Origin of the sequence: Bacillus sp. AP8 (genome assembly GCF_000321185.1) — a bacterium.
Lineage (GTDB): Bacteria > Bacillota > Bacilli > Bacillales > DSM-1321 > Bacillus_AD > Bacillus_AD massilioanorexius.
The window spans coordinates 1-57,671 of the sequence record NZ_CAPG01000090.1 but is presented as its reverse complement, the minus strand read 5'-3'; the positions used below and the strand labels follow the sequence as shown (position 1 = coordinate 57,671).

50 protein-coding genes, 1 pseudogene, 1 riboswitch and 1 other annotated feature (1 of these 53 running past the window's edge) are annotated in these 57,671 nt (G+C 33.9%); of the genes and pseudogenes, 40 read left to right on the top strand and 11 right to left on the bottom strand.

Going from position 1 to position 57,671, the window contains the following annotated elements:
* From caiB to BN349_RS21225, 11 genes and pseudogenes are all read left to right on the top strand, one after another.
* Positions 1 to 260, top strand: partial view of an L-carnitine CoA-transferase gene (caiB, locus tag BN349_RS21270; protein WP_019244334.1) — the 3' portion only. It extends 952 nt beyond the left edge of the window; 260 of the gene's 1,212 nt are visible here — the last part of the coding sequence; the start codon falls outside the window, past its left edge; the stop codon is at positions 258 to 260.
* 135 nt (positions 261 to 395) lie between these two features.
* Positions 396 to 1,166 carry an electron transfer flavoprotein gene (locus tag BN349_RS21265; RefSeq protein WP_019244333.1) on the top strand — a complete coding sequence of 257 codons (771 nt, stop codon included), beginning with the start codon at positions 396 to 398 and terminating at the stop codon, positions 1,164 to 1,166.
* A gap of 29 nt (positions 1,167 to 1,195) precedes the next feature.
* Positions 1,196 to 2,128: an electron transfer flavoprotein subunit alpha/FixB family protein gene (locus tag BN349_RS21260; RefSeq protein WP_019244332.1), complete on the top strand. Its 933-nt coding sequence runs from the start codon at positions 1,196 to 1,198 to the stop codon at positions 2,126 to 2,128.
* Between the two features lie 122 nt (positions 2,129 to 2,250).
* Positions 2,251 to 3,534 (top strand): FAD-dependent oxidoreductase, encoded by a 1,284-nt coding sequence (locus BN349_RS21255; RefSeq protein ID WP_019244331.1) that lies wholly within the window; start codon positions 2,251 to 2,253, stop codon positions 3,532 to 3,534.
* Positions 3,531 to 3,815 carry a ferredoxin family protein gene (locus tag BN349_RS21250; protein WP_019244330.1) on the top strand — a complete coding sequence of 95 codons (285 nt, stop codon included), beginning with the start codon at positions 3,531 to 3,533 and terminating at the stop codon, positions 3,813 to 3,815. The genes BN349_RS21255 and BN349_RS21250 overlap by 4 nt, the downstream gene beginning before the upstream one ends.
* A gap of 528 nt (positions 3,816 to 4,343) precedes the next feature.
* Positions 4,344 to 5,891 (top strand): crotonobetaine/carnitine-CoA ligase, encoded by a 1,548-nt coding sequence (gene caiC, locus BN349_RS21245; RefSeq protein ID WP_019244329.1) that lies wholly within the window; start codon positions 4,344 to 4,346, stop codon positions 5,889 to 5,891.
* A gap of 430 nt (positions 5,892 to 6,321) precedes the next feature.
* Positions 6,322 to 7,173, top strand: coding sequence for a MaoC/PaaZ C-terminal domain-containing protein (locus tag BN349_RS21240; protein WP_019244328.1), 852 nt, complete (start codon positions 6,322 to 6,324; stop codon positions 7,171 to 7,173).
* A 589-nt stretch (positions 7,174 to 7,762) separates the two neighbouring features.
* Entirely contained in the window at positions 7,763 to 9,079 is a 1,317-nt protein-coding gene (locus BN349_RS21235; protein WP_019244327.1) for an MFS transporter, read from the top strand.
* 615 nt (positions 9,080 to 9,694) lie between these two features.
* Positions 9,695 to 10,732, top strand: a pseudogene (locus BN349_RS27015) (HAMP domain-containing protein); the annotation flags it as partial.
* Positions 10,727 to 11,674: a methyl-accepting chemotaxis protein gene (locus BN349_RS27010; protein ID WP_425457667.1), complete on the top strand. Its 948-nt coding sequence runs from the start codon at positions 10,727 to 10,729 to the stop codon at positions 11,672 to 11,674. The pseudogene BN349_RS27015 and the gene BN349_RS27010, both read left to right, overlap by 6 nt.
* A gap of 230 nt (positions 11,675 to 11,904) precedes the next feature.
* Positions 11,905 to 12,822: a DMT family transporter gene (locus BN349_RS21225; RefSeq protein WP_019244325.1), complete on the top strand. Its 918-nt coding sequence runs from the start codon at positions 11,905 to 11,907 to the stop codon at positions 12,820 to 12,822.
* A 97-nt stretch (positions 12,823 to 12,919) separates the two neighbouring features.
* Here BN349_RS21225 and BN349_RS21220 read toward each other — a convergent pair whose 3' ends face one another.
* On the bottom strand, positions 12,920 to 14,404 hold the full coding sequence (locus BN349_RS21220; RefSeq protein WP_019244324.1) for a sigma-54 interaction domain-containing protein: 1,485 nt from the start codon (positions 14,402 to 14,404) through the stop codon (positions 12,920 to 12,922).
* Between the two features lie 893 nt (positions 14,405 to 15,297).
* Here BN349_RS21220 and BN349_RS21215 point away from each other — a divergent pair.
* The 7 genes from BN349_RS21215 (at position 15,298) to BN349_RS21185 (ending at position 22,588) form a co-directional block, all read left to right on the top strand.
* Entirely contained in the window at positions 15,298 to 15,741 is a 444-nt protein-coding gene (locus tag BN349_RS21215; RefSeq protein ID WP_019244323.1) for a GNAT family N-acetyltransferase, read from the top strand.
* A gap of 63 nt (positions 15,742 to 15,804) precedes the next feature.
* Positions 15,805 to 15,984 carry a cysteine-rich CWC family protein gene (locus BN349_RS21210; RefSeq protein WP_019244322.1) on the top strand — a complete coding sequence of 60 codons (180 nt, stop codon included), beginning with the start codon at positions 15,805 to 15,807 and terminating at the stop codon, positions 15,982 to 15,984.
* A 177-nt stretch (positions 15,985 to 16,161) separates the two neighbouring features.
* Positions 16,162 to 16,416: a binding site (T-box leader), on the top strand.
* 45 nt (positions 16,417 to 16,461) lie between these two features.
* Complete coding sequence (gene metG / locus BN349_RS21205) at positions 16,462 to 18,105, top strand: methionine--tRNA ligase (RefSeq protein WP_019244321.1); 1,644 nt, start codon at positions 16,462 to 16,464, stop codon at positions 18,103 to 18,105.
* A gap of 78 nt (positions 18,106 to 18,183) precedes the next feature.
* A riboswitch (cobalamin riboswitch) is annotated at positions 18,184 to 18,383 on the top strand.
* Positions 18,384 to 18,669: 286 nt separating this feature from the next.
* Positions 18,670 to 18,894, top strand: coding sequence for a hypothetical protein (locus BN349_RS21200; protein ID WP_019244320.1), 225 nt, complete (start codon positions 18,670 to 18,672; stop codon positions 18,892 to 18,894).
* A gap of 321 nt (positions 18,895 to 19,215) precedes the next feature.
* The gene (locus BN349_RS21195) at positions 19,216 to 20,667 is read left to right on the top strand and encodes an MFS transporter (RefSeq protein WP_019244319.1); all 1,452 of its coding nucleotides are present in this window, start codon (positions 19,216 to 19,218) and stop codon (positions 20,665 to 20,667) included.
* 187 nt (positions 20,668 to 20,854) lie between these two features.
* Entirely contained in the window at positions 20,855 to 21,727 is an 873-nt protein-coding gene (locus BN349_RS21190; RefSeq protein WP_019244318.1) for a permease, read from the top strand.
* Between the two features lie 18 nt (positions 21,728 to 21,745).
* A complete protein-coding gene (locus tag BN349_RS21185) occupies positions 21,746 to 22,588 on the top strand; it encodes a TIGR03943 family putative permease subunit (protein ID WP_019244317.1) in 843 nt (280 codons plus the stop codon).
* Between the two features lie 85 nt (positions 22,589 to 22,673).
* Here the strand turns inward: BN349_RS21185 and BN349_RS21180 are convergent, their stop codons facing one another.
* Positions 22,674 to 23,033, bottom strand: coding sequence for a hypothetical protein (locus BN349_RS21180; RefSeq protein ID WP_019244316.1), 360 nt, complete (start codon positions 23,031 to 23,033; stop codon positions 22,674 to 22,676).
* Positions 23,034 to 23,348: 315 nt separating this feature from the next.
* Complete coding sequence (locus tag BN349_RS21175) at positions 23,349 to 23,588, bottom strand: DUF1450 domain-containing protein (RefSeq protein WP_019244315.1); 240 nt, start codon at positions 23,586 to 23,588, stop codon at positions 23,349 to 23,351.
* A 252-nt stretch (positions 23,589 to 23,840) separates the two neighbouring features.
* Here BN349_RS21175 and BN349_RS21170 point away from each other — a divergent pair, with 252 nt between their 5' ends.
* Together BN349_RS21170 and BN349_RS21165 are read left to right on the top strand one after the other, a co-directional pair.
* Complete coding sequence (locus tag BN349_RS21170) at positions 23,841 to 24,329, top strand: flavin reductase family protein (RefSeq protein ID WP_019244314.1); 489 nt, start codon at positions 23,841 to 23,843, stop codon at positions 24,327 to 24,329.
* Positions 24,330 to 24,673: 344 nt separating this feature from the next.
* Positions 24,674 to 25,285: a superoxide dismutase gene (locus BN349_RS21165; protein ID WP_019244313.1), complete on the top strand. Its 612-nt coding sequence runs from the start codon at positions 24,674 to 24,676 to the stop codon at positions 25,283 to 25,285.
* Between the two features lie 119 nt (positions 25,286 to 25,404).
* Here BN349_RS21165 and BN349_RS21160 read toward each other — a convergent pair whose 3' ends face one another.
* The gene (locus BN349_RS21160; RefSeq protein WP_019244312.1) at positions 25,405 to 26,037 is read right to left on the bottom strand and encodes a helix-turn-helix transcriptional regulator; all 633 of its coding nucleotides are present in this window, start codon (positions 26,035 to 26,037) and stop codon (positions 25,405 to 25,407) included.
* 416 nt (positions 26,038 to 26,453) lie between these two features.
* Here BN349_RS21160 and BN349_RS21155 point away from each other — a divergent pair, with 416 nt between their 5' ends.
* The 3 genes from BN349_RS21155 to BN349_RS21145 all read left to right on the top strand — a co-directional run bounded on the left by BN349_RS21155 (position 26,454) and on the right by BN349_RS21145 (position 30,626).
* On the top strand, positions 26,454 to 27,338 hold the full coding sequence (locus BN349_RS21155) for a 2OG-Fe(II) oxygenase (RefSeq protein ID WP_019244311.1): 885 nt from the start codon (positions 26,454 to 26,456) through the stop codon (positions 27,336 to 27,338).
* Between the two features lie 61 nt (positions 27,339 to 27,399).
* A complete protein-coding gene (locus BN349_RS21150) occupies positions 27,400 to 27,639 on the top strand; it encodes an indolepyruvate ferredoxin oxidoreductase subunit alpha (RefSeq protein WP_019244310.1) in 240 nt (79 codons plus the stop codon).
* A gap of 635 nt (positions 27,640 to 28,274) precedes the next feature.
* Complete coding sequence (locus BN349_RS21145; protein WP_026089431.1) at positions 28,275 to 30,626, top strand: heavy metal translocating P-type ATPase; 2,352 nt, start codon at positions 28,275 to 28,277, stop codon at positions 30,624 to 30,626.
* Positions 30,627 to 31,095: 469 nt separating this feature from the next.
* Here BN349_RS21145 and BN349_RS24540 read toward each other — a convergent pair whose 3' ends face one another.
* Positions 31,096 to 31,614: a DoxX family membrane protein gene (locus tag BN349_RS24540; RefSeq protein ID WP_019244308.1), complete on the bottom strand. Its 519-nt coding sequence runs from the start codon at positions 31,612 to 31,614 to the stop codon at positions 31,096 to 31,098.
* 359 nt (positions 31,615 to 31,973) lie between these two features.
* Here BN349_RS24540 and BN349_RS21135 point away from each other — a divergent pair, with 359 nt between their 5' ends.
* The 7 genes from BN349_RS21135 to BN349_RS26705 all read left to right on the top strand — a co-directional run bounded on the left by BN349_RS21135 (position 31,974) and on the right by BN349_RS26705 (position 37,933).
* Complete coding sequence (locus BN349_RS21135; protein WP_026089430.1) at positions 31,974 to 32,939, top strand: XdhC family protein; 966 nt, start codon at positions 31,974 to 31,976, stop codon at positions 32,937 to 32,939.
* Complete coding sequence (locus BN349_RS24535) at positions 32,936 to 33,565, top strand: nucleotidyltransferase family protein (RefSeq protein WP_019244306.1); 630 nt, start codon at positions 32,936 to 32,938, stop codon at positions 33,563 to 33,565. The genes BN349_RS21135 and BN349_RS24535 overlap by 4 nt, the downstream gene beginning before the upstream one ends.
* An 89-nt stretch (positions 33,566 to 33,654) precedes the next feature.
* Entirely contained in the window at positions 33,655 to 35,976 is a 2,322-nt protein-coding gene (locus BN349_RS21125) for a xanthine dehydrogenase family protein molybdopterin-binding subunit (protein ID WP_019244305.1), read from the top strand.
* Positions 35,976 to 36,818, top strand: a complete 843-nt coding sequence (locus BN349_RS21120) for an FAD binding domain-containing protein (protein WP_019244304.1) — start codon at positions 35,976 to 35,978, stop codon at positions 36,816 to 36,818. Before BN349_RS21125 ends, BN349_RS21120 begins: the two co-directional genes overlap by 1 nt.
* 19 nt (positions 36,819 to 36,837) lie before the next feature.
* Complete coding sequence (locus tag BN349_RS21115; protein ID WP_034294992.1) at positions 36,838 to 37,293, top strand: (2Fe-2S)-binding protein; 456 nt, start codon at positions 36,838 to 36,840, stop codon at positions 37,291 to 37,293.
* Between the two features lie 45 nt (positions 37,294 to 37,338).
* Positions 37,339 to 37,818, top strand: coding sequence for a hypothetical protein (locus BN349_RS21110; protein ID WP_034294984.1), 480 nt, complete (start codon positions 37,339 to 37,341; stop codon positions 37,816 to 37,818).
* Positions 37,805 to 37,933: a hypothetical protein gene (locus BN349_RS26705; RefSeq protein WP_019244301.1), complete on the top strand. Its 129-nt coding sequence runs from the start codon at positions 37,805 to 37,807 to the stop codon at positions 37,931 to 37,933. Before BN349_RS21110 ends, BN349_RS26705 begins: the two co-directional genes overlap by 14 nt.
* A gap of 161 nt (positions 37,934 to 38,094) precedes the next feature.
* Here the strand turns inward: BN349_RS26705 and BN349_RS21100 are convergent, their stop codons facing one another.
* Together BN349_RS21100 and fdhF are read right to left on the bottom strand one after the other, a co-directional pair.
* Positions 38,095 to 38,577: a DUF1641 domain-containing protein gene (locus tag BN349_RS21100; RefSeq protein WP_019244300.1), complete on the bottom strand. Its 483-nt coding sequence runs from the start codon at positions 38,575 to 38,577 to the stop codon at positions 38,095 to 38,097.
* 231 nt (positions 38,578 to 38,808) lie between these two features.
* Positions 38,809 to 41,748, bottom strand: a complete 2,940-nt coding sequence (gene fdhF, locus BN349_RS21095) for a formate dehydrogenase subunit alpha (protein WP_019244299.1) — start codon at positions 41,746 to 41,748, stop codon at positions 38,809 to 38,811.
* 573 nt (positions 41,749 to 42,321) lie between these two features.
* On the opposite strand from fdhF, the gene BN349_RS21090 reads away from it, so the two are divergent.
* From BN349_RS21090 to BN349_RS21070, 5 genes are all read left to right on the top strand, one after another.
* A complete protein-coding gene (locus BN349_RS21090) occupies positions 42,322 to 42,675 on the top strand; it encodes a DUF2294 domain-containing protein (RefSeq protein ID WP_019244298.1) in 354 nt (117 codons plus the stop codon).
* Between the two features lie 97 nt (positions 42,676 to 42,772).
* Positions 42,773 to 43,576: a formate dehydrogenase accessory sulfurtransferase FdhD gene (gene fdhD / locus BN349_RS21085; protein WP_026089429.1), complete on the top strand. Its 804-nt coding sequence runs from the start codon at positions 42,773 to 42,775 to the stop codon at positions 43,574 to 43,576.
* Between the two features lie 435 nt (positions 43,577 to 44,011).
* On the top strand, positions 44,012 to 44,812 hold the full coding sequence (locus BN349_RS21080) for a formate/nitrite transporter family protein (RefSeq protein ID WP_019244296.1): 801 nt from the start codon (positions 44,012 to 44,014) through the stop codon (positions 44,810 to 44,812).
* A 421-nt stretch (positions 44,813 to 45,233) separates the two neighbouring features.
* Entirely contained in the window at positions 45,234 to 46,403 is a 1,170-nt protein-coding gene (locus tag BN349_RS21075; protein ID WP_019244295.1) for an amidohydrolase, read from the top strand.
* Between the two features lie 151 nt (positions 46,404 to 46,554).
* On the top strand, positions 46,555 to 47,814 hold the full coding sequence (locus BN349_RS21070; RefSeq protein ID WP_019244294.1) for an MFS transporter: 1,260 nt from the start codon (positions 46,555 to 46,557) through the stop codon (positions 47,812 to 47,814).
* 295 nt (positions 47,815 to 48,109) lie between these two features.
* On the opposite strand, the gene BN349_RS21065 is transcribed toward BN349_RS21070, so the two are convergent.
* Positions 48,110 to 48,706 (bottom strand): TetR/AcrR family transcriptional regulator, encoded by a 597-nt coding sequence (locus tag BN349_RS21065; RefSeq protein ID WP_019244293.1) that lies wholly within the window; start codon positions 48,704 to 48,706, stop codon positions 48,110 to 48,112.
* Between the two features lie 39 nt (positions 48,707 to 48,745).
* A complete protein-coding gene (locus BN349_RS21060; RefSeq protein ID WP_019244292.1) occupies positions 48,746 to 49,207 on the bottom strand; it encodes a methylated-DNA--[protein]-cysteine S-methyltransferase in 462 nt (153 codons plus the stop codon).
* A 447-nt stretch (positions 49,208 to 49,654) separates the two neighbouring features.
* On the opposite strand from BN349_RS21060, the gene BN349_RS21055 reads away from it, so the two are divergent.
* Positions 49,655 to 50,440: an HAD family hydrolase gene (locus tag BN349_RS21055; RefSeq protein WP_019244291.1), complete on the top strand. Its 786-nt coding sequence runs from the start codon at positions 49,655 to 49,657 to the stop codon at positions 50,438 to 50,440.
* Between the two features lie 158 nt (positions 50,441 to 50,598).
* Here BN349_RS21055 and BN349_RS21050 read toward each other — a convergent pair whose 3' ends face one another.
* Both BN349_RS21050 and trhA read right to left on the bottom strand, forming a co-directional pair.
* Positions 50,599 to 52,344 carry a methyl-accepting chemotaxis protein gene (locus BN349_RS21050; protein ID WP_019244290.1) on the bottom strand — a complete coding sequence of 582 codons (1,746 nt, stop codon included), beginning with the start codon at positions 52,342 to 52,344 and terminating at the stop codon, positions 50,599 to 50,601.
* 511 nt (positions 52,345 to 52,855) lie between these two features.
* On the bottom strand, positions 52,856 to 53,503 hold the full coding sequence (gene trhA / locus BN349_RS21045) for a PAQR family membrane homeostasis protein TrhA (protein WP_019244289.1): 648 nt from the start codon (positions 53,501 to 53,503) through the stop codon (positions 52,856 to 52,858).
* Between the two features lie 139 nt (positions 53,504 to 53,642).
* Between trhA and BN349_RS21040 the strand changes: the two genes are divergently transcribed.
* The 4 genes from BN349_RS21040 (at position 53,643) to BN349_RS21025 (ending at position 57,656) form a co-directional block, all read left to right on the top strand.
* Positions 53,643 to 54,215, top strand: a complete 573-nt coding sequence (locus BN349_RS21040) for a DUF1836 domain-containing protein (RefSeq protein WP_019244288.1) — start codon at positions 53,643 to 53,645, stop codon at positions 54,213 to 54,215.
* A 510-nt stretch (positions 54,216 to 54,725) separates the two neighbouring features.
* Positions 54,726 to 55,166: a DUF1641 domain-containing protein gene (locus tag BN349_RS21035; protein WP_019244287.1), complete on the top strand. Its 441-nt coding sequence runs from the start codon at positions 54,726 to 54,728 to the stop codon at positions 55,164 to 55,166.
* 35 nt (positions 55,167 to 55,201) lie between these two features.
* Positions 55,202 to 56,383: an NAD(P)/FAD-dependent oxidoreductase gene (locus BN349_RS21030; RefSeq protein WP_019244286.1), complete on the top strand. Its 1,182-nt coding sequence runs from the start codon at positions 55,202 to 55,204 to the stop codon at positions 56,381 to 56,383.
* A gap of 442 nt (positions 56,384 to 56,825) precedes the next feature.
* Complete coding sequence (locus tag BN349_RS21025) at positions 56,826 to 57,656, top strand: undecaprenyl-diphosphate phosphatase (RefSeq protein ID WP_019244285.1); 831 nt, start codon at positions 56,826 to 56,828, stop codon at positions 57,654 to 57,656.
* Positions 57,657 to 57,671 lie beyond the last annotated feature (15 nt).

The following is a 57,671-nucleotide window of genomic DNA, read 5'->3' as shown; positions in this document are numbered from 1 at the left end:
CAAATGCAGTTTTAGAATTTGAAGACATCGTTGATGAGCCTCACTATGCGGCACGTGAAGACTTCATTGAATGGGAAACAATTGAAGGCAAAAAAGTTAAAGGACCAAATATCTTCCCTAAATTTAAAAAGAATCCAGGACAAGTATGGCGTCCAATGCCAACACTTGGAATGGATACAGTTGATATCATGACAAAAGCTGGTTATTCAATGGAACAAATTGAGGAACTATGTGAAAAAGGTATCATAAAAAAAGCATAATTTAGTGTAACAACCCTATGTATTAGAGAAAAATGAGATGCATGAATGTTGTCATGCAGGAGTGCATCTCGTTTTATCATAAAAATTTCTATTATTGTTTAACAAATTACTAATTGATTAAGAAGGTGTAAAAAGATGAGAGTTATTGCATGTTGTAAAGCGGTTCCTGAAGAACAAGATATTGTCATCGCAAAAGATCGTTCAGTATCTTTTGATAAAGCGGAATGGAAATTCGGCTCATATGATTTAAATGCTGTAGAAGCTGGAAAACAAATTGTTGATGCTGTTGGCGGTCAATTATCTGGTCTTTGTGCTGGAGGAAAAATTTTAGAAAATCCAAAAATGAAAAAAGACATCATTTCTCGTGGTTTAGATGAGTTATTTGTAGTTGCTGATGAAGCGGCAGAAGGCTTAGATACACTTCAATCTGCACGCGTTTTAGAAGCGGCTATTAAACAAATGGGAGAGTATGATCTAGTACTTTGCGGAGCAGGTTCATCGGACCTTTATGCTCAACAAGTAGGAAACCAATTAGGTGAATTGCTTGGTGTACCAGTTATCAATGCTGTAAACAAAATTACTCCAGAAGGAGACAAAGTAATTGTTGAACGTGCAATGGAAAACGAAATTCAAGTATTAGAAGTTTCACTACCAGCTGTTCTTTCTGTTACTTCTGAAATCAATACCCCACGTATTCCAGGTATGAAAGATATTATTGCAGCTAATAAAAAACCTATGACTAAATACGCTATAGCAGACATCAATGTAGCGGACAACAACCCATCAAGCGAAGTAGTGAGTACATTAGCACCTGAACAAGTAGCTCGCCAATTAAACATTTTAGAAGGCGACTCAGAAGAAGTGGTAGCAGAATTTGTAAAACTACTTAGTGCGGAATTGAAATAATTTGATTTGATAAAAGAGGTGGAGATTTCATGACTTTAAATAATGTTTGGATTATAACTGATGATCAAAGTACTGTAGCTGAACTATGCAGCGGCGGACGCCAACTAGGTGAGCAAGTATCTGTTGTACTATTTGGTGACCAAGCCCAAGCGGAAGAAGCAATTGCTTACGGAGCTGACCACGTATTCTTATATGCAAAAACAGAAGGTATGGTTGAAGGTTATACAAAATCAATCGTTGAAACACTTCGTGCTGAAGGTGCGAAATTAGTAATGGTTCACTCATCTGTTAGCGGTAAGTTAATGGCTGGGAAAATCGCATCTCAATTAGGTACTAGCGCTCTTTCTAACATTTCTGAGTTTGCTGTAGAAGATGGAAATGTAATTGTGAAGCACATGGTATATGGTGGTGCAGCAGTACGTACGGAAAAAGCATTATCTGAAACTGTTGTTGTAACAGTTGGATCAGGTGTATTTGAAACAGCTGAGAAAGATACAGCTAGACAAGGGCAAGTAACAGAAGTTGCGGCAGAAGCTGAAGTAGCTGGTATCAAAGTTGTTGAACACCGTCCAAAACAAGGTGAGGTAGTTAACTTAGGTGCTGCGAAACGTGTTATCGGTGTTGGTCGTGGATTCGCAAAACAAGAAGACTTAAAAATGGCAGAAGATATTGCTAGCTTAATTGGTGCTGAAATGGCATGTAGCCGTCCAATCGCTGAAGGTGAAAAATGGATGAGCAAAGAGCGCTATATCGGTGTATCTGGTGTTGTTCTTAAACCTGATGTATATATCGCAGTGGGTATTTCAGGTCAAATCCAACACATGGTGGGTGTAAACCAAGCAAAAACATTGGTTGCAATCAACAAAGATAAAAATGCACCAATCTTCAAACAAGTTGATATCGGTTTAGTTGGAGATATTAACACTGTTTTACCGCAAATCATTGAAAAAATGAAAGCATAATTTAGAAATTCATTATTTCTTTTATGTGACTGAGAAGCTAAATAGAGCTTCTCAGTCACCCTAATAAAACATATTCCGAAGGGATATATAAGGTAGCACAACTATTTTTAGGGGTGAAAGCATTGAGCGACTTCGACGCTATTATTGTAGGAGGAGGACTTGCTGGTTCTACTGCAGCTTACTTGTTGGCGCAGGAAGGCCTAGAGGTTCTACTTATTGAAAGAGGAAACTACGGTGGTTCTAAAAATATGACTGGGGGACGCCTTTATGCCCACAGTTTGGAAAAAATCATTCCAAACTTTGCAGAAGAAGCACCGGTTGAACGAAGAGTTGTTAAAGAGCGTATTTGTATGATGACGGAAGAAGATGCAGTAACATTCGACTATCGTTCTCCTCGTCTAGCAAAACAAGGCAGCGATTCTTATGTAGTAAAACGTGGTGAATTTGACCGTTGGCTTTTTGATAAAGCTGAAGAAGCAGGTGCAACAGCCACTGCAGGTATTAAAGTTGATGAATTAATTGTAGAAAATAATAGAGTGACAGGTGTAATCTGTGGCGGAGAAGAAATGACGGCAGATGTTGTTATTTTGGCTGATGGAGTGAACTCTATGCTAGCTGAAAAAGCTGGTTTAAGAGAACGAGTGAAGCCTTCCCAAGTTGCTGTAGGTGTTAAAGAAACGTATGAATTACCAGCAAAGGTAATTGAGGATCGTTTTGGTGTATCTAGTAACGAAGGTGCAGCTTGCTTATACGCTGGTTCTCCAAGTAATGGATTAGTTGGTGGAGGATTCTTATATACAAATAAAGACAGTGTTTCAATTGGATTGGTTCTAGGTCTCAATCATATTGGTGATAGCGACAAAACAATTGAAGATATGCTGGTAGGTTTCTCAAATCATCCAGAAATTGCACCACTAATTAAGGATGGAAAACTTCTTGAAAGAAGTGGCCATGTTGTACCAGAGGCTGGTTTGTCAATGGTTTCAACATTATACGGTGACGGTTTCCTAATTTGTGGAGATGCAGCTGGATTCTGCTTAAACATCGGATACATGGTAAGAGGAATGGATTTAGCTATTACGTCTGGTGAATTAGCAGCTAAGGCTGTTATTGAAGCTAAAGGTAAAGGCGACTTTAGCGCTGCTACATTAAAAAGCTATAAAACAATGTTAGATGATAGCTTCATAATGAAGGATCTAGAAGTTTATAAGAAATTCCCAGCGTTTATGGAAAATCCTCGTATCTTTAATGATTATCCAGCTATGTTAGCAGATATTATGGCGGATATGTTTGTAATTGATGGTAAACCAGCTGTTCCTTTACGTAAAAAAGCAATGAAACATTTGAAGGCAGTAGGTCTTATGAATCTAGCTAAAGATGGACTGAAGGGAGTGAAATCTGTATGAGTATGAGCGTTGAAGAAAAATTAGGCGTAAATAAATTCTTTGTAGACGAAGAGAATGCACATATAGAAATAGACCCAAATTATCCTGATTTAAAGGAAAAAATGAAGCTTGTGAATGCTTGCCCAGCAGGTTTATATAAGCTGAATGAAAATGAAACATTAGCGTTTGATTACGCAGGATGTTTAGAATGCGGCACATGTCGAGTGCTTTGCTTAGGTACGGTTATTAAGAAATGGGAATATCCAGAAGGCACAATGGGTGTAGAATTCCGTGTTGGCTAATGCAACAGCAATTATATATTTTTGCAATGATATTCTATAGACGTTAACGGAGAAGAGATTGCGGATTTATTATGGTGAAATAAGTTGTGGTAGGCTTCTCCTTTACTATCTAAGATTATTCAAAAATTGATAGTATGCATCCTATTCAGGTATATCCTGGTCATACTTGCTACTAGAAAGTTATGATTTTTACCCTGAAAGCAAGCAAAAATATGAACTCACATATTTGCTACAAATTAGTGTCCTAGATTTTTTGGATATTAGCTGCATGGAAATAGGATGGGGATTTTAACATCTTAAATAGTTTGGGGACTTCGGTTATAAACATATTTAGACGTATAGACATGCTATCAGCATTTACTTATCCATCCGAGTTTGGAACGAATAAGCAGTCATTATTTATCGAATATACCTAGATGCTCGATATGGTCAAAAGTACTTTTTTATAAACGATAACCCAATCTATTATGCGGCTTTATGAAAAGTATAGGCATGATACATGAGTTTTGATATTAAGAGGTGAAAAAAATGGCTGATATAGTGGGAAACAAGACTTTGCGAGATATGTGGGATGATTTGGCCCGGATACACACGGAAAAAACATTTTTGATTTTTCAGGACCGTCACGGTAATAAATGTGAATTTACCTATCCACAATTTAATAAAGAAATAAATAAAACCGCAAATCTTTTTCTCAATTTAGGTATAAAAAAGGATGAAAAAGTTGCTATTCAACTACATAATTGTCCGGAGTTTTTGATGTGTTGGTTCGGATTAGCAAAAATCGGAGCAGTTATGGTTCCTATTAATATTCATTACACTCAAGAAGAATGTGAATATATTCTTAAAAAGTGTGATGTAAAGACTGTCATTACTGAAGAGAATTTTCTTTGCTTTTATGATAAAAACAAATCAAATATAGATTTGAAGAATATATTGCTAGCTAGAAGTGAAAAACATATTTGCGACACAATCAATTTTAATGAAAAGCAAGGGTCACAACCTGATGAATTGAAAGAATATAGAACGCTATGCAGCGATGATATAGCAGAAATATTGTTTACATCAGGTACAACATCACGACCAAAAGGTGTCGTTCTCACTCATTGTAATATGTTGTTTGCTGGTATTTTTGTGAACTGGCAAGCTTCTTTTAAGAAGGATGATCGAATCTTAACAATGATGCCCGCTTTTCACGTTGATTTTCAGCTTTGTGGCTTAATGCCAACCATCTCTATTGGTGGAACAATAATTGTGTTAGAAAAATACAGTGCCAGAAAGTATTGGAAGCAAGTATGTGATTTTAAAGCCACCATTATTCAGACTTCAGCTATGATAGTTCGTACATTAATGTTACAACCAAAGCAAGAATGGGAGAAAAATCATTGTGTTCGCGACGCACTCTATTATCTTCCTATTACAAATGAAGAAAAGAAATCTTTTGAAGAAAGATTTAATGTAAGTATTTTGAATTCATATGGCTTAACCGAAACTCTTGTTGGAGTCATTACAGATCCTCCAAATGAAGAAAGAAAGTGGCCATCGATAGGTAAAGCTGGTCTATCTTATGAAGCAAAAATTATTGATGAGGATGGAAATGAACTTCCTCCAAATGAGATCGGTGAAATTTATATAAAGGGAGTTCCTGGAAGAACTCTTATGAAGGAATACTATAATTGTCCGGAAAATACAGCAAAGACCTTGAGTTCAGATGGTTGGATGCATACAGGTGATAAGGGTTATGTTGACGAGGATGGATGGTTTTATTTTGTGGATCGTAAAGTCAATATGATTAAAAGAGCGGGAGAAAATATTTCTACCACTGAAATTGAAAATATTCTTACTTGTCATCCTAAAATTGCAGAAGCAGCGGTAATTGGGGTCCCAGATCCGATTCGTGACCAGGCGGTAAAAGCTTTTATTAAGTTTAAAGATGGTGAATCGCTAACTACTGAGGAAATCTTAGATTATTGTAGGGAACGTATGGCTACGTTTAAAGTACCGTCCATTATAGAAATAAGAACTTCTTTTCCAAGAACCTGCACGTATAAGATACAAAAAAAATTGCTTCATTAAGTTGGAAACTTTATTGAGGTTGAGGAACAATGTTGGATTTTCATGACAAAAGCGAGTTAGGTACTACGAACTCTTATTTTTATGAAAATTCAAGGTTGCCTTGACCAGAAAAAAATGATGTAGTTAGAATAGGTTAAAACAATCTGATCGGTATTTTAGAATAGTTTACTCTTTATTTGTGAATCGTTTCACAAATTCAGCATAAAGTTATATGAAATAAGCTAAATTGAGATTTTAATTATGTGTTACTCATTGTGTCAATGCGATTACTAATAAATGTAATTATCCAAGATACACCTTTTGATTGATATGTAGATATCCGAAAAGGAGGTGGTTAACGCTAATTGAAGATAATGATAAAAATTCGTAAGTACGTGTACTACCTTTTTCTAAAATCATAAATTGAAAAGAGAAGAGAGGATGTTTAATAATGGCAATTAAGACAGAAATGGTTGGGCAAACATTTGGACCTTTTGAAAGAGAATATGATTTCAAAGATTTAATTCTTTTCGCACTTGGCTGTGGTGCTGGTGTAGATGGAAAAACAGACTTGCAATATGTTTATGAAAAAGATTTAAAAATTCTTCCAATGTTTGCAGCAATGCCAATTGTGGACAGTGAAGTTACTAAAACGATTGACTATGGATACAACTATGCTGGTTCACTTCACTGGGGATTTGATTTACAATTCCACAAACCATTAACAAAACTACAAGGTAAATTAAGTACACACGTACTACTTAAAGGTTTATATGATCGTGGACCAGATAGAGGTTTATTAGCACAACATGTTGGTGAAACTTTCGATGAAACTGGAGAAAAAATCTTCACTAACGAGAGCTGGGATTGCTTAATTTATGATGGCGGATTTGGAGGTCCAAAACCACCTAAAGATATTGTAGAAATTCCAGATAGAGAGCCAGACTTTGAAATTGAAGAACGTATTCCTGAAAATCAAGCATTAATTTACCGTTTATCAGGTGATTTCCACCCACAACATATTGATTGGGAATATGCAAAAGCAAACGGTCAAATGAAGCCAATCCTTCATGCTGTAAGTTTTGCTGGTGTTGCTTGCCGTCACTTTATTAATACAATCATTCCTGGTGAACCAGAACGCTTAACACGTTTTAAAACACGTATTACAGCTTCGCTTCTTCCAGGTGCTACTCTTAAAACACAAATGTGGAAAATGGGAGACAACAAGGTTCACTTTAGAGTAATTGATGCTTATACTCAAGCGAAACCGTACTTAAACTTCGGAATTATTGAATGGAAATAGTCTTTCATTATTAATCTAGAGATAAATGATGTGAATCAGAAGAATGTTTGTTGTAATTCAAATAGTCATTACAAATTCATAGAGTGAGACGATAATAGATTAGAATTTTCCTTTATACATATCGGTTATTCGTTAAACTGATCTGGTTCTAAACAGCACTTGATCTCCCACTTAAACGAGCTAGTTTCTCTACTTCGTTATCATAGTGGGAGTCTTAGTGCTCGTTTGTACGAGATGAATCTTTTTACAACGACATTTCAGAGGAAGCAATATGAAACTCAGTATGGTAATTGAATACTAATAGCTATAATTTCTATCGAATAATTATTGACCTCATTCATTTTTACCCTGATCATAAAAAATTCCGCTTATTAAAATAAACAGTAAATGTAAGCTGTAAAGCTTTTAGTTTGGAATACATTACTAATGGCTCCCTGGGAGAAAAAATAAACGTTTTAATGATGTCTAGAAAATCGGCGGAATGGCTGCTTTCTTGGGTCTGGTTTTATAGAATACAGTACTAATTCCATCGGTATAACATTTCTTTTGTGAGATGAATGATGGATTACCAGAAAGGGAGATTAAGAGTATGCAAGTAAAAAAAACGCTCGATGATGTAGAAATAACACCTTTTCTTAAGAGGATGACCCTTTTTGCTAGTGGTGGACCTTTCTTAGATGGCTATGTCCTGGTTATTATTGGTGTAGCCCTTACTCAATTGGGACCCGAACTGAATTTAAGTGCACATTGGAGTGCGATGGTTGGAGCAGCAGCCTTAGTAGGATTGTTTATAGGAACTGCTCTAGGTGGATATGTAACAGATATAGTAGGACGAAAGAAGATGTTCACTATCGATATCATAGCCATTGCAGTTATTTCGATTGCAACTATGTTTGTATCCACACCATTGCAACTCGTGATTATGAGATTTTTAATCGGTATTGTTATCGGTGCGGATTACCCAATTGCTACTTCGTTAGTCACAGAATTTACACCTCGAAAGTACAGAGCAATTTCTATGGGAATAATTGCAGCAGCATGGTATGTAGGTGCAACCGCAGCAAATATTGTTGGCTATTATTTGTGTGAAGTAGATGGCGGTTGGAAATGGATGCTAGGTAGTGCTTTTGTTCCTTGTGTGATTCTTTTAATTGGACGTTGGGGAATTCCTGAATCACCATTATGGTTGTCGCGAAAAGGACGAGTTGAAGAAGCTAGTGCCATTGTACGACAAGTATACGGTGATGATGTGGAATTAGAACCGGAAGAAGCTAAGAAGACAAGATATAGAATGTTATTTGAAAAAGGCTATTTTAGAAGAATAATGTTTATTGGAATCATCTGGGTATGTCAAGTGGTGCCAATGTTTGGATTATACACATTTGGTCCGCAAATTATGCATACTTTTGGTTTTGGAGCAGGACAAGAAGCTATTTTAAGTGAGATTATCATTAGTTTGTTCTTCTTAATTGGTTGTATTCCAGCGATGTTCTGGTTAAACTCCATTGGTCGTCGACCTTTACTTATTGGAAGCTTTGCGATTATGAGTGTTGCTTTAGCTATTTTAGGATTCTTTCCAAACACTAATGTTTGGATTATCGTTATTGCGCTTGGGATTTATGCATTCTTTTCAGGAGGGCCTGGTATATTGCAATGGCTCTATCCAAATGAACTTTTCCCAACTGAGATTAGAGCTTCGGCAGTAGGTGCAGCTATGGCTTTTAGTAGAATTGGAACTGTACTATCTACTTATGCTTTACCTATTTTTATGGGTGCGTATGGAATTGGACCAACAATGCTCGTTGGTGCAGCTATTTCAGTTCTCGGCTTAGTTGTTTCAATTATCATGGCTCCAGAGACAAAAGGAAAAATGCTAGCTGAAACAAGTTCGGTAGATTTTAAATAAAGGTTTTGAAATACGTTACTACTTACTTAATAACAAAATGCCTGTGCGATAATCCGTGTGAATCCTGCGAAAGAAGAGAGAAAGACAGGAATCTAAAGTGAGGAGCGGGCGATGAGGATTGGCACTCGAACTCGACTGCGGAATGCGAACGGATTAAAAAGCTTAACCACAATAAAATTCAACGCTACCTAATGAATAAGGAAACATCCTATCTATAACAGCTTAATTCTTCAAAAAGAATGTGGCTGCTATAGATAGGAATTTGTAAAGAAAGTTGTCTGTTAATGAGGGAGCTTCTTTTTTTGGAGTAAATTCTCTATAACTATAGTATTTGATTTTATCTGTCACAACAATAATTTTCGATATATTCTGTATTCGTGCTATTTTCTCTTTAAATAATATATTATAGTACACTAGCTGCTTATTCAGCATCATTTCATTTGTTAACAATTGGATAAAGCAGGGGTGGTTGTGCAGATAATTTTATCAATTTATCGCTTTTATTAGAGAAGTTTGCAGGCATTATAATCAATTAGTAAACTTTTATTCTGCCACCAGATAATCTTCAGAAATCTTTTACCTCGTTAGTACTTTAGTGTGCAAGGAGAGCTATCGATGAATTTAAAAACAAAAATGCTAGCTGGTTTATTAATACCTGTTATTATCTTTATTGGATCATTGAGTCTTTACGCTTACGATACATCTAAAGATACCTTAAAAGAACAAATACTTCAGACCAACGAATTAACGACTAAATATTATAGCGAATCAATCAACAAAGATTTGGTAAAACATGAGGTCAGTACACAGAATTTAGCAATGATGTTAGCTGAGCGTAATTTGACAACAAAGGAAATGAAGGAATTTGTTAAATTTCCTTTAGATAAAGAAAATGGGATTTCAACTATTGCTTTTGCATTTGAGGATAAAAGATATGTAGATAGTGATGATTGGGTACCACCAAATGATTATGATCATCGCACGCGAAATTGGTACAAGCAAATCATTGCTTCTAATGGCGAGTCTGTTTATTCTGATGTTTACCGTGATATGGCTGGAACAAAAGATTTGTTATCCATTGTAGGGGAGCCAATCATTTCAAATGGTAAAAAAATTGGCGTGGTTACTTCGAATGTTAATTTAGATGATTTGTTGACTAAATTGAAAAAAGTTAAGATCGGAAAAACAGGATATGTTTTTGTTGTAAGTAATAAGGGTGAGTTAATTAGCCATCCAGAATTTAAGCCAGATGATTTTTTGCAAAATATTTACGATGGTAGTTTGAAAGACTTTTATCAAAAAATGCTTAACGAAAAAAACACAGTTGAAACCATTAGTATTAAGGGAGAGGAAAAACTGATAGGCTCAGCACCTATTGGAAATACTGGTTGGTTTCTATGCTCAAGTGTTAATACGGATGAATTGTTTGCTAAAGTAAACAAGATGGCTTACATGCTTGCAGCAGGATGTTTGATTGTTGTGCTTATTCTAAGCTTAGTGATTGTTTGGATTACGATGAAAATTACCAAATCACTAAAAATGATGATGGCACAATCACGAGAAATGGCAGAAGGAAACTTCGTTGATCAGCCGCAGACAATTACTACTAAGGATGAGATTGGAAAGCTGGCAGAATCTTTTCAAGAGATGAAACAGAAACTTCGACATTTGATTGGAAGTGTAAGCCTATCTGCTGAACAACTAGCTGCATCAAGTGAAGAATTAACTGCTAATGCTGATCAGTCGTCTCAAGCAGCTGAGCAAATAGCAAATTCTATCACATCTGTGGCATTTGGTGCGGATCATCAGATGAAATCTGTAGAACAGGCTGTAGAAGTGGCTGACCGCATATCTAATGATATCGAAAACTTAACAGCCAATGCTTCAGTCATAGTTGATAAGACATTACATACAGCAGAAAGAACGAGATCTGGTAAAGACATCGTTAGTAAGGTCATTACTCAGATGGCAACAATCGAACAAAGCGTTACGACATCATCAAAGTTGGTTGGTAGTCTGGGTGAGCGCTCTAAAGAAATTGGTCAGATTGTCGATACAATATCAAGTATTGCTGATCAAACGAATTTACTAGCTTTAAATGCGACAATTGAAGCGGCTCGTGCAGGAGAAAACGGCAAAGGTTTTGCGGTGGTTGCGGAGGAAGTTCGTAAACTAGCTGAACAGTCGCAAGGTGAAGCAAATCATATCTCTGCACTTGTTGATAGAATCCAAAGTGATACAGGCAATGTTGTTGTTTCAATGGCAGAAGAAAAGAAAGAAGTTGCTTTAGGTTCGAAAGTAGTTCAGGAAGCACAGAAAATCTTTGGTGAAATCGATGAGTTAATATCTGAAATTAATGTGATGGCAGAAAAGATTCAACACATTACCGTACAAATCTCGGATGGCAGTAAAGAAATTAATAGAGAGATTCAAGGGATTAATAAAGTTAGCAAAGACACAGCTGGAGAGACCCAGACGATATCGGCAGCTACTGAAGAACAAGCGGCATCAATGGAAGAAATGTCCTCAGCCAGTCAAGTTTTAGCAAGTTTGGCACAAGAGCTGAGCGATGCAATAAGTAAATTTAAAATTTAATAGTTAGAGATCATATATGCCTTATTCAGATATTCGACTATAGAGGAAATAATGCATTTCTACTTATATACAACCCGATTCTTTTGTAAAATAGTATAGGGCTGATAGTTAGAATATATTAATATATTCTAACTATCAGCCCTTGAGAAATATGGAAGTTTCAATAATGTTACCCCATAGGTCATTAATTATGAAATTTGCGTAAATCACATCAAGAGGGGATACAACTAATGCAAAACCTTCGAGGAATTTTATATGTAATCGCTGCTGCTACTTTTTTCGGTATGATGCCGATATGGGTTAAACAAGCCTATGTAACAGGACTATCAGCTTTCGACTTTACTTTTTTACGTTCTGGCATGGCTGCCATTATGCTAGGAGTGTTTATAGGATATCGTAAGCTGCATTTTCGATTAGGGATTCAACAAATAGGACCAATGCTATTATCAGCAGTTCCCTTTACAGCTACTATTCTACTTTTGTACGTATCTTATAACTATATAAGTGCTGGCGTGGCTACATCACTGCATTATTTATTCCCAGTATTAGTCATGCTGCTTGCGTATTTCATCTATCGTGAGAAGCTACAGCTATATAAATGGATTGCTCTCTTAATCTCGATTGGCGGTATCTATTTAATTGCTGATCCAAGTGGTAACAGCTTTTCTTTTAAAGGGGTTGGTTTAGCTACACTGTCAGCTGTAACCTTTGCTATTTATACGTTGGCACTTAATCATTCTCAGGTAAAAAAGATAGATAGTTTAGTGTTAGCATTTTATTTATGTGTGTTTGCATTTTTTACGTCCTTAATCCTACTTCTCATACAAGGGAATTGGCCATTAGTTATTACGTTAAAAGGAATGTATTATACAGCCTTGGTGAGTTTTTTCTGCACGGCATTGGGTTTGATTTTTTTCATAAAAGGCGCACAAAGTATCGGATCGGCCAATGCATCTATTCTTAGTACCTTAGAACCGGTGGTAAGTCTTGTAGCAGGTATCATCATTTTAAATGAACCTGTAACATGGTTTACATCGCTCGGTAGCATATTAATCATTAGTGCGATTCTTCTAATTGGCTATGCGAATTTAAGGCAGGGTTCTTCAGCAGAAAAAAAGTTAAAACAACTACAAAGAAGGCAGGATTGACGATAGTCAGTCCAACTTCTTCGTACAAAAAAGCATCTCCTTAACACTTTTGCTCATTGAATGAGATAGAGTGTCAGGGAGATGCTTTTTTTGGAAATTATCCTATCCGTATATCATGTTGAATATCAATTTCTAACCGTTTCAACTTATAATATAAACATTGTCTTGATAAATCTAATTCTTTTGCAGTTTGATTCATATTTCCATTATTTCTTTTAAGAGCTTGTGTCAATATGTCTTTTTCAAACTGTAGCATGATTTCTTTATAATTGCTGTTTTCTGATACGACAATTGGCTTAATATTATTCTTGGTTGTCACACCTTGAAGAAATGGTGGTAGATGCTGTATGAGTAAAGAAGTATCGGTAGGGTCAACCATATTCATTGCATGCTCAATACAATGACTTAATTCACGAACATTTCCTGGCCAATTATAGTTTTCTAGAATTTGAACAACATCTTCTGAAATCTCATCAATCTTTCTACCTAAAATCTTATTATATTTATTGATATAATTCCAAGATAACGTAACAATATCTTCTTTTCTATTTCTCAGAGGTGGAGACTCTAAAGTAATGACCGCAAGTCTATAATAAAAATCACTTCTTAACTTTTCTGTTTCAATAGCTTCTTTCGGATCTATATTCATCGCACTAATAATTCGTGGGTTAACGGGAATTTCTTTGTTGCTTCCAACCCTGCGAATACGATTCGTTTCTAGTGCTCTCAAAAGTTTAGATTGAAGTACAATACTCATCGAATTAAGCTCGTCTAGAAAAAGTGTGCCATTTTTAGCTTCTTCAAATAAGCCAGCTTTATCCTGTGCACCTGTAAATGCACCCTTACTTGTTCCAAAAAGAATACTTTCTAGCAAAGTATCTGGAATGGCAGAACAGTTTACGGCAATGAAAGGCTCTTTGGCTCTAGAACTTTCGTTATGAATACTTTGGGCAAACAGTTCTTTACCTGTTCCTGTTTCGCCAAGAATCATAATTCGTGATTCCGAACGCGCCATTTTCTTCGCTGTGTTAATGACATTTTGCATGCATTGTCCAGGACCAATGATGTCATCAAAACAAAACTGGGTTCCGTTATTATTTGCTTTTTGGAGCTGATTATTAAGTGCTTTTTGCAGTTGCATAACTGTGGCTGTGAGCGCTTGTATTTTGCTTGTATCTCGACTAATAGCAAACGAACCAATAATTTCACGCCCTGAGTAAACCGGGTATATATCCATAACAAGCTCGACAGGTTGACCAGTAGCAGATGTATATCTTAAAAGAGTATTTTTTAATACCCGTTTTTCATGTAAAACCTTCATATGTACACTTTTTTGTTTGCCTAATTTGTAAACGTCCATTACGTTTTTTCCTAATATTTCACTAATTTTGTATCCATCCAAGCTTTCGAAATCCTTTGAGACAAACACGATTTTCCCAGTTGCATCAACTATTGAAAAATAACAATCCTCCAAGCAATCTAAAGAATTAATAACCAATTCAAATTCGGCAATGACATTTTGACAACTTGTTTTAGGTTCTTTAAAGTCTATTTGAGATTTTGACAGTGTAGTTATGGTCATATAATACCTCTCCTTAATGTCATTAAATTTATTCGCAAAATGCTGAAATATTGTTGTGACAAAGTTTATTGAAATCATAAAAAGTAAAAATAGCTATTAGCATATGAACCAGTAAGTCTCAATTTGATATTATATTGAGATTAAATCGATAGTCAGATCTATTCCAATGTTTATGCGTAGGGTTTTACAAATAAACGAATGTAGTAGTACGAAAATGGACTTTATATAAAACGAATCATATTCATCCTCGTTTTGTATGTTGTAAGGGTGATGTACTTTTACTATTGGATTATCTTTAGAAAATGGACATGTTTTTCTTGGGCATTTTACAACTTTGTTTCACTTGCTATTCAACATAATTGAACCGTTGAATTGTTTATATCTATCTCACTCTCTTGTTGTATTTTATTATTTTAATATAACCTTATTATAGGACGTATCTAGGCAAAATAACCGTTGGATTTCATTCAATAATGTGAACTATTTAACAAAATTAAAGAATAATAATGAAGTATAGTAGACTTTCCCGGAAAGATTCTGTTGCTCAATGAAAAAGTAGACATTTTTGTTCAATGTAACATCTAACATAGATTGAGCTTCATCTTACTCATTTTTTATTTAGTTTCGATCAACTTTATCTTATATTCATCTCTTTAGTCTTTTCTTCATATACTACCTCAACGAAACTAACGCTACCTCCTTTTATCTCTTATTCACTTTGATGTTTTATTACTTTAATATAGTAAAAGGTTCATGGAAGAATAGCATAGTAATATTAACAATAGTATTTGAATATTGTTTATGAGTATTGAATACATAAAGTGGTTAATAGAATTTTACAATCATTTATATTAGAATATTTAGAATAATAAGTTTAAAAAGGAGGATGTATGATGAACGTGTATAAAGCTACAGTAAATGATGTAGAAGGGGTATCTAGATTATTTAACTCGTATCGAATGTTTTATGAAAAACCGTCTGATTTGAATGGTGCTAAACGATTTATTAAAGAAAGAATGGATTTAGGAGATTCTATCATTTATGTAGCGGTTGAGGAAGGTATGTATGTTGGCTTTGTGCAATTATATCCCTCCTATTCATCTGTGTCGATGAATAGAATTTGGATATTGAATGATTTATATGTTGAAGAAGATGTACGTAAAAAAGGGGTAGGACAGAAGTTAATAGATCAAGCAGTTGAATTATGTCACCAGACAAATGCGAAAACATTAACGCTTCAAACATCAGTTACAAATAAAACAGCGCAAAAATTGTATGAAAAAAATGATTTTGTGAAAGATAATGAGTTTTATTATTATGAATTAACGGTTCGTTAATTTGGGTTTTAATAATGTGTGTCAGCTCTTATGATGAAATATCGATTTTAAAGGAGTGGTAAAGTGAAAAGTAAGGTTTGTCCAATATGCGGAGCACAGAATCGTTGTAAAATAGATGCAAGTGATGAGGAGCTATGTTGGTGTGTAAAAGAGAAATTTCCAAATGAAATTTTTGAATTAGTTCCAGAAGAAAGTATAGGTAAACAGTGTATTTGTCAAAAATGTTTACATACATATAAATAATGAGGGAAATTCAGGCTTACGGTATTTATTATATTTAGATGCTATTAGGAGAGTGGTAATTGTTATAGTGGAAATCAGCAAAATTTTCTCTCTATAATACTTTAATAAAAAGTAAAAGATAGTCAACAATGATTCACTTGTCTTTTAAGAGCAAAAGGATTAAACTATTCACAAATGTTAAAGGCGTTGAAAAGGAAAAGTAAATAGGGCAGTGTTTAATAGAGAGCTTCTGTTGGTGGAAATGAAGTAAACGACCCCTTTTGAAAATGACCTTTGAGCTTCGTACCGAAAGCGATTCGCAAGTAGATTACGACGAGATAGGCACTCGTTATAACGGCAGCAGTATCCCATAGAAATGGCGTACTGAATGAGGTAGATAGCGTGAGTTATTTGTGAACATAGGTGGTAACACGAGAAATGCTCGTCCTAATCGTAATGATTAGGGCGTTTTTTTATGTAAAAAAGGAGGAGTTTAGGATGACAATTGTAATAGGAGGAGCATGGCCTTATGCTAATGGCTCTCTACATTTAGGGCATGTAGCTGCTTTACTTCCCGGTGATATATTAGCTAGATACTTTCGACAAAAAGGTGAAAAAGTATTGTATGTTTCTGGAAGTGATTGCAATGGTACGCCCATCTCCATCAGAGCAAATCAAGAGAAGACTTCGACTGAGGAAATTGCAAACCGATATCATCAGGAATTTACTGAATGTTTTCAAAAGCTAGGATTTACGTATGATTTATATACAAGAACGGATGCCAAACATCATCATCAATCGGTTCAAAATATATTTTTCCAATTACTAGAAAATGGCTTTTTATATACTAAAAAAATAGAGCAAGCGTATTGTGAAAGAGATCAGCAATTTTTGCCGGATCGCTTTGTTGAAGGAGTATGTCCAAATTGTGGAGCGAAAGCACGAGGAGATCAATGTGATAACTGCGCAGCTATTTTAGACCCATTAGATTTATTAGAGAAAAAGTGCAAAATATGTGGTAATGAACCAATTATTAGAGAAACCGAACATTTTTATTTTTCTTTTAGCCAATTTCAGCATCAGCTAGAATCATTTGTTGCATCTGCTGAGCAAGAACAGCGCTGGAGGGAGAATGCCATTTCCTTAACAAAAAGATATTTGCAGGAAGGACTTCCGGATCGAGCAGTAACACGTGATTTACCAAACGGTGTAGATGTTCCTGTTGTCGGATTTGAGGGTAAAAAAATCTATGTTTGGATTGAAGCTGTTGCAGGTTATTTAACCGCAAGTATAGAATGGGCAAAACAACATGGAGAGCAAATAGATCATTTATGGAATAATGAAACAATATCATATTATGTTCATGGTAAGGATAATATTCCATTCCATACGGTCATTTGGCCAGCTATACTTTTGGGAATAAAGAATAAGGCATTGCCTACACGGATTATTTCCAATGAGTATTTAACCTTAGAGAAGCGTAAGTTGTCTACTAGTCAGAATTGGGCTGTATGGGTGCCATATATCATAGAAAGGTATGATGCAGATTCCATTCGTTATTTTCTAACAGTGAATGCGCCAGAAAATCGTGATACGGATTTTTCATGGAGAGAATTTATTTATAGCCATAATGGTGAGTTGTTGGGGGCTTATGGGAATTTTGTGAATCGGACATTAAAATTTATTTCTAAAGCATTTGATAATAAAGTTCCAAAGGGTCAGATTGCTTCACCTATTCAGGCACGTACGAAAAGCTTATATAGTGAAATTGGAGAGAGGATTGAGGAAGGACATTTTAAAGAAGCTTTAGAGGAAATTTTTAAATATGTTCGAGAGGCTAATCGTTATTTTGATAATCAAAAGCCTTGGAATCAAGTAAAGAAACAGGAATTGGAAGGCAACAATACACTAGCAACATGTGTTTATATAATTTGTAATTTAGCGCAGCTTTTACAGCCATTTTTACCTTATTCAGCTGAGAAGATTCGTACAATGCTCAGTATTGATAAGATAGAATGGCAGGAACAAACAGAACTTCCGAGCGTTATCCAATCTGTACGCCCTTTATTTGAAAGATTAGATATCCATTTAATTGACGAAGAAGTAGATTATTTAGTGAATGGCTCAAATCATACAATATAAGATTTCAATAGTATTTTTCTAAAAAGTTACTGCTGTTTGTAAAATTTATAATTTTTTGTTATATTTAACCAGAAAAATGAATAAGCGAAATTAATAGGTGTGGATAAAAGTAGTATGATTTTATCTGCTTAAAAGGGAAGTCGGTTAGAATCCGACGCTGTCCCGCAACTGTAATTGGGAGCAATTCGAAAATACCACTGTTTCTGAATATAAGAAATGGGAAGGTTCGAAAAGCGATGAACATAAGCCAGGAGACCTGCCTAATTAATAGTTACATCAGTTACCTACGAGGATAGGAGGTGTTAATAGCGAATTATTTAGCATGGAAAATTTTGTAGTGTATTTTTCGTGTTTATTAAGATTTCTTTCGTGAATTAACAACTTCCTTTGGAAGTTGTTTTTTTTATTTTAGCTAGTAGTGGTTACCCTAGACGCAATATCCCTAATTGTACATTTATAAGACCCCCAATTTTATAAATTATGAAAGAAAGATGGGAACCACTACTAGCTTTTAATTTGATTGTTCACTATACAAATAGACATAAGCATAGGGAGGGCTGTATATTGAAAACGATTGATTTTTACATTCATCATTTTAAGTCTCTCATTTCGAACAATCTAGTGAGTGAGAAAGCCATTACTTTAGAAGAGGTTTATACAAGCTTAACTAATCAAATTAAAATTCAATTGATTAATATAGAGAAAAAAGACCAATCAATGAAAAATCTTGATCAAGCATATAAATGGATACGTCAAGATGTGTTAGGTCGACAAACGAAGGTTATATAAGAAAGCATTATATATCTGGATTGGTAGTATAAAGGTTATGTTAAGGCTAGACTTTTTAGAAACAATCCAGAGTTAATGTTGAACGAGTACGAAAAATCTGTGATGTGCGTAATTAGTTGTTATTATGAACTAATGGCAACATTCCTCCATAACAGACTTCTTCAACATATCCCCTGTTTCAAAATAACAAATACCCATCTATTCCATCATTTTTTAAACGTATAGCATCTTTAAGGTGATTCATACTAATGGTAATTCGTATGTGGTTAGCGATACCCGTCGATTTAATGACTTTACATACATATGGAGGCAGAATTAGTCATGAAAAAACAATTAGAGTCAGCTCGAGATTTACCACGACGTAAAAATAAATGGCTTATCCTGCTTGCTGTTGGATTATTTACATTTATGTCTACTTTGGATGGAAGTATTGTAAATATTGCTATTCCAACGATGTCAAAGGAATTATCTGTCGATATGAACCAAGTAGAATGGATTGTTTCTATTTACTTAATGATTATTTGTATCTTTATACTACTATTTGGCAAATTAGGAGATACCATTGGGAAAGTTAAAGTATTTCGGCTAGGGACATTTATTTTTATTTTTGGCTCTTTCCTATGTGGAATAAGTTATTCATTAACTGCTTTAGTTTTATCAAGAATGGTTCAAGCACTTGGAGCCAGTATGACGATGGCAACGAACTATGGGATTATTACTGAGCAGTTTCCTGTTCAGGAAAGAGGAAAGGCATTAGGGTTAATGGGCTCATTTGTTTCTTTAGGTAGTATAGCAGGACCAGGTATAGGGGGTGTGATTATTGGCCATTTTAGCTGGGAGTATATTTTTCTAATTAATGTTCCTATAGGGTTAATCACAATTCTATTAGGTTTTTTTATTTTACCGAAAGATCAAGTGTATGTTGAAAATAGAAAGGTTGACTATCTAGGTTTTGTCTTATTTGGAGCGTTCATCTTTTTCCTATTCGGCGCTATATTTGTTGGTCAGGAGATTGGCTTTATGAAGCCTCTTATTAAGATATTATTTGTATGCTCAATTATAACGTTCATTCTATTAATAATAGTGGAAAAGAGAGTTCAGCAGCCATTAATTAATATTCAAATCTTTGCTAATAGAGGATTTTCTTTAGGGTTAATTTGTGCTGTTTTAGTTTTTACAACAAGCTTTTTTTATAATGTATTGATGCCTTTTTATTTACAAAAAACATTAGCTCTAACAGCAAGTTCTTCCGGCTTTTTGTTAATGATCTTACCATTAGTAATGGTTATTGTAGCCCCTATAAGCGGATACTTGTCTGACAAGGTTAGCTCCGAAATTCTAACCTTTATTGGATTAATTATTCTTACTTGTGCACAGCTCTTTTTTGTATTTATTGATCAAACTACACATCTTGGCTTTTTTGTTCTGTCAGCGGCCTTAATGGGAGCTGGGGTTTCCCTGTTTCAATCACCTAATAATGCAATTATTATGTCTTCTGTCCAAAAGCATCAGCTTGGTATAGCAGGTAGTATGAACTCTCTTGCAAGAAATGTAGGGATGGTAATTGGAGTGGCCTTAGCGACAACTAGTTTATATAGCGCGATGAGTTATAAAGCAGGTTATGGGATTAAAACCTATATTGAACATAGACCCGATTTATTCATATTTGGCTTTCACTTTGCATTCATCTTTGCCTTTTTCATTTGTTTATTAGCAACTGTATTAACGGGATATCGCATATTGAAGAGAAAGCAAATTGTACAAAAAAGTTAGTATACTGTTCGATTATTTATAGATAAATGATGTATGAACAAACGGTTATTTATTGAATAGACACTAGTTAATTAGAAAATAGTTGTTATATATTGCCTTTGATATTGCCAGCTTTGATAATGATAAAATTGGTGTGAACTTTTAATTAAATAGAAGAAGCTAAGATTTTTGAAAGGAATCATACACTTTGTCTACATTTTTGCAACTGAATACAATTTTTATAAGCATTTTAATTGAAGCTATACCTTTTGTTTTAATAGGAGTTTTTGTAGCTGGATTTATCCAGATTTTTGTTAAAGAAGAACTGGTAGCTAAGCTAATACCTAAAAACAAATTTCTAGCTGTTTTATATGGAACATTAATTGGTGGGCTATTTCCAGCATGTGAATGTGGGATTGTGCCAATTGTTCGCAGATTAATGATGAAAGGCGTACCTCTTTATATTGCCATTCCTTTTATGCTAACAGGACCAGTTATTAATCCTATTGTTATGTTTTCAACGTATATTGCTTTTGGCAACCAGTGGGATATCATGATATATCGTGGATGTATAGCATTATTAGTTGCTTTCATCATCGGTATTTTGATTTCTTATTTGTTTAATGGAAATCAGATGTTGCAGATATCTTCATCTAGTTCATGTTCTCAAATCACAAATCTTTCTTTTATGCAAAAAATGGTCGATATGCTTAGACATGCTATAGAGGAATTCTTTTCTGTTGGGAAATATTTAATTATTGGAGCATTTATAGCTGCAGCTATGCAAACATTTTTAAAAACGTCAACATTATTAGAGATGGGGCAGACAGAGGTAACATCCTCTTTAGTAATGATGGGACTTGCTTATGTATTATCTCTTTGCTCAGAAGCGGATGCTTTTATTGCTTCTTCTTTTAGTGGAACTTTCTCTATAGGGGCACTTGTAGCCTTTCTTGTATATGGTCCAATGGTGGATATAAAAAATATGTTAATGATGTTAAGTGTATTTAATAAAAGATTCGTTTTTATATTAATTATGCTCATTACGATTTTGGTATTGCTGGGATCATTAATGATATAGGAAAGGAGGAGGAAATTTATGTTTCGAGCGCTTATATTAATGATTTTTACGTTTTTTTTCTATCGTCTACATGCAACTGGAGATTTATCTAAATATATAAATATGAAATATTCTTATATTTCGTATATCGCAATTTTTATTTTTGCAATTCTAGCAGTCGTACAAATATTTAACGTTGCAAAGCATAAAGACGAAGTACAATGCTGTTCTGACCATTCTCATATGAATGTAAATCAAAAGCCATTATTCTATCGATTTCTTCATTATGGAATTTTTATCTTTCCGCTCGTTACAGGGCTCTTTTTACCAGTTGCAACGCTTGATTCAACGATTGTTAAATCAAAAGGATTTTCATTTCAAACGATTGAATCTTTAGAAGCTTCTGATCCATACGCTCAAACGCAATATTTAAAGCCCGATACAAGCGTATATTATGGAAAAGAGGGCCATTATGAATTAATGGAGAAGGAATTGAAGCAATTTGCTCATAGTAACAAAGTAGAACTAAATAATGAAAATTTCTTAAAAGGAATGGAGATCATTTATAATTTCCCCGGAGAGTTCATGGATAAAGAGATTTCATTTGATGGATTTACTTTTAAAGGGGATACCTTGAAGGTAAATCAGTTCTTTATATTGCGTTTTGGAATTATACATTGTATTGCTGATTCAGGAGCTTTTGGTATGCTTGTAGAATTTCCTGAAAACGTTCATTTCACGGATGATGTATGGCTTAATGTAAAAGGAAAAATATCCACCATGTATTACCAACCTTTTAAAGCTACCATTCCTGTTTTAAAAGTTGAAGAGTGGAAATCCATTAAGGAACCAAGTGATCCTTATACGTATAGACAATATTAGAATGAACATAAGTTTTATGGCATGTAAAGAAAGGTTAACACAACGGTGATGGTTTTCTCTGTTGTGTTAACCTTTGTTTGTTTTATTAATGCTCAACTTGCTCTCGATACCATGACCAAAACGTTTCTGTATTTGTAATAGTATGAGGTAGTTCTCCTAAATTATTTTCGTCATGTAAAAAGGACTCTTGATATTCTGCAAGGGATAGTTCCTTGAACTCAAATTCATTGTTTAACAAGTCTTTAAAAATAAAGCCACGGTCAATGATGGAAGCAATATTGCCTAATAATGTGTGACCTCCATTATCATCAAAAAAACGAAGCTGCTTAAAATTACTTAAATGAAAGCTGCGTAGTACAACATGCGTACATACTATGCATCTCACGATATTTTCGTAAGGACTTTTAACAAGTGTATAAATGGCTTCCTTTTTCGGTTGGCTCATCCTATCTCCACTCCCATAAAATAATATGTGTAACTAAAGAAGTTATGAAAATGATCTTACTTATATATAATCTAACATGGATTAGGAAGAAAGAAATGAAAAAATCATTAAATTTTGGTTAGAATTATGTAAATGTTTCAGTTGATGTCAACCAATTAGCTATAGTTGATTATATTGTGTTTAAATATGTTTTTGTAATTATTTGGAAATGTGTGTAGAATAAGAATGGTTAGGAGTATCTTCTTCATGATTGTCTGAATAGAGAAATGATGTGGGATTGGCTGTTTCATTAAGAAGAAAATAAAGGAGGGCTCATTATAGCTGAGCTAACTCCGCCTCTATTTTTAAATGAATATTTGATAGGCATTCTTCGTTAGTTTTTCCGAATACTCGTTGGCCATTAACAAGTGCGTATGGGCGCATTTTACATAAACCACATATATTTAGGCACTCATAACGCATTACAGTAACTTCAGAGTAATGTTCCAATAGCTTTTCTAGATCAATAGAAGAAAGTAAATTTGAATCACATATTTCGATAATGATAAACCCCATATTGTCTCCTAGCGTCCACTTTTTGATAACATTTTTATGAAAGAAAGCATTTTATTAGAAAAATGGAAATAACTTTGTTATATTGTATTTATACTTATTATACCATTTAGTATAATAAGTATAAAGTAAATCATCTTAAGATGTATGGCAGCTAGTTTATTATGAAGAAATGGAATGATGACATATTCACTTATTCATTTGTAATAATTATAAAGTGAAACTTCCGTCATAATTAGAAAGGAGAAGAAAGATATGAATACAGATGCTGCTACATTTAAAGAAGTTATGGGAAATTATCCTACAGGTGTAACAGTTGTAACAACAATGAGTGATAAAGGAAAACCGCTAGGATTAACTGTTAACTCTTTCGCTTCAGTATCCTTAGATCCTATGCTCATTTTATGGTCTATAGACAAAAGGGTGTCTTCGTATAATATTTTTGTTCAAGCTGAAAAATTTGCCGTACATATTCTGGCAGAAGATCAAGGCGAAATTTGCACATTGTTTGCAAGTAAAGATGTGGACCGTTTTGGAAACTGCCAGTGGAATACATCTGAAAGAAATCTACCGATTCTTCAGGATGTTTCAAGTGTGTTAGAATGTGAGACTTTCCAAACAATAGACGCTGGAGATCACATGATATTGATTGGAAAAGTCATTAACATGGAACATCAAGCTAAATCTCCACTTTTATATCACAAAAGAAAATTTGGGGCTATTCCAAAGGAATTTTATTTATAAATCTATCAATATAGTCTAATCGTATGATGTGAGGAAATACTAGTCATACGGTTAGGCAAAGAACCTATGTACGAATGAAGTAAAGAAATAGGTTCAGGATTCATTTTTCATAATCCGTTGTTATTTTTTATACTTTATTACTTAAAAAGTATGTAATATGAAAATAGGCTGTTTTCGCATTTTTTATTACCTACGACCCAGTTAGTGAATATAGGCTAGTTGATTTCCGCTTCCGTTTCAAATGACTTTTATGCTTATTTTATTCACTGGATTTATGTTAAAACAAACAATCTTATAGAAAACAAGCCATAAATAAAATAATAGTAAACTTAGGAGGAAATTTTATGTCAACATTTGAATTACCAGCATTACCTTACGCATTTAACGCCTTAGAACCACATATTGATGAACAAACAATGATGATCCACCATGATCGTCATCATGCAACATACGTTAATAATTTGAACGCAGCAATTGAAGGACATAGTGAGCTTTCTTCTCACAGTATTGAAGAGTTAGTTTCTAAAATTGAAAGTGTACCGGAAAATATTCGTACAGCAGTTCGAAACAATGGTGGTGGACATGCAAACCATAGCTTGTTCTGGACGATTATTTCACCAAATGGAGGTGGAGAACCAACAGGTGCTGTAGCAGAAGCGATAAATGAAGCATTCGGAAGCTATGAGACATTTAAAGAAGAGTTTGCTAAAGCAGCTACAACTCGATTTGGTTCTGGCTGGGCATGGCTTGTAATTGATAATGGAAAATTAGCAGTCACAAGTACAGCGAATCAAGATAATCCATTAATGGAAGGAAAAACACCTATTCTTGGTTTAGATGTGTGGGAGCATGCATATTATTTAAAATATCAAAATAAACGTCCAGACTATATTAATGCATTTTTCAATGTGATTAATTGGGATGAAGTAAATAGACGTTATTCTGTAATGAAATAAAATAGTAAAACTCTTTGGGGAAATTCAGGATATAACACGTAAAAGAATGTAAAATTTATTCACTAAAAAACCGTTGTAGAGATTGATCTTTACAACGGTTTTATATGTTTAGTGATTTGTTATCTGAATTGAATGAGAAACTTACAGTGGTTATTTCCTTCCGTTTTGCAACTTATTCTCTTTACTTGCTCGGCGTCTAAAACATTTTTAAACATTTGTGTTTCACATTGACAAGCCGTTTTGAATTCATTAGCGACAGCAAGTATAGGACAATTATATTCAGTGAGCTCGTACGTACGCTCATCGATTACTGAAATATCTGCCATATAGCCCTTTTCATTTTGAATTTTAATTATCTCTTGCATTTTATCATTGTTCGATTTGTTTTGTACCAGTGTAGTGTATTCTTCTGTAAGTCGTTTTTCTCTTTTTTTAAATAGCTGTTGAATAGATTCTTCTCCATATATATCTTTGATATCATGAAGAAATTCAACAGTAATTCCTTCATAGTTTTTTGGGAAAAGTCGTTCTCCTTTTTCTGATAAGGAATAGACTTGCAGGGGTCTTCCCATTGGCTGTTTTTCTAACTGCACATCTATTAATTGATCTTTTTCTAAAGTGTTTAAGTGTTTTCTAACAGCCATATGAGTAATTCCTAATCGTTCACCTAAGCCATTAACAGTCATAGTGGTTTCTTTCTTAATTAAATTAAGAATGCGATCTTTCGTTGAGCGATTTGATGATGGTTCCATAAGTAAACACTTCACTTTCGTTATAGATAGACGTATTAAAAGGGTCAGTTAGTGTAGGAGTAATTGATGAAGCCTACAAAATAATAAAAAAATAGTGCAAGGTTAGATGCACTACTTTCTAGATCGTTATTAAATATTATTATACTATTTAGTATAATAAATATAAAGAAAAACACCTAGATGAGTTTAGACGAAATAGTCATTAATCGCTTTGTAAATTTCTGATTATTTAGTCTATTTGGTCTCTGTAGTAAAAAGAATTGATTGTAAACTAAACGAAGGAGGTGGTGATTTTTAAAAATCACTTTACAGATGGAAGCGTAACATCTTCATGTTGAAATAGTGATGGTAAAATAAGACGAATAGTATGAAATAAATGAGACAATAATCGAGGCTGATAAAGGGAAGGATTCCAAATGGAAAATAGAGGGCAAGTGATATCGGAAGGCGTGAAAGCTCAAATCATTCAACTGATAAAAAAAGGAATGAAGCCGAATAAAATTGCGGAAGCAATGGTTCAACAAGGATTTGATTCAAACTCTACTTACAGGACGGTATTAGAGATAGTTGAACAGCAGTTTTGGTCTAAAAATGGTATAGTCACACAATCGGCTTCTGCTGAAATACCTACAATTGGAGAGAAAGGTTATCTCATTCATACAACTGATTGTGAGATTACAGTGAGGATGAGAATGGATAAGCCACTTGTTTTATTGTTAGAAAATTTATTGAGTTACGAAGAATGTGATCAGCTTATTCAACTGGCTAAGCCTCGTTTAAAACCATCTCTTGTAGTTGACCAAAAAACGGGTGAAGAAAAAGCTTCAGCAGGTAGAACGAGCAAAGGCATGTATTTTGTAAATGAAGAGAATGATTTATTACGCAAAATTGAGAGAAGAATAGCTGAGCTAACAAATTATCCAATCGAAAACGGAGAAGGGACTCAAGTTCTTCATTATGAGGTAGGGGAAGAATATAAACCACATTATGATTTTTTTCCAACCAATAAAGTAGATTCAAATAAAGGTGGGCAGAGGATTGGAACATTATTAATGTATCTTAATGATGTACAGCATGGAGGAGAAACAACCTTTCCTTATGTAAATCTTTCGATAGCACCTAAGAAAGGGACGGGGATATATTTTCACTATACGAACAGTCAAGGGAAAGTAGACCGCCTTTCGTTACATAAAAGTAATCCTGTAATAGAGGGCGAGAAATGGGTGGCAACCAAATGGATTCGTCAAACAAATATTTATTCTTCGTCACTATCTAATGAAAAACTTACCACTAATATATAGAGTTGATTTAGAAACTAACAGTTATAAAGTGACTAAATTAACATTTAGGGGGGAATGTTCGATGGCTTATGTAATAACTTCACCATGCATGACAGAAAAAGCAGCAGATTGTATGGATGTTTGTTCTGTAGATTGTATTGAACTTGGAGCAGATCAATATTTTATTAATCCTGTAGAATGTATAGATTGTGGTGCATGTGAGTTTGCTTGTCCAGTAGAAGCCATTTTTCATGAAGATGATTTAGCTGAGGAAGATGAGTCTTTCCTTGAAAAAGCAAAGAAACATTTCCAATTATCATAATTGTAAAATGTATTATTCCAGGAATAAGTGAAGAAATCGAAAAAGGTGAAATGAGCCAATCGTTTCACCTTTTTTGTTTCTTTAATATTCTATCCTACTGCCATTCCAGTGAAAAGAATAATCCATCCGATTTCGCTATGAAGAGTAAAGGTAAAACAAAGTTTGTTTCTGGTGCACTTTATGCTTAACCTATTGAAAAAACGGCTTCTAATCATTTGCCCAACACTCAGGGAATTTCCTTCACAATAAGACATTATTGTGAACTTTTTTATTATATGCTGTTAACATATTGCATAATGATACGCATGAGCATACAATAAAAGTATAGCAAATATGAACATATGAGCATATAAGCAAATGTTATTAAGCTCGAAAATTGGAGATGCTAAAACTAAAACAAAATATATAAAGGCTGCTTTCTAAAAGATTGTTGTTCTTAAATAAGTTTAATGAATAAAAGGAGTAAAAAATTCAAGTGGATTGAAAGGTCCTAAAACAGAATTTAACTCAGCTTAAATTCACTACTTGTTCATAGGCAGCACAGAATGAGAAAACAAACTATGTAAAATAACGATACATGTAGAACATTGTAAATAAATATTATGGCGATTATTTGTAAGGGAGGGAAAGTCATGATGAATAATACTGTACAAAAGAAAGAATATATTCTTGAAGGATTAGATTGCGCTAATTGCGCAGCCAAAATTGAAAGAAGCGTTAAAAAAATTGATGATGTTAATGAATGCTCTGTAAACTTTGCTACTAAAACTTTAATGATTGAAACAGATGCAAAAAAAATGGTTACAGTTTCGGAAGAGGCTGTTCGGGTTGTAAAACAGACAGAACCTGAAGTAGTTATAATTGAAAAAAAACGAGCACAAATTGAATATGAATTACAAGGATTAGATTGTGCTAATTGTGCGGCTAAAATTGAAGAAGAAGTAAGGGCTTTATCAGGCGTTTCAGATGTGCAATTGAGTTTTGTTACAAGAAAGCTTTCTTTTCATCTAGATTCACAAATGAAGCCATTAGAAATTGAAAATCATATAAAAAAAATAGTCAACCGACTTGAACCGGATGTTACCGTCGTGAAAATGAATTCTTCTGTAAAGAAAAGTTCAGAAGGAACGCAGTTTGAAGCCATTAAACCGACGGTCATGCGATTAATTGTTGGTGGAGTTTTAACATTAATCGCTGCTTTAACGTCTTTTTCAACCACTATCGAGTTTGCTTTATTTTTTATTGCATATCTAATCGTTGGTGGAGATGTATTATTAAAAGCGGCTAAAAATATTATTAGAGGAAAAGTATTTGATGAAAACTTTTTAATGGCTATCGCAACAATTGGTGCCTTTTTAATAGGAGAGTTTCCGGAAGGCGTTTCGGTTATGCTCTTCTATCAAATAGGAGAGTTATTCCAAAAAGTTGCTGTAAACAAATCTAGAAAATCAATTGCTGATTTAATGGACATTCGCCCTGATTATGCTAATGTCTTTCGAGATGGCGAATATAAAACAGTATCTCCGGAAGAAGTAATAATAGGTGAAACGATTATTGTTAAACCAGGTGAAAAAGTACCGCTAGATGGAATAATCATTACGGGAACATCATCGATGGATACATCTGCATTAACAGGAGAATCTGTACCAAGAGAAGTGACTGAGGGAAGCGAGGTACTCTCTGGTTTTATTAATAAAAATGGAGTTATTACGTTACAAGTTCAAAAAGGCTTTGAAGAATCTACTGTTTCAAAGATATTAGAACTTGTACAAAATGCGAGTAATCGCAAAGCTCCGACAGAAAATTTCATTACAAAATTTGCGAGATATTATACACCATTCGTCGTTATAACAGCAGCATTATTAGCGTTTGTTCCACCGTTAATCATTTCAGGGGAATTGTTTTCTGATTGGATTTATCGAGCATTGGTATTCTTAGTTATATCCTGTCCTTGTGCTTTAGTTGTTTCGATTCCACTAGGATTTTTTGGAGGAATAGGAGCAGCATCCAGAAAAGGAATTTTAATTAAAGGAAGCAACTATTTAGAAGCATTAAATGATGTGAAATACGTAGTTTTCGATAAGACTGGAACGCTAACAAAAGGTGTATTCGAAGTTACAAATGTTCAAGCAGTTGATGGCTATACTCGTGAACAAGTAATAGAATATGCGGCATATGCTGAAGCATATTCAAATCATCCGATTGCCGTCTCTATCCGAAATGCTTTTGGAGCAGAATTAAACAAAGATCAAATAAACGATTATGAAGAAGTTACTGGGCATGGCACTGTTGTTAAATGGAAGGACGATGAGATTCTTGCAGGAAACAAAAAACTAATGAAAGAAAAGAATATTGCCTATACCGCTGTCGATTCAATTGGAACAATTGTATATGTAGCAGTAAATAACATGTTTATTGGAAGTATCGTTATTTCTGATGAAATTAAAGAAGATGCTAAAAAAGCAATTACGATGTTAAAAGAACTTGGTGTAAAGAAAACCATTATGCTTACAGGAGATGCAAAATCTGTTGGAGACAAAGTTGCAGCTACTTTGGGGTTAGATGATATTCATGCAGAGTTACTTCCACATCAAAAAGTGGAGCAATTTGAGAAAATTGAACAAGAAAAACATGCCAAAGAAAAAATTGTATTTGTTGGAGATGGCATTAATGATACGCCTGTTTTAGCAAGAGCTGATATTGGAATGGCAATGGGAGGCTTAGGCAGCGATGCAGCGATTGAAGCAGCTGATATCGTTATTATGAATGACGAGCCTTCAAGAATTGCAACAGCTATAAATGTTGCTAAACGTACAAGAGTAATTGTATGGCAAAATATTATTTTTGCCTTTGTAGTAAAAGGATTCTTCCTACTATTAGGAGCATTTGGTATTGCAACCATGTGGGAAGCTGTATTTGCTGACGTTGGTGTTACCGTACTCGCTGTTCTCAATTCAATTCGAGTATTAAAAGTCGATAAAGAATAAATGCTATAAAGATTGGCTTTGTTATAGATTATTGTTAATTGAAACTATTATCAGCGATGAAATCTTTAATTAAGGCGTCTTGCATGAAACTTAATGCAGGACGCCTTTTAGTTGAAATAAATGAGCTGTACACATATGTATTGTTGCCTATGTATCTATAGAGAACAGATTGTTACGGGTTTTGACTGGACAGACACTATATAGCAATCAAAAATATTTCGTTTGTATTTAATGATTACTTTTATTTTTGATAAAGGCTCTGTTATACCTTGATGTTAATTTAAAATGAATGGAAAGTGCATAAATAGCGAGACTTCTGTGGGAATAGCAGTTCAAGTGAGATTCCACAGCGAGCGTTTTTAGTCTATCAGCACTAGAATTGAACAGAACCTTGATAAAAATAGTATTGTAAATAGGATAACCTTGTTTTTTGTTCAGATTAATTTAAATAAAATTTTTCTGAAGTATTTTATTCATTTTGAAGTTTAGTATCTGATTTTGAAATGTTCTTTTTGAATAGATGTGTACGAATCCATGGAAGTACCCAACGATCTCCCCCAAAACGACCAGCATTAGCACCAGCGATGAGAATAATAAATCCGTATAATATGAACGAAGGATTTGTTGAAACTGTTCCACCAAAGAAAAACATGAAATTCATTAATAATCCAAAGAATGCAGCGGCAGTTGTTAATGTACCAAGAATAAGACCTAAACCTATTAATAATTCACCCCAAGGAACTAACACATTAATTAGACCCGTATTTGAAACCGCGAAATGTTCAATAAACGAAACATACAGAGGATAAACAACGTCTCCGTCTGGTCCTTTTACTGGATTTGCAACAATATTACCAAGGTAGCCAGTAGCGTCAAAACCTCCAGTAATTTTCTCTAATCCATGTGTAAACCATTGATACCCAATATATACTCTTATTATTAAAAGAAGTCCAGAAGCATAAATATTATTTCGAAGCCAGTTCATCATAACTATTCCTCCTGATTGTAAAAAATATAAATATAATTGAATATTGAAATATAAACCCGTAAATATCTCGAATTCGAATTATATTAAAAGTATAATACCAATATTATTTATAATTATTTTAGTTTTGTAATAATTGTAATTTTTTATTCATAGATTATCGACAATCTATGAACGATTTGTAAAAAAGACTTGCAATGATGATAATGATTATCATTGTAGCTATATCAAGGGCTTTTATTTAATGAAGTTTATGTATTTGATATCAAAATAGAAAATTAGTAGTCAGACATAATTGTTCTACACCTTTACATAAAATGACTAATATGAACCGAAATTGCTATAAGAGGATGGGTGAGGAATTGAATTCGATATATAGGATCCTTGACGATGTTCAAAATACGACAGTCGAAAGTGTATTGGTAACGATTATCCACGTAGATGGGTCTGCTTACTTGCGTGAAGGATCGACGATGTTAATTAAAAAAGACGGAACTTGTATAGGTGTAATTAGTCCAGGATGTATGGAGGAAGATTTAGTTCTCCATTCACAAGGTGTATTTGTAACGAAGCGCTCGACAACTTTAGTATATGACATGGAAAGTGATTGGGAATTAGGGATAGGAACAGGCTGTAATGGTACTATTTACGTTACATTAGAGTTCATTGATGATACTTTAAGAAACTTATTAGCTAGTATCACGGAATATATTCAAAGAAATCAATCCGTTATTCTTCAAAAAAAGCTCAGCTTTGAATGGGATATATTTGAATCTGATATTCAAGTAATTGAAGATTTCAGTGAAAATAAAATATATGACTTGCAAGGTCTACAAAAGATGGATTCTTATTGGATATATACTCAAATGATTCAACCAAAACCTCGCTTAATTATATTTGGTGCTGGGATAGATGTTAAGCCAGTTGCTATGCTAGCTGCCACTATAGGATTATCTGTAACAGTATGTGATTGGAGACCGGCACTTTGTAATAAAGAAAATATTCCTTTTGCAGATCATTACGTGATTGGATTTCCAAATGAAATCATGGAACAGATTACCTTCAGTGAAAAGGATTGTGTGATCATTATGACACATCATTTTCAACGTGATCAAGAAATAGTAGCACATATTATCAAGCAGAATTTATTGTATGTTGGAATTATGGGATCTAAAAAGCGAACAAAAGCGGTATTTCATCATGATATCCCTGATTATATTCATTATCCAATTGGATTATCCATTGGCGCGAAAGGACCTGAGGAAATCGCGATAAGTATTATTGGAGAAATTATTAAAGAATTAAGATTGAAAGAAACATACTTATGAAGATAACGGGTGTATACTTAGCCGCTGGCAATAGTAAGCGCATGGGAAAAGATAAATTAACGTTACAAATAGCAAACAAGCAAATCGGAATCTGGGCTTTAAATGAGGCGATTATTTCTAACCTTAATCACATCATCATTGTGACTAAATGTAATCACCATTTGGATTTTTCAGGCTTAAGCAAGGATAAATTAAACTGTATAGAAATAGCTAATTATGAATACGGTCAATCCTATTCTCTAAAAAAAGGAGTAGAGAAAGCAGAAAATCTTGAATCTGATGCTGTTTTAATTTTTTTAGCTGATCAACCCTTCATTACTTCAGAAATGCTTAACATTCTAATAACTACATTTAATCAAAATCTCAATTCCTCTTTCATTGCTTCTAGTAATCACGGACAAATTCAACCTCCTATCTTAATATCCAAAAATCTATTTTATGAGTTAAAACAAATACGAGGAGATCAAGGTGCGAAATCAGTAATAGAAAAAAATCGTGAAAAAGGTTTACTGATTCCTTTTGATGATAAGCAGTTATTTATTGATATCGATGAGTGGTCAGATTATGTTTATTGGAAAAAGCTTGTGGAAAGCACTGTTTCGAAGGGGAGTGAAGATGATTCCTGAGATGCCTCTATGCACGCTATTGCATTTATATAAAATTCATTAATACGGTTGTATTCCTATTATTTTCAAATGGCAGAAAGGAGCTTGACATGGATACGATTGGTCAAGGTGTGATTCGAAAAGAAGCATGGGAGAAGGTAACGGGTAAAGCTACGTATACCGGTGATGTACAAGAGGCTGGAATGCTTCATGTGAAAAAAGTCATTAGTCCATATGGACATGCGCTAATTAAAAAGATTGATTCATCGATGGCAAAAACTCTTCCGGGTGTTCGTGCCATCATTGTTGGAGGAGATTTACCTTTAACAGGGGAAGAAATAAGAGATAGATACCCGATTGCATATGGAAAAGTACGTTATTACGGGGAAGTGGTTGCTCTAATCGTCGCAGATACAATGCTGCAAGCTACATATGCGGCTAACTTTATTCATATTACTTATGATCGTTTACCTGTTATCAACTCCCCACGCGAAGCTTTAGACCCAAAAGCTCCTATTCTTCATGAACAATTGGAGAATTATCAGAAAATACCTGAGGTGTACCCTGTTCTGGGAACAAATATTGCTAATTTCACCAAAATTCGTAAAGGGAATAAAGCTATAGGCTGGCAGAAAAGTGAGGTGATGATTGAACAAAAGTTCTCCTTTGCACCTTCTGACCATATCGCGATGGAGCCAAGATGTTCCTTAGCAGAAATAAAGGACGATGGGAAAATTATGATTACTTCCTCATCACAAGGACCATTTATGATCAAAAGACTGATTAGTCAATACTTTGGAATTGAGATGGGAAATGTCATCGTTAATACGCCGTTTGTTGGAGGTGCATATGGAGGAAAGGCAGCTGTGCAATTGGAGCTTCTAGCCTATATTGCGTCAAAAGCGGTTGGGGGAAGACTGGTAAAGGTAGAAAACAGTCGTGAAGAGGATATCGTTACATCACCTTGTCATATAGGGTTAGATGCAACCGTAAGATTAGGCTGTACAAAAGATGGAAAGCTCCAGGTAGCTGAATTAACATATCTGTGGGATGGAGGAGCATACGGTGATAAAGCTACAGATTTGAGTAGAGCAGGTGCTGTAGATTGTACCGGACCTTATCGAATTAATCATGTGTGGTGCGATTCACTTTGTATGTATACAAATCATCCATATGCAACTCCGTTTAGAGGATTTGCACATTCTGAAGTTCTATTTGCTTTTGAACGAACAATGGATATGCTTGCTCAGAAATTGAATATAGATCCACTTTATTTGCGGGAAATAAATGCGATTCAACCAGGTGATTCTTCACCAACTCAAGTGAAACTAAATAGAAGTACGGTAGGAAATCTTCCTAAATGTATAAAAAAATTAAAAAGTTTAATGAATTGGGAAGAGGGTCAAGTATTTAAGAAAAAAAATAATAAGATCATTGCAAAAGGAATTAGCTGTGTGTGGAAAAATTCTACGATTGATACAAACGCAAGCTCAGGTGTTATTTTAACATTTAATCCGGATGGAACGGTAAATGTAATAACAGGTGTTATTGAAATAGGAACGGGAACAAAGACTGTGTTAGCGCAAATAGTTGCTGATAAGCTAAAGATGGGCATAGATCGCGTTAAAGTTCAAATGAAAGTAAATACACAAAGTACTCCGGAACATTGGAAAACGGTAGCCAGTCGGGGAACTTTCATGGCTGGTCGTGCAGCTCTTCAAGCATGCGAAGATGCGATTTCGCAAATAAAACGAATAGCAGCTACCGTTTTTCGAGCTTCAGTAGATGATATCGATCTTGGAGAAGAAAAAGTATTTTTACGTAATAATCCATCTGTCAGTCTACCATACAAAGAATTAGTATATGGATATACGTATCCAAATGGGAATGCCATTGGTGGGCAGATTATAGGAAAGGGTCATTTTATTTTCCAAGGACTGACGAAATTAGACGCAAAGACTGGTTCAGGAAATCCAGGACCAGAATGGACGGTTGCAGCACAAGGAGTAGAAGTTGAATACGATCCAATTGAATATACGTATAAAATTCTAAAAGCTGTTTCCGTAATAGATGTAGGGAAAGTTCTTAATCAAAAGACAGCGGAAGGTCAAGTGATGGGAGCTATGAGTATGGGTCTTTCTTTTGCAGGACGTGAAACGTTTTATTTTGACCAAGAAGGACGAGTGCTGAATCCACAGCTTCGAACATATCGACCGATTCGATATGGTGAACATCCTGAGTTTGTCTGTTCATTTATTGAGACAACTCAGGCTGATTATATAAATAAGGCGAGAAGTCTTGGTGAACATGGAATCTTAGGAATGCCTGCTGCATTAGGAAATAGTCTTTCTTTAGCTGCAGGAATTCCATTAAATCATTTACCTTTACTACCAGAGTTAATATGGAGAAGTAAAGAGGGGGAACCAAAATAATGCTGTCTCCACATTTAGTATATTTTAAGCCTAATACCATTCAGGAAGCGACTAAGCTCTTTCAAGATTTAAGAGAAAAAGGAAAAAAACCATTATATTATGGTGGTGGAACGGAAATTATTACATTAGCACGATTAAATCTTGTTCATACTGATGCGATTATAGATCTTAAGGTAATTTCAGAATGTAACATTTATCAATTACTTGGAGACGAATTAATAATTGGTTCGACCATAGGTCTATACAAATTTGAAGAAAAGATATTATATCCTCTGTTAACAGAAGCCTCAAAAGAAATTGCCGATCACACAGCAAGAAACAAAATTACAGTGGGTGGGAACATTTGTGGTGAAATATACTATCGAGAAGCTGTTCTTCCCTTTTTGTTAGCGGATAGTGAAGTTGTTATTGCTGGACCTAGTGGAATTAGAAAAAAACAGATAAATGATGTTTTTCAAAAAGAACTATTGTTAAATGAAGGAGAATTTTTAGTTCAAATTCTAACAAAAAAAGAAATGGTAAATGTTCCGTCTATTAGTATCAAAAAGAGAAAGCAATGGGATGATGGTTATCCTCTTGTGACTGTGGCCTCTTTGAAAAAAGATGGGTTTATTCGATTTGCGTTCAGTGGATTATGCCCATTTCCTTTTCGTTCGAAGGAAATGGAGGCAAGACTCAATGATAAAAGTTTATCTTATCAAGAACGTATTTCGGCTGCAGTTGAATATATACCTAGTCCAATATTAAATGATATTGAAGGATCGAAAGAGTATCGATTATTTGTATTAAAAAACACGTTAATCCACATTTTTTCTACATTAGGTGGTGAGGCTTTTGAATGATTTACCTAAAAATCGAAGCATGATTATATCAATACAAATTAATAATGAAAATCACGAGATAGAGGTTTTACCATCAGCTATTTTGCTAAACGTATTAAGAAATAAGCTGGGTCTGACTGGTGCTAAACGCGGGTGCTTAAATGGAGACTGTGGAGCATGTACCATTTTATATAATAATAGACCAATGAAATCATGTTTGTTATTAGTTGTTGAAGCACATCAAGCAGAAGTTATAACGATTGAAGGACTTAAAGATACACCTATTCAAAGAGCCTTTATTGATAAATTTGCCTTTCAATGCGGATATTGTACACCGGGTTTTATTATGAATAGTCATGCCCTACTTCTTAATGATCATAATCCCGATAAAGAAAAGATCATCACATGGCTGTCATCGAATATTTGTCGATGTACCGGTTACAAAGAAATTGAAGAAGCCATTATGACGGTTATAGAAAGTTCGTTAAAAGAGTGACATTCGTTTAGTCTTTGGAATAAGTTGAATACATAAGGTGTGATAATGTTGAAGAATACCTATGTAGATGCATACAATAGTCCAGAAACGAAACTAATTTATTCTGTAGAACGTAGTCTTGATCTAATTACAGCAACACTCTTGTTAACAGGACAAATTACAATTTTCGGTGTGTTTGTGAGGCCAGGAAGATTTAGCTTATCTTTAGGAGGACCTCTTTTCGGGAGTGCTCGTTTAGAAGGTAAGAATCAGGCGTTATTAGGAGATATCATTATTAATTTTATTGATGTTATTCTTGCTATCTTGTTAATTATCGGAAAAATTCATGTGACAGGAACTTTTGTTTCTTCAGGAGAATTTACTATTAATGTTTCAGGCCCTATTTTTGGGTATCCAGAAATTATTCCAATAACGATTCCACAGGAAAGCATTGAACAGTTTAATTCAATTGTAAGTAAGTATTACGTAGTGCCTCAAGAATTATTAGACCATGTGATAAGGACTGAAAAAAATGTTGGTAAATAATACAAATAATGTAAATGATACGTTAGAAACAAGAAGTCATACGTTTTTATTAGCTATACCCATTATTATTTTTATTTTCTTTTTCACACAACAAAAAACGACTGATGTTAAATAATAAATAGTGTGTTCTTTCAATTTAAGTTAAGAGGCCAATGAAAGCATTTTTCATTGGCCTCTTTTAAATATATTACTAGATAACATATGTTAAATAGATGATGTCATATAAAGCATAAGGAGTTTCAAAGTAGTTCAATATTACTTTTGAGATGGTCTTTCTTACTTCTTATTTAGTTCTTTACCCATTCCTTTTAGGAAGGCAAGGGTAAAGCCAATAGAACGATTAATATCTGGATCATTTAACGTTTTTAAAAGATTCATAACGGTAATCTTTTTATCTGTTTCAAGGAATTTAGTTCCTTCATCAATTCCTGCTACAGCACTATTCACTAGTTTTGTTGTTTTTTCTGAGTCAGCTTTCATTAAAGCCCCAGTTGCTCCAGTAATAGTGTTCATTAAATTTGTTACTGGATCTTTTGAAACCTGCTGGAGTGCAATTTTCGTAATTTGCTCTTTTGCTTGAAGCATAGTAGTAGCTGCTTCTAGCACGCCCATATCATTAAGCTCACCGATTATTTCAAAAATATGATTAATGGCTTCTTCATTGTTAGATAAGAGCTTAGTCAATTCTTCAATCTTTTGTTGTTTAATCTCTGCTTCGGTTGGTTCATACCGTTGAATATTTGTTATAGGAGCCGCCATTTATTTCATCTCCTTATTTAATAAGATATATTACTATTCAATCCGTAGAATGTGGTCATAGTGAATAACCAATTAACAAATTGCTTCATTTATATGTGGACTGATCTTTCGGCATATTTAATGTAACTCATTCGAAGTAATAGACTCTTAGAAGTGCCTTTTTTCTTCGAATGAGGATCAATGTTACAAAAATCAATCTTTATAAAATGATCACCTTTCATCTTACATATCTTAATGATTTGTAAGATGTTCGTAACCTGGACGATTCCATTTACGCTGTACCTCAACACCATTTTGAGGATAACGTTTCTTATTACGTGGATTTGTAACTGGTAGTGGATTATCTCCACATGTATTTATGACTTCCATTCGAACCTTCGTTTGTTTATAAGCTGGCGTATGTGTTCGAGTATCATAAGCAGGTCCAGTCAAGAAATTAATAGCTGAATCTTTGTCTACTGAGTTCATTGGTAAATAAAGTTCGTTCCCTTTTACACGATCTGTAATTAAAACGTTCAGCTTTACAGCACCGTAAGGAGACACTAGACGTACAAGCCCACCGTCACAAAGATTACGATCTTTAGCTAATTGAGGAGAAACCTCAACAAAAATATTAGGAACTTTTGATTGAAGACCAGATGATTTATTTGTCATGTTACCTTCATGGAAATGTTCGAGCATACGTCCATTGTTGATATGCAAATCGTACTCTTCTGGGAAATACGCCGGTTCAATCCAATCAGCTACTGCAAAGCGAGCTTTTTTGTCAGGAAAATTGAAGCCATTCACATAAAGAAGCGGTGTACTTTCTCCATCTAAGCTACCCCAAAGGAAACTATTCCAGCCTTCAAGAACTTCATAATTTGCTTTGCTAAATAGTGGTGACAAACTAGCCATTTCTGCAAAAATTTCGCTAGGACTTGTATAATTCCAATCTGCTCCAAAGCGTTTGGCTACTTCTTGAATGATCCACCAATCAGGTTTTGAATCACCTAGAGTAGGAAGTGCTTGGTAAAGTCTTTGTACTCGACGTTCTGTATTCGTAAATGTTCCTTCTTTTTCAAGTGATGGTGAAGCAGGTAATATAACATCAGCATATTGTGCCGTTCTTGAGAAGAAAATATCTTGAACAACTAAGAATTCTAGCTTCGATAGAACATCATGCACATGATTCGCATTGCTATCAACAAGAGCCATATCTTCACCCATAACATACATCGCTTTCATAGCGCCTTTATCAATGGAATCAAGCATTTGAATATTATCTAAACCTGGTTTACTATCAATTTTTACATTGTAGGCCTTTTCGAATTTTGCACGAGCTACATCATCAGTAATATGTTGATATCCTGGTAACCACCCCGGAAGAGTTCCCATATCACATGCACCTTGTACGTTATTATGACCGCGAAGAGGATATGCACCTGCCCCTGGTCTACGATAGTTCCCTGTAGCAAGTAATAGGTTAGAAATGGCAGCAGATGTCTCGGAACCACCAGTGTTTTGTGTAACGCCCATTCCCCAAAGAACACAAGTACCATCAGCGTCACGAATTATTTCGGCAATTCGTATGAGAGTTTGCTTAGATATACCTGTAATTTTCTCAGCATAATCTAATGTATATTTTGTTAATAATTTCTTATATTCATCTAAGAAATTAACATTTTCATCAATGAACTTTTGATCCTGCCAACCTTGATCAAAGATATATTTTGTTACAGCCATTAACCATACTTGGTCTGTTCCTTGCTTTGGACTAATAAAAATATCTGAGCGCTCAGCCATTTCATTCTTACGAAGATCCGCAACGATCAGCTTTTGGCCATGTAGTTTATGAGCACGTTTGACACGTGTAGCTAATACAGGGTGCCCTTCTGCTGGATTTGCTCCAACGATGATTACGAGCCCTGCTTGAGCGATATCTTTTATTGTTCCAGCGTCACCACCCATACCAACTGTACGGAACAAACCATCTGTCGCAGGAGATTGACAATAACGAGAGCAGTTATCAACGTTATTTGTTTTGAAAATTTGTCTTGCGAGTTTTTGGAACACATAGTTTTCTTCATTTGTAATTTTAGAAGATGAGATGAAACCAACAGAACCTTTTCCGTACTGTTCTTTAATACCGCCTAATTTGCTTGAAACCAAATCAAGAGCCTCTGACCAACTAGCTTCAACAAATTGACCATTTTTACGAATGAGAGGTTTTGTTATTCTTTCCTCAGAATTTACAAAGTCCCATCCGAATTTTCCTTTAACACAAGTAGATATAGCATTGACAGGAGCATCATGAGATGGTTGGACTTTAAGGATTTTTCGATCTTTTGTCCAAACTTCAAAAGAACAGCCTACACCACAAAATGTACAAACTGTTTTTGTTTTTTTCGTCCGTTTATCGCGCATTGCCGCTTCTACTTCTGATACAGCAAAGATGCTACTATAATTCGTTTCTACTTTTTTAACGATATCAATCATTGGTGTTAAAATATCATCTTCTAACCCAGTCATGAAACCAGCTTCGCCAAGCATCGATTTTTCCATTAGTGCATTACATGGACAAATCGTCACACATTGCCCACAGCTAACACAAGAAGAGTCGTTTATCGATGATCCTTTATCCCAAAGTACTCTCGGTCTTTCAGCTTCCCAATCAATAGAAAGCGTTTCATTCACTTGAAGACTTTGACATACTTCTACACATTGCCCGCAAGCTATACATTGATTTGGATCATAACGGTAAAAAGGATGGCTCATATCTACTTGATCAACACTTACTTTAGGTGTATAAGGGTATTTTTGGTGTTCAATTTCCATTAGTTCTGCCGTATTATGAAGTTTACAATTTCCGTTGTTATTGTCACAAACTGTGCAGTATAGGAGATGATTTTCGAGAATCCGATCCATTGCTTCTGTTCTAGCACTCTTCGCTTGGTTGGAGTTCAATTGAATATCCATACCATTTTCGGCAACTGTTGAACAAGAACGCATAAGCTTTCCATTCACTTCAACAATACAAGTGTCACAGGTTTGAATCGGGTCTACTTCAGGTACATAACAAATTTGAGGATGAGGTATTTCATATTGATTAATAACTTCTAAAACAGTTGATCCAGCATTTGCAAGGTACTCCTGATTATTAATACGTACCTTAATACTCGAATCCTTCATCGTTTTTCCCCCTTTAAATCGTATGAAATGATTTTTCATGTATTTAGAGATTCATAATATTTTTTTGGCTGTTTTCTAAAAGATTCTTGTTTTTATAGGCAACAAAGTATGCGGAAACATTCTATTTTTTGACCTGGATTACTTTTAGTTCAAGCATCAGGTGTTGCTACATGTAGAGAATCTGTCCGAATGGCAAAAGAGTTCATTTATTAAAAAACGATAACCCCAAGTTGAACGAGTGACTTCTATCTTAGTAAAAAAAACAATAAAAAAACCACCATGATTACACTTTCTCTAGATTAGTAAAGTGTAATTCATGGTGGAATAGTTTAATAACAAACCTTGCTAGAATACCAATCCAAACCATATAAATATCAAATAAAAAATAGAAACACAACATAAATATATTATGTATCCATCATTTATAACATTATTATACCTATAATTTTGAAAAATACAATAATATGCTTATAATCATTTTTGAGCCATATGCTTTTCTTTTTTAAAACGATAATTTATGCTGAACAATGTTGAATTCAAAGAAGTAGATTTTCATTTGGGGGAGATTAGTCTATGTCAAAGGTAGTTCATGAGTTTAATGATATTATACGTAAACTTCGTAAAGATTTGTTTGGAAAAGGACCAGAAAGAATTCATACAGTTTTTATTGAAAATATGGCAGTTTCAACATTGTATGGTAATTTAACACCAACAGAAATATTTATTTGTCAAACAGCAGATGGTAAGGAAATGATTCATGCTGCTCGAACAAAAATGATCCAGGATTTGTATGCTGTTAGTCCTCCAGATGGGATGGAGGATCTAGTAGGCGCAAAGCTTCTGCATTTATTTTCGGATATTAAGGTTGAGGAGAATATGGCTGTTTCAGTGTTTATATTCGATAAGCCTATAGATAAAAAAGGGTGATTGAAGATTTCTTTATGGAAAAAGGGGTTTTAAGGCCAGTGTGAGTGTTTACTGATTATAAGACTTTTAGTATTTGAATAGGGGGAGGGATGGAATGATGAAAGCGGTCACTATGAGAAGAGAAGTTATTCGTGTCTCAAACGGTTGCGCTGATAAAATAAATGATTTAGTCGTAACAGAATATCCAGTAACAGTTAAGATTAATGGTGAGGAATTCGTTACAATGGTTTGTACACCTGAGTATATTGAAGAAATGGTAATCGGATATTTAACATCGGAAGGAATTATTCGAAAGTACGAAGAAATAAGGGATATTTGGGTACAAGATAAGGCTGGTATTGTCCATGTAAAAACGGACAAGTTAAATCCATTTCACCTTAAACTCCAGAATAAAAGGTATATTACTTCATGTTGTGGTATGAGTAGACAAGGCTTCGTATTCGCTAATGATGCCTTAACAGTTAAAGAAATGAAGGATATAAAAATTAAGATTACTGCTAATGATTGTTTTCGATTAATGGATACATTACAGAAATCAGCAGCTATTTTTCAAAGTACAGGTGGAGTACATAATGCAGCACTTTGTGATGAAGACGGAATAATTATTAGCCGAATGGATATAGGAAGGCACAATGCCCTAGATAAAATATACGGACATTGTATAAAACAAGGTTTATCTATGGAGGGAAAAATAATCGTCTTTAGTGGGCGAATTTCATCAGAAATTCTATTAAAAGTAGCGAAAATTGGATGTGAAATTATTCTGTCTAAATCTGCTCCAACTGAATTCGCCTTACAATCAGCAGAAGAATTAGGAATTACAACTGTTGGATTTATTCGTAATCAGTCATTAAACATATACACGCATCCAGAAAGAATCTTATTAGATAACGAAATGTAATTAACATATATAAACTTAAAATGAAAGACATAAAATAAAAAAAGTATGGACATTTTTTTACTTTTTTTGATATCATATTTATGTTCTGAAAAGAATTATGAAAAATTTGCAAGGTCTGCAAATTTTTTATTTTATATTCTTACTTAATGAAGATTGATTTTATTGTAAATGATATGCAGTAAAGTTAGGCAACGTTAAAAATTCCTATTGTTTAATAGGCTTTTTAATGTTGCCTTTTTTATTGGATAAAAATTATGTTTTTACAAGTAGTTGGGTGTTTAGCTCCAGCGCTTAGTTTCAGTTTCGCAAGGCCATAAGTCAATCCGTTTAGGAGTAAAAGAGTGCCTTTTTTAGAACTACTTATGCTGACCGAGGCTTCCAAAAGCGCTTGTGCTTTTCTTAATATATGGGAGAGTTAAAAGGGGGAGAGGTTTGATGGGATTCAACAAGCCACAAGAAATTGCTGAAATGAGTATTAATGCAGGGGTGCAAAAGGCAAAGCTACCATTATCAATTATGCTAATTCTTGGATTTTTAGGAGGAGCTTTCATTTCATTAGGTTTCCTACTTGATATCCGAGTTATTGGAAATTTGCCAGTGGAATGGGGCAGTTTATCATCATTTTTAGGTGCAGCAGTCTTTCCATTAGGTCTTATTCTTATTGTGATTGCCGGAGGAGAATTAATAACAGGTAATATTATGACTGTAGCTATGGCTTTTTTCTCGAAAAAAGTGACGATAAAAGAATTATTAAATAATTGGTTTTGGATTACATTAGCGAATTTAATAGGGGCTCTATTTGTTGCTTATTTTTTTGGACATGTAGTTGGGTTAACTGAAACAGGACCATTTATGGATAAAACAATTGCTATTGCACAAGCAAAAGTAAATGATTCTTTTTTTCAAACGATTATTTCTGCCATTGGCTGCAATTGGTTAGTTTGTTTGGCCATTTGGATTGCTTTCGCAGCAAATGATGTGGTGGGGAAAATTTTTGGAATTTGGTTTCCAATTATGGCTTTTGTTGCAATTGGTTTTCAACACGTTGTTGCTAATATGTTCGTTATACCAGCAGCTATTTTTGCGAATGCGTTATCATGGGGAGATTTTATTCAAAATATTATTCCGACATTCATAGGTAATGTAATTGGAGGAGCGGTATTCGTAGGATTAGCATATTTTGTTTCTTACTCCAAACCTAAGCTAAAAACACAGAAGTTAAAGAAAGTTTCTTAAATAAAATAATTATTATATAAAGGATAATAATTTCACAAAAAACCAAATGATGAATCATCGTTTGGTTTTTTGTGTTTTTATATCATTTTCAAATCATACATGGTGTTTCTAGTTATTTCCAACAAGAAGGAGTGATAAATAAGTGAATAATAAAAGTCAAATAAAAACATATAAATTATCTAAAAATATTATATGTATCTAATTTTTTTGTCACAACACGAACACTAGAAAACTTTTTAAAGTTTTCTAGTGTTCGTGTTATTATTTTAAGTGAAGAAAGGATTTAATGAATTTTATAACACTTCAAAAATTCGCAATAATAATACTGTAAAAAATATTTTGATATTTCTTAAAAATGAATATGTGAAGTTTGTAACAAAGATACCTTTGTGTTCATTTATTTGAAAGGAGTTTGAGTTTCATGGAATGGATTAATCAAATACCAACTGAAAAAATTGTAGAGTGGAGAAGACATATACATCAAAACCCTGAATTATCTTTTAAAGAATATAAAACAGCACAATATATTTATGATACTCTGTCTACTTTTCCAAATTTGGAGATTACTAGACCGACAGAAACAAGCGTTGTAGCAACATTAGCTGGGGGTGCTGGAGAAGGAAAGATAATTGCTCTTCGCGCTGACATTGATGCACTGCCGATGCAAGAGGAATCTAATGTGGAATTTAAATCAATAAATGATAATATTGCACATACTTGTGGTCATGATACACATACAGCGATGTTACTAGGTACTGCCTCAGTTCTTTCCAATATGAAAGATGAAATTGCTGGAACGGTTAAATTCATCTTTCAACATGCGGAGGAGTTAACACCAGGTGGTGCACAACAACTTGTAGATGCAGGTGTACTTGAAGGCGTAGATGAAATTTACGGAATTCATATTTTACCTAGATTGAAAGAGGGCTCACTTGGAGTTACATCCGGATATGCTACTACAGCAGCTGATGGATTCTTCTTAAAAATCCAAGGTAAAGGATCACATGCTTCTACACCAGAATTATCTATTGATCCGATTGTAGTAGGTAGCGAAATTGTAATGGCGTTACAAACTGTTGTATCTAGAAGTGTAAAACCAAGTGAAATGGCAGTGTTAAGCATTGGTGAATTTCATAGTGGACAAGCACCAAATATTATTGCTGATACTGCAACATTAAGTTGTTCTATTCGATCATTACATGATGAAGTACGAGATTTAATGGAAAGTCGAGTGAAAAAAATTATTGAAAATGTGACCGCTTCACATGGAGCAACATACGAATTGGATTACATTCGTGGCTATTCTGCACTGTACAACACACCTGAGTTAGCTGCAAAAGCAAAAGAATCGGCTATTCGTGTGTTAGGAGAAGAACTGGTTTATGATTCTCCAATGTTAATGGCAAGTGAAGATTTTTCCGCTTACGCTAAGGTGATTCCTGCTTGCTTCTTATGGCTTGGCGGAGGCACAGAAGAACAAGGGTGTGGTTATATGAACCACCATCCTAAATTCAAAGTAATGGAAGAAGCTATGTTTAATGGGACAAAGGTTGAAGTTCAGTTAATCTTAGATATATTAGGAAAGAAGTAGAAATATAGTGCTCAAGAATGGCTATCTCTCTTATTCTGATTAAAAGAATAGGAGAGATGAATTTCATGTAACGTATAACCAGAACTTTTTATCGCTTATAGATGAATGAAATTATTCGATTTATATAGAAAATAAGGAAGGTGCTAAAAAAATGGCTAAAAATAGTAAAATATTTTATGGTTGGTGGATTGTATTAACCGCATTTATGTCTATGACGTTTCTATTCGCACCAGTTGTTAATCTTATCTCATTTTTTACCGATCCAGTTTCGAAAGATCTAGGTATCGAAAGATCGCAATTTTCATATTATTTCACAATTGTAACATTGGTTGGTATGGTTGTAGCTCCAATTGCTGGGAACCTGCTTAAAAGAGTGAATATAAGAGTATTTATGACAGTTTGTACGATTCTTGGAGCCGGATCTTATATCGGTTTCTCTTTTGCAACAAACATTTGGGTGATTTACGCTTTATCGGTATTACAAGGGATTGCCCTGTTAGCAGGATGTATTGTTCCTTCATCTGTTTTAATTGCAAACTGGTTTAATGAAAAACGTGGATTAGCATTAGGGATTGCTTTGTCAGGTAGTGGTGTAGGGGGAATTATTCTTACTCCGATTGTTTCATATTTAATTGAGTCATTTGGCTGGAGAACAACTTATCTTATTATAGGATTTGTAATTCTTATTACGGTTGTTCCTCTTACATTATTTGTAGTTAGATTTCGTCCTTCTGATATTGGTCTAACTCCACTTGGAGAATCACCTACACAAAATAAAGAAAGAGTATTAACTGGTGTAAGCCAAAAAGATGCTATTAAAACACTATCATTTTGGATTTTATGTTTAGCCATTATCGTAACAGGTATTGTAGCAAATACAATGATTATTAACTTAGCTCCTTTCTTAACAGATATTGGTGCTCCAGTGTCTAAAGCAGCTTTCTTAATGTCTCTAGGTTCAGCGATGGTAATTGTTGGAAAACTTGTTGTTGGTAAACTATTTGATAATCTAAAAATTGATATTATGATTATTGCACTGGGTGTTTGTAATATCTTAAGTTTCGTATTCTTGAAAAATGCTGATGCAATGCTTTCTGGTATCTTATATGCTACCTTTACTGGATTTGGAGCGACAGCATTAACTATTGCACCTTCTTATATTACACCATACATTTTTGGTGAAAAAGATTTTGGTCCAATCTTTGGTATTGTTTCTACATTCTCATCATTGGGAACAGCATTATCTGCAGTCTTCGGTGGTATCGTATATGGTATCAATCATTCTTATTTCTTAGTTTTAAATGTATTAATTGTACTTTCTGTTGTAAGTTTCTGCTTGTATTTCCTAGCTGTTAGACTTAAACCAAAATATGCTGAGAATGTTGAGTTTGCTACCAACACTAAAGCTTGATAGTCATTGTGATAGATATTTAACGAATAGAAATAACTAAGGATTTTGAAGGTGAAATACCATTCGTATTAAACTTGGTTTGGGTATGGGAGACCATATAGAATGAACAATTTAATCAAAATTCAATAGATACTTTTAAGCAAAATAAGAGCTAACTGCAAATGAGTATGAAGAAATTACTTATTGTGGTTAGCTTTTTAGATTGCTTAAGAAGGGTATCTTAAAAGCGTAGGACGTTACAAAAGTGATATTTAATTACTTTTGTAACGTCCTTATTTTAACTGTATCATTTTGGTTAATTGACAATAAACATTTGAATAAGCATTTCAAAAGAGTAAATGAGCATGGTATTTACATCAAACTCATAATCTGTCATTTCTGTTTCAAAAGCCTGATTAATCACGGAGGTTAATATGAAAATTAATAGTTCTACTGTTTGATCTTCATTTATTGTGGTAGGAGTACCAGGAATCTGTGGACATTTTTTGATAAATATTCCTTTTTCTACTCCTTCTCTGTAAATTTGTCTAACATAGTCTCTTCGATTCTCACTGAATGCTCTAAATTTTTCCCAATCATGTGGGAAAAATTTTCTTAATTCATTAAGATATTTTTTTCTTAACATTTTAATGTTATATAGAAAAAATACAGCACGTAATTTTTCTACATAATCGTCTTTTTGGTTGATGATTGTTTTCATCTCTTCTAAATCAGTAGCAATGATTGAATCACATATAGAGCTAATTAATTCATTTTTATTTTTGTAGTGTAAATAGATTGTTCGTTTACTGATTCGTAAATTTTGGGCTAATTCATCCATAGTAAATTTACGAAATCCATATATTTCGATTAGTTTTTTTCCTTCTTCAATAATTCTTTGCTCAGTATTCATAGGTATGCACCTTCTATACGAAAATAATAGTATCTTGTCTTATTTACTTTCTATCTTTAATAGGTACTCTTTAATATGCAAGCCACCACCATAGCCAACAAGTTTACCGTTTGCTCCAATCACTCGATGACAAGGGATAAAAATAGGAATTGGATTTCGGTTATTGGCCATTCCGACTGCTCTCATAGCCTTAGGGTTATTGATACTTTCGGCTATTTGTTTGTAACTTCGCGTTTCTCCATAAGGTATCGTATAAAGACTATTCCAAACATTTTTCATAAATTCTGTACCATTTGGAGATAGAGGTAATGTAAAGTTTGTTTGTTTTCCAGAAAAATAGTTGTGTAATTGTCTTCCTGCTTCTTTTAATAATTCAGTTTCAACTATGGTCACATCTTGAGGAATTTCTTCATCTTGAAAATAGACACGAGTAATAGCTGTTCCGTTTTCCTCAATTCCTATTTTCCCAATGTCTGTTTGATAGAAAAAAATATTTTTCATTAATTATATGACCTCCACATTGCGATAAATCATAATCCATTATTTGAACAGAATTGTGATCTGTGTAATCTTCTTTGTCATTTGCAAATACTGTCTTAGTTATTTCTAGTAAAGGGTGAATGTAATAAAAATACCTGTTTTTTTATTGTGTTTAATATGATTTTAGCATAAACATGCTAATCTACTAAGTATTCACTAGTGGTAATTTTAAGAATTATTTTAGGTTGTTTTCAAGTAACAAGTAGTGTAGAAAGTTTAGATGTAATCATCCTTCAGAATCTTTTTAGGATGTTAGAAGGGATTCATTATCTTCCTTTTCATTGAATTTTTATTTTTTTGAATAGATTAAGAATTAGATATTTATTGAATGATCTGTCATTTCTTCCTTTCCACTAAAAACTATTGTGTGTATGATAATATTATCGACAAAAATGGGAGTTGGATGATGTGATTAAAGCTGTTTTTTTTGATTTAGATGATACGTTACTTTGGGATCATAAGAGTATAAGTGAGGCTTTTCGAGCCACTTGTGAGTATGCTTCGGAGAAATATGATGTAGATGCAAGTGAATTAGAGGAGGCTGTACGTGAAGCAGCACAAGCTCTTTATTCTGCATATGAAACATATGATTTTACAAAAATGATAGGAATTAATCCTTTTGAAGGTTTATGGGGGAATTTTGGAGATGAAGGATTAGAGTTTAATAAAATGAAAGAGATTGTTCCAGGGTATCGAAAAGATGCTTGGATAAATGGATTAAAAAAACTAGGAATTGATGATCAGGAATTTGGTGAAGAACTAGCTGAAAGATTTCCTCTTGAAAGAAAACTTCATCCCTTTGTTTATGAAGAAACATTCCAGGTTTTAGATAAATTGAAAGAAAAGTATGCATTGTTATTATTAACAAATGGTTCTCCAGAATTACAAAATACTAAGCTTGAAATTACGCCTGAAATTGGTCCATATTTCGATCAAATAGTTATTTCAGGAGCATTTGGAAAAGGAAAGCCAGACGTTAGTATTTTTGAACATGCACTTAATTTAATGAATGTTAGCAAAGATGAAGCAATTATGGTTGGGGATAATTTGATGACAGATATTTTAGGGGCATCACGTGCTGGCATGAAGTCCGTTTGGATTAATCGTCATAATAAGGAACGAAATGAAGTTATTCCAACTTATGAAATTAAACATTTGGAAGAGTTATATACAATCTTAGAAGAGCTAAAATAAAGAGAGCTTACTCAGTAACATCAGCTTTTTAGAAAATTAAAGTACACATAAAAACATTATATATTTTCAAAAAAAGCTGATAAGGCGTTGGGACCTCTCAAAAGTGATTAAAGCGGTATCCCTTTTAACAAGAAGATACCGCTTTTTAGATATATCAATTAAGATTCTTCTGTTTTAAATTGATTGCTGACCTCATTTAATTCACTTGCTGTTGTACTTAACTCATTTACAAGATGGCTCAATGATTGAACAGAAGCGTTAATTTCCTGTCCAGAAGCGGATACCTGTTCAATACTTGCTGCATTTTCCTCTGAAATAGATGCTAGTTCCATAATGGATTGATTAATATCTGATTCCTTTTCCGTTACCAATGCTAATTGTGTTCTCATATCTATTGCTAACTCATTCATATGAGATAGTGATGAAGAAATATGCTCAAATGTTTCACCTGTTTTATGTAAATTCGTTCTACCATTTGATACTTTTTCTAAACCAAACTTTAAAATATCAACCATTTTTAATGAATTGTCTGTAGCAGTCGTTACAATCGAATGAATATCCTTAACTGAGGAAGATACTTCTTGAGATAATTTCCCCACTTCACCAGCAACAACCGCAAAACCTTTACCATGCTCCCCCGCTCTAGCTGCTTCAATAGAAGCATTTAAAGACAATAGGTTGGTTTGGTCAGCAATGTCACTAATAATCGTTACAAGCGATGCTACTTTCTTATTTTCCTCATTTAACATTTTGACCTCTTCTACCGCTTTAGTGATAACTTGATAGATTTCCTCCATTTGTTCTTTCGATTCGTTCATTAATTTAGTACCAGTGTGACTATCATTTAATAATTTTTGTGTTGAATCTACAATGGTATTCCCTTGTTCGGCTGTCTGTTGATATAAGCTCGTAAAGTCCAACATCAATTCGTTTAAGTCTGAAGCAAGTTGTGCTTCAGATTCAGCAGCTGAAGCCATCTCAGTCATTGTAGTTGAAACTTGATCAGCACCTTCACTTAATTCACTTGTAGATTCTTTTAAATACGTACCCTTTGCATGAAGGGAAACGGATATGTCACGCATTTTCCCTATTAATGATTCAATAGTTTCAGCCATATTCTTAGTGGCTTCATATAGCTTTCCAATCTCATTTTTGTCTTTCACATTATTCTGTTCCATTACTCCACATGCTTTAGATATTTCTCCATTTGTTATGTATTTTGTAGCGCTCATTAAGTGATTAAGAGGATTCAATCTCTTTGTCAGATACCAGAAAACAGCCACTGAAATGATAATAGATAGAACAACCACAGAAATAATTACAATCGGTAATTCTTCCTTTAGGACTAGTGTTTTTATTTCTTCTAATGCGTGCGCGTCCTGATCAATCCCTACTACCCCAATGACAGTACCATTGCTATTTTTGATTGGAGCAAAAGTTGAAATATATTCTCCATACTCTTCATCTTCCGTAACTTCACTACTACTTGTTTTTCCGTTAAAAGCATCTTCAGTATCCTTAAATTTAGTTCCAGTTGTAGGTGAACCAACTGGACTAGGATTATCTTGACCATCTACCATTATAGTAAGTTGTTCATTATTATCAGCTGATAGCGTATATACATATAAAAATCCATTGTTTTTACGAACATTATTAAGTTGCTCTACGAGTGCTTTATATTCCTTTCCATTTGGATTTTTTAAGAACTTTTCGTATTGTTCAGCGTCAATTTCAGAAGCAATACGTTCAGCATCATGTTCTCCGTTTTCCTGAATAGTATCTAAAACAGAGCCAACAATAGTATTATATAGAAAGCTTAAGTTACCGATGAACATAATAAAAATAATTAATAAAATGACTGCTAATATGGATCTTTTTAAACTTTTTTGCACAAAATGAATCATGATTTTCAACTCTCCACTCTATAAAAATGCTCCCTTATATAGTCGTGAAAAATTTTTTTAATCCCTTGTAACGTATGTAAAAATGAATGGAATCTACCATTGTAATTGTAATGCATAATTTTTTTGTTTTTTTAAAAATATTTTAAATTTGTGTGAATGTGAAAATTTCCACTTCGTAATCATTCAAAAGCGGAATTTTCACTATCATTAATAGTCTTATAGATATGCTTTGGTATTCACTGTTTTTTTTGTTACTCTTTATTTCTTGACTATATCTTTGTTTTCATAATCTAGATAAAAATGTCCTTACGCACTCCTCAAGCTTTGACATATTAGAAAAGACTGGTTTAAGTTTTTTTAATTTTGATAGTTTATAATCGCTGGATGGAGCGAAAGGCATAAATTCAAACTTTATTTTCTGACTACACCTTGTTAGTTCGGCCTTCCCCTCAAAAAATCACTTTTGAGAGGCCCCTTTTTTGTATGTGATCAATAAGAAATTTATTATTCTTTATAGTACATAAAGATAAACACTTAAGAAATGAGCTAAGCTTCCTAAGAGGATAAAAATATGAAATATTTCATGAAAACCAAAATGTTTCATTTCTAGAAATTTCGGCTTAACAGCGTATATAATGCCACCAATAGTATACAATATCCCCCCAAATATTAACAGAAACAAACCTGTTACACTTAAGGCTTTTGCTAGTGGTGATGCTGCGAAAATAATAATCCATCCCATAAAAATATAAAGAGCAGTAGATAACCATCTTGGACATTTAAACCAAACTAATTTGAATAATACTCCACTTATCGCAATTAAGGAGATAATAATAAAGATTGTCCAACCGGTAACCCCATTTAAGCTAATCAAACAAAAGGGAGTATATGATCCAGCAATTAATACAAAGATCATCGAATGATCAATTCTTCTGAGAAAACCGATTACACGTTCCTTTGCGATAACCATATGATAGGTAGCAGATGCAGAATATAAAAGTATCATACTTACACCAAAAATGATTACAGCTGCAATTTGTAGAGAAGAAGCTCCGGAGCTTGATGCTTTAATAACCATTGCTAGCAATCCAATGAATGCCAACAAGGCTCCAGCTAAATGTGTCAATCCATTTATAGGTTCTCGTATATATTGATTCATATTAATAACCCCTTTATAACATCATGTAGTTTTAATAACTACATATAATGATATACGTATTATGTTATGTAGTCAACATTTACTTGAAAGATAGAATACGATAATATTAAGCTAAACATTGAAAATTGAGGTCATGTACATGGATAGAATAAATGAATATCTTGAACAACTACATTTAGATAAAAATATATCTTTAGAAGATATGCCAGAAATTGATTTATATATGGATCAGGTCATTCAATTATTTGAGAATAAATTTAATGATACAAAAAGAAATGAGGAGGAGAAGGTCTTAACGAAAACAATGATTAACAATTATGCGAAAGGGAAACTTTTCGTACCAATCAAAAATAAAAAATACTCCAAAGATCATTTAATATTAATTAGCCTTATTTATCAGCTTAAAGGAGCTTTATCTATAAAAGATATTAAAGATACTTTAGAGAAGCTTAATCATAAGGTGCAAGATGAGCAATTTTCATTAGATGAATTATATAAGGGTTATTTAAACTTATATAATAAGAATGTAGAAAGCTTTCAAAAGGATGTACATGAACGTGTGCAAGAAGTAAAAAATGAAGCTTTCCCTGTCGATGAGTCAGATCGGGATTATTTAGAAAAGATATTATTACTTGCTTCGCTAGTTAATATGAGTAATTTTTATAGAAGAGCTGCAGAGCTTATAGTAGATGATTTAAGTGAACAAAAGTAGGGGCTGTCTCAAAAGTGATTATGAATCACTTTTGAGACAGCCCCTACACTTTGTCTAGCTTTTTTTTATGAATATGTTTTGTTTTTGTGTGTATTTATATTTTATAAAAAGCTGATTTACATTATTTTTGCTCCTGGTAACCAACATAATTATGCCTTTTGAGACACTCTCTTCTTAGTGTTGATGAACTTGTGCAAACTGGTGATATTGTAACGGATTTTTGAGTTTGTTTTCAAAAAAAGTAGGGTAAATTTATAATAAAGTGGCCATTAATCGTAATTACTTTAATGCTTGAAAAATATGTGTATGTAATGTTTTTTAAAAATTTGTAGGATATTTAGAGCATAATTGTTTAAAAAAATTCATTATATTGTATTATTTTAGTATTGCATTTGTATAAAATTTCACAATATTCTTAAACGCGGTTTTTTAAGGAATCATTCGGGAGATGGGAATTCCTCTTTAATTCCCAAAAATAAGCGAAAAGCTTATCGTAAAGGAGAATGGGACATGACAGAAATTATCACACAAGCAAATTCTGAACAAGAAGTAAAAGTGTCTGCTAATCAAGGAAAAAACGATGTTCTTGATCAGCTATTACAACCTGAAGTTCAGGAATCCTTGACTACTTTGGTAGAACAATTACCTAAATTAACTGAAATGGTAAACACATTAACTAAGTCTTATGAATTTATGCAATTAGTCATGACAGATGATGTACTAAAGAAAGATACTTTTGGAGCAATTACAGATATTATCGACCCTGTTAAAGACTCTGTAAAACACATTGCCGCAAATGCTATCGAAGCGAAAGACCGCGCTGCGGAGAGCAACGAAGTAATTGGGCTTTTTGGTCTGTTAAAATTAATCAAAGATCCACAAGCTCAAAAGTTATTCCGTTTCATCAATGCTTATCTAGAAGTTTCTGAAGAACGTAGCAGCCAAAAATAATTTTACATTCAACGAGTAAGGACGGGGGATAAACTATGTCAAAACATATTGTTGTACTAGGAGCAGGTTATGGCGGACTTTTAACCGCTTTAAAAGTTCGTGAATTTCTAAACAAAGATCAAGCGAAAGTTACAGTTGTTAACCAATTCCCAACTCACCAAATTATTACAGAACTACATCGTCTTGCTGGCGGAACAATTAAAGAACAAGCCGTTTCTTTACCATTAGAAAAATTATTCAAAGGTAAAGATATCGATTTGAAAATTGAAAAAGTAGAATCTTTCTCAGTGGATGATAAACTTGTTCGTTTAGCTGATGGTTCAACTTTAACATATGATGCACTAGTTGTCGGATTAGGAAGTGTAACGGCATACTTCGGAATTCCAGGATTACAAGAATACAGCATGGTACTAAAATCAGTAAATGATGCTAATAAAATCTATAAGCATATTGAAGGTCGTATTGCAGAATATGCGAAAACTGGTAATGAAGCAGATGCTACAATTTTAATCGGCGGTGGCGGTTTAACTGGTGTTGAATTAATTGGTGAAATCGTTGATAATATGCCGAAAATTGCGAAAAAATACGGCGTGGATTTTTCAGATTTGAAAATTAAGCTTGTAGAAGCAGGTCCAAAAATTCTTCCAGTATTGCCAGACCATTTAATTGAACGTGCTACAGAAAGCTTGGCATCACGTGGTGTAGAATTTTTAACTGGTCTTCCTGTAACAAATGTAAAAGGTAATGAAATTGACCTGAAAGATGGTCAAAAAATTGTTGCCAATACATTTGTTTGGACTGGTGGTGTACAAGGTAACCCATTAGTAGGAGAATCAGGTATAGAGGTAGATCGCGGTCGTGCTACAGTTAATGAATTCCTACAATCTACATCTCATCCAGATGTATTTGTTGTGGGTGATAGTGCTGTTGCTTTCCCTCCAGAAGGTGGACGTCCATATGCACCTACAGCACAAAATGCTTGGCAAATGGGTGAACTTGTTGGCTACAATGTATACGCTTATTTAGAAGGACACAAAATGGAAGCATTTGCACCTATTAACTCAGGTACATTAGCAAGTCTTGGACGTAATGATGCTGTTGCTTCAATTGGAGCTAATGCAAACTCACTTAAAGGTATGCCTGCTACATTAATGAAAGAAGCAAGTAATATTCGTTACTTATCACATATAAAAGGTCTTTTTGCTTTAGCATATTAATAATTTGATAGTACTATATATAAGAATGTCTCGAAAGCTATGCTTCTGTAGACATTCTTTTTTTGTGCATGAAATGTTGACTTCAATTATGGTTTGTTTCTAAAAGCTTTGTTGTTTTTTTAGTTCTGTGAATTAAAACCATAGATTAAAACGGTTGGTTGATGAATCATGAGGTGCGATATTTCATCAAAATACGAGCATCCTAGAACTTATATGCATTATTTGTTATAGATAAATTTATAAAAAAACTCTATAATTCACATTGTATTAAGAATAAATGCTAGGCTTGGATCTGTATACGCTATAATTGTAAAATTTATATTAATTTTCTGTTTTAAATATTTCATGGTCTCTATCTTTAAGCTATAGTATTAGGTGACTATTGGATGGAGAAGCTAAAAAGTAGATTTGAAACTGTACATATATAACGGGGGAATTATAAATGGATTTTATTATGCTTATTAAGGCAATAATATTAGGGATGGTTGAAGGATTAACAGAGTTTGCTCCTGTATCTTCTACTGGTCATATGATTTTAGTGGATGATATGTGGCTAAAGTCTGTAGATTTCTTAACGAAATATGTAGCTAATACATTTAAAGTAGTAATACAGCTTGGTTCTATATTAGCTGTCGTTGTAGTATTTAGAAGTCGATTTATTAATCTGTTAGGGTTAAATCGTAAAGATGCTAACAGAAATCAAAACAAAAATAGATTGAAGCTTACACATGTAATAGTGGGTTTAATTCCAGCAGGCGTCTTAGGTGTATTATTTGAGGATTATATTGATGAGTATTTATTTTCTATAAATACCGTTTTAATCGGGCTCATTGTAGGTGCCTTTTTAATGATAGCGGCAGATTTATCTTCGAAAAAGAAGCCTACTATACAATCTGTTGATGATATAACATATAAGCAGGCCTTTTCGGTAGGGCTTATTCAATGTTTATCATTATGGCCAGGTTTTTCTCGTTCAGGAGCTACGATATCAGGAGGGGTTCTTCTGGGAATGAGTCATCGAGCAGCAGCAGATTTTACTTTTATTATGGCTGTACCTATTATGGCTGGAGCAAGCTTATTATCATTAATAAAAAACTGGCAGTATTTTTCGCTAGATGCTCTTCCATTTTTTATTGCTGGATTTATTAGTGCATTTGTGTTCGCTCTCATTTCAATTCGCTTCTTCTTGAAATTAATAGATAAAATTAAATTAATACCTTTTGCGGTTTATCGAATCATATTAGTAATCGTTATTTACGTTGTATATTTTTAATTGACAAGAGGAGGC

Bases quoted from the DNA above. Each gene is read 5' to 3' on its own strand.
- BN349_RS21265 (WP_019244333.1), top strand. From the start codon at position 396: ATGAGAGTTATTGCATGTTGTAAAGCGGTTCCTGAAGAACAAGATATT.
- BN349_RS21260 (WP_019244332.1), top strand. From the start codon at position 1,196: ATGACTTTAAATAATGTTTGGATTATAACTGATGATCAAAGTACTGTA.
- BN349_RS21250 (WP_019244330.1), top strand. From the start codon at position 3,531: ATGAGTATGAGCGTTGAAGAAAAATTAGGCGTAAATAAATTCTTTGTA.
- caiC (WP_019244329.1), top strand. From the start codon at position 4,344: ATGGCTGATATAGTGGGAAACAAGACTTTGCGAGATATGTGGGATGAT.
- BN349_RS21240 (WP_019244328.1), top strand. From the start codon at position 6,322: ATGGCAATTAAGACAGAAATGGTTGGGCAAACATTTGGACCTTTTGAA.
- BN349_RS21235 (WP_019244327.1), top strand. From the start codon at position 7,763: ATGCAAGTAAAAAAAACGCTCGATGATGTAGAAATAACACCTTTTCTT.
- BN349_RS27010 (WP_425457667.1), top strand. From the start codon at position 10,727: ATGAAACAGAAACTTCGACATTTGATTGGAAGTGTAAGCCTATCTGCT.
- BN349_RS21225 (WP_019244325.1), top strand. From the start codon at position 11,905: ATGCAAAACCTTCGAGGAATTTTATATGTAATCGCTGCTGCTACTTTT.
- BN349_RS21220 (WP_019244324.1), bottom strand. From the start codon at position 14,404: ATGACCATAACTACACTGTCAAAATCTCAAATAGACTTTAAAGAACCT.
- BN349_RS21215 (WP_019244323.1), top strand. From the start codon at position 15,298: ATGAACGTGTATAAAGCTACAGTAAATGATGTAGAAGGGGTATCTAGA.
- metG (WP_019244321.1), top strand. From the start codon at position 16,462: ATGACAATTGTAATAGGAGGAGCATGGCCTTATGCTAATGGCTCTCTA.
- BN349_RS21195 (WP_019244319.1), top strand. From the start codon at position 19,216: ATGAAAAAACAATTAGAGTCAGCTCGAGATTTACCACGACGTAAAAAT.
- BN349_RS21185 (WP_019244317.1), top strand. From the start codon at position 21,746: ATGTTTCGAGCGCTTATATTAATGATTTTTACGTTTTTTTTCTATCGT.
- BN349_RS21180 (WP_019244316.1), bottom strand. From the start codon at position 23,033: ATGAGCCAACCGAAAAAGGAAGCCATTTATACACTTGTTAAAAGTCCT.
- BN349_RS21175 (WP_019244315.1), bottom strand. From the start codon at position 23,588: ATGGGGTTTATCATTATCGAAATATGTGATTCAAATTTACTTTCTTCT.
- BN349_RS21170 (WP_019244314.1), top strand. From the start codon at position 23,841: ATGAATACAGATGCTGCTACATTTAAAGAAGTTATGGGAAATTATCCT.
- BN349_RS21165 (WP_019244313.1), top strand. From the start codon at position 24,674: ATGTCAACATTTGAATTACCAGCATTACCTTACGCATTTAACGCCTTA.
- BN349_RS21160 (WP_019244312.1), bottom strand. From the start codon at position 26,037: ATGGAACCATCATCAAATCGCTCAACGAAAGATCGCATTCTTAATTTA.
- BN349_RS21155 (WP_019244311.1), top strand. From the start codon at position 26,454: ATGGAAAATAGAGGGCAAGTGATATCGGAAGGCGTGAAAGCTCAAATC.
- BN349_RS21150 (WP_019244310.1), top strand. From the start codon at position 27,400: ATGGCTTATGTAATAACTTCACCATGCATGACAGAAAAAGCAGCAGAT.
- BN349_RS21145 (WP_026089431.1), top strand. From the start codon at position 28,275: ATGAATAATACTGTACAAAAGAAAGAATATATTCTTGAAGGATTAGAT.
- BN349_RS24540 (WP_019244308.1), bottom strand. From the start codon at position 31,614: ATGATGAACTGGCTTCGAAATAATATTTATGCTTCTGGACTTCTTTTA.
- BN349_RS24535 (WP_019244306.1), top strand. From the start codon at position 32,936: ATGAAGATAACGGGTGTATACTTAGCCGCTGGCAATAGTAAGCGCATG.
- BN349_RS21125 (WP_019244305.1), top strand. From the start codon at position 33,655: ATGGATACGATTGGTCAAGGTGTGATTCGAAAAGAAGCATGGGAGAAG.
- BN349_RS21120 (WP_019244304.1), top strand. From the start codon at position 35,976: ATGCTGTCTCCACATTTAGTATATTTTAAGCCTAATACCATTCAGGAA.
- BN349_RS21115 (WP_034294992.1), top strand. From the start codon at position 36,838: ATGATTATATCAATACAAATTAATAATGAAAATCACGAGATAGAGGTT.
- BN349_RS21110 (WP_034294984.1), top strand. From the start codon at position 37,339: ATGTTGAAGAATACCTATGTAGATGCATACAATAGTCCAGAAACGAAA.
- BN349_RS26705 (WP_019244301.1), top strand. From the start codon at position 37,805: ATGTTGGTAAATAATACAAATAATGTAAATGATACGTTAGAAACAAGA.
- BN349_RS21100 (WP_019244300.1), bottom strand. From the start codon at position 38,577: ATGGCGGCTCCTATAACAAATATTCAACGGTATGAACCAACCGAAGCA.
- fdhF (WP_019244299.1), bottom strand. From the start codon at position 41,748: ATGAAGGATTCGAGTATTAAGGTACGTATTAATAATCAGGAGTACCTT.
- BN349_RS21090 (WP_019244298.1), top strand. From the start codon at position 42,322: ATGTCAAAGGTAGTTCATGAGTTTAATGATATTATACGTAAACTTCGT.
- fdhD (WP_026089429.1), top strand. From the start codon at position 42,773: ATGAAAGCGGTCACTATGAGAAGAGAAGTTATTCGTGTCTCAAACGGT.
- BN349_RS21080 (WP_019244296.1), top strand. From the start codon at position 44,012: ATGGGATTCAACAAGCCACAAGAAATTGCTGAAATGAGTATTAATGCA.
- BN349_RS21075 (WP_019244295.1), top strand. From the start codon at position 45,234: ATGGAATGGATTAATCAAATACCAACTGAAAAAATTGTAGAGTGGAGA.
- BN349_RS21070 (WP_019244294.1), top strand. From the start codon at position 46,555: ATGGCTAAAAATAGTAAAATATTTTATGGTTGGTGGATTGTATTAACC.
- BN349_RS21065 (WP_019244293.1), bottom strand. From the start codon at position 48,706: ATGAATACTGAGCAAAGAATTATTGAAGAAGGAAAAAAACTAATCGAA.
- BN349_RS21060 (WP_019244292.1), bottom strand. From the start codon at position 49,207: ATGAAAAATATTTTTTTCTATCAAACAGACATTGGGAAAATAGGAATT.
- BN349_RS21050 (WP_019244290.1), bottom strand. From the start codon at position 52,344: ATGATTCATTTTGTGCAAAAAAGTTTAAAAAGATCCATATTAGCAGTC.
- trhA (WP_019244289.1), bottom strand. From the start codon at position 53,503: ATGAATCAATATATACGAGAACCTATAAATGGATTGACACATTTAGCT.
- BN349_RS21040 (WP_019244288.1), top strand. From the start codon at position 53,643: ATGGATAGAATAAATGAATATCTTGAACAACTACATTTAGATAAAAAT.
- BN349_RS21035 (WP_019244287.1), top strand. From the start codon at position 54,726: ATGACAGAAATTATCACACAAGCAAATTCTGAACAAGAAGTAAAAGTG.
- BN349_RS21030 (WP_019244286.1), top strand. From the start codon at position 55,202: ATGTCAAAACATATTGTTGTACTAGGAGCAGGTTATGGCGGACTTTTA.
- BN349_RS21025 (WP_019244285.1), top strand. From the start codon at position 56,826: ATGGATTTTATTATGCTTATTAAGGCAATAATATTAGGGATGGTTGAA.